Annotated in this window: 50 protein-coding genes (2 of these 50 running past the window's edge); 18 read left to right on the top strand and 32 right to left on the bottom strand. The window is 64.0% G+C overall.

Annotation, left to right across the window (positions count from 1 at the left end; all coding sequences use genetic code 11):
- Together parE and ACXAJV_RS10670 are read left to right on the top strand one after the other, a co-directional pair.
- Positions 1-817, top strand: the 3' end of a protein-coding gene (gene parE / locus ACXAJV_RS10675) for a DNA topoisomerase IV subunit B (protein WP_475085167.1). The gene continues 1,205 nt to the left of window position 1, outside the view; the window shows 817 of its 2,022 coding nt (coding positions 1,206-2,022); its start codon lies off the left edge, out of view; its stop codon occupies positions 815-817.
- Between the two features lie 158 nt (positions 818-975).
- A complete protein-coding gene (locus tag ACXAJV_RS10670) occupies positions 976-3,552 on the top strand; it encodes a M14 family zinc carboxypeptidase (RefSeq protein ID WP_475085164.1) in 2,577 nt (858 codons plus the stop codon).
- Between the two features lie 74 nt (positions 3,553-3,626).
- Here ACXAJV_RS10670 and ACXAJV_RS10665 read toward each other — a convergent pair whose 3' ends face one another.
- Both ACXAJV_RS10665 and ACXAJV_RS10660 read right to left on the bottom strand, forming a co-directional pair.
- A complete protein-coding gene (locus tag ACXAJV_RS10665; RefSeq protein ID WP_475085162.1) occupies positions 3,627-4,688 on the bottom strand; it encodes a tyrosine-protein phosphatase in 1,062 nt (353 codons plus the stop codon).
- 70 nt (positions 4,689-4,758) lie between these two features.
- Positions 4,759-7,272, bottom strand: coding sequence for a TonB-dependent receptor (locus tag ACXAJV_RS10660; protein ID WP_475085160.1), 2,514 nt, complete (start codon positions 7,270-7,272; stop codon positions 4,759-4,761).
- Between the two features lie 272 nt (positions 7,273-7,544).
- Here ACXAJV_RS10660 and ACXAJV_RS10655 point away from each other — a divergent pair, with 272 nt between their 5' ends.
- The 5 genes from ACXAJV_RS10655 (at position 7,545) to ACXAJV_RS10635 (ending at position 14,387) form a co-directional block, all read left to right on the top strand.
- On the top strand, positions 7,545-8,822 hold the full coding sequence (locus ACXAJV_RS10655; RefSeq protein ID WP_475085158.1) for a TetR/AcrR family transcriptional regulator: 1,278 nt from the start codon (positions 7,545-7,547) through the stop codon (positions 8,820-8,822).
- 102 nt (positions 8,823-8,924) lie between these two features.
- Positions 8,925-10,376: an amidohydrolase gene (locus tag ACXAJV_RS10650; protein WP_475085155.1), complete on the top strand. Its 1,452-nt coding sequence runs from the start codon at positions 8,925-8,927 to the stop codon at positions 10,374-10,376.
- A complete protein-coding gene (locus tag ACXAJV_RS10645) occupies positions 10,376-11,650 on the top strand; it encodes an amidohydrolase family protein (protein WP_475085153.1) in 1,275 nt (424 codons plus the stop codon). Before ACXAJV_RS10650 ends, ACXAJV_RS10645 begins: the two co-directional genes overlap by 1 nt.
- A 112-nt stretch (positions 11,651-11,762) precedes the next feature.
- Positions 11,763-13,139 carry a DEAD/DEAH box helicase gene (locus ACXAJV_RS10640; protein ID WP_475085150.1) on the top strand — a complete coding sequence of 459 codons (1,377 nt, stop codon included), beginning with the start codon at positions 11,763-11,765 and terminating at the stop codon, positions 13,137-13,139.
- Between the two features lie 255 nt (positions 13,140-13,394).
- Positions 13,395-14,387 carry a GGDEF domain-containing protein gene (locus tag ACXAJV_RS10635; RefSeq protein ID WP_475085148.1) on the top strand — a complete coding sequence of 331 codons (993 nt, stop codon included), beginning with the start codon at positions 13,395-13,397 and terminating at the stop codon, positions 14,385-14,387.
- 61 nt (positions 14,388-14,448) lie between these two features.
- On the opposite strand, the gene ACXAJV_RS10630 is transcribed toward ACXAJV_RS10635, so the two are convergent.
- The 9 genes from ACXAJV_RS10630 to ACXAJV_RS10590 are packed head-to-tail and all read right to left on the bottom strand — an operon-like array spanning position 14,449 to position 22,044.
- Positions 14,449-15,039 (bottom strand): glutathione S-transferase N-terminal domain-containing protein, encoded by a 591-nt coding sequence (locus ACXAJV_RS10630; protein ID WP_475085144.1) that lies wholly within the window; start codon positions 15,037-15,039, stop codon positions 14,449-14,451.
- 5 nt (positions 15,040-15,044) lie between these two features.
- The gene (locus tag ACXAJV_RS10625; protein WP_271186800.1) at positions 15,045-15,404 is read right to left on the bottom strand and encodes a HesB/IscA family protein; all 360 of its coding nucleotides are present in this window, start codon (positions 15,402-15,404) and stop codon (positions 15,045-15,047) included.
- 22 nt (positions 15,405-15,426) lie between these two features.
- Positions 15,427-15,858 (bottom strand): SUF system Fe-S cluster assembly protein, encoded by a 432-nt coding sequence (locus ACXAJV_RS10620; RefSeq protein ID WP_475085142.1) that lies wholly within the window; start codon positions 15,856-15,858, stop codon positions 15,427-15,429.
- A gap of 8 nt (positions 15,859-15,866) precedes the next feature.
- Positions 15,867-17,108, bottom strand: coding sequence for a cysteine desulfurase (locus tag ACXAJV_RS10615; protein WP_475085140.1), 1,242 nt, complete (start codon positions 17,106-17,108; stop codon positions 15,867-15,869).
- A complete protein-coding gene (sufD, locus tag ACXAJV_RS10610; RefSeq protein ID WP_475085137.1) occupies positions 17,105-18,136 on the bottom strand; it encodes a Fe-S cluster assembly protein SufD in 1,032 nt (343 codons plus the stop codon). Before sufD ends, ACXAJV_RS10615 begins: the two co-directional genes overlap by 4 nt.
- A gap of 3 nt (positions 18,137-18,139) precedes the next feature.
- Complete coding sequence (sufC, locus tag ACXAJV_RS10605; RefSeq protein ID WP_475085135.1) at positions 18,140-18,904, bottom strand: Fe-S cluster assembly ATPase SufC; 765 nt, start codon at positions 18,902-18,904, stop codon at positions 18,140-18,142.
- A gap of 18 nt (positions 18,905-18,922) precedes the next feature.
- Positions 18,923-20,398 carry a Fe-S cluster assembly protein SufB gene (sufB, locus tag ACXAJV_RS10600; RefSeq protein WP_475085133.1) on the bottom strand — a complete coding sequence of 492 codons (1,476 nt, stop codon included), beginning with the start codon at positions 20,396-20,398 and terminating at the stop codon, positions 18,923-18,925.
- Between the two features lies 1 nt (position 20,399).
- Positions 20,400-21,563, bottom strand: a complete 1,164-nt coding sequence (locus ACXAJV_RS10595; RefSeq protein WP_475085130.1) for a cysteine desulfurase family protein — start codon at positions 21,561-21,563, stop codon at positions 20,400-20,402.
- Positions 21,564-21,567: 4 nt separating this feature from the next.
- Positions 21,568-22,044: an Rrf2 family transcriptional regulator gene (locus ACXAJV_RS10590; RefSeq protein ID WP_475085128.1), complete on the bottom strand. Its 477-nt coding sequence runs from the start codon at positions 22,042-22,044 to the stop codon at positions 21,568-21,570.
- A gap of 207 nt (positions 22,045-22,251) precedes the next feature.
- On the opposite strand from ACXAJV_RS10590, the gene ACXAJV_RS10585 reads away from it, so the two are divergent.
- Entirely contained in the window at positions 22,252-22,935 is a 684-nt protein-coding gene (locus ACXAJV_RS10585; protein WP_475085125.1) for an alpha/beta hydrolase, read from the top strand.
- Positions 22,936-23,744: 809 nt separating this feature from the next.
- Here the strand turns inward: ACXAJV_RS10585 and ACXAJV_RS10580 are convergent.
- The 3 genes from ACXAJV_RS10580 to ACXAJV_RS10570 all read right to left on the bottom strand — a co-directional run bounded on the left by ACXAJV_RS10580 (position 23,745) and on the right by ACXAJV_RS10570 (position 27,904).
- Positions 23,745-24,686, bottom strand: a complete 942-nt coding sequence (locus tag ACXAJV_RS10580) for a sterol desaturase family protein (protein WP_475085122.1) — start codon at positions 24,684-24,686, stop codon at positions 23,745-23,747.
- A 4-nt stretch (positions 24,687-24,690) separates the two neighbouring features.
- Positions 24,691-25,110, bottom strand: coding sequence for a hypothetical protein (locus ACXAJV_RS10575; RefSeq protein WP_475085119.1), 420 nt, complete (start codon positions 25,108-25,110; stop codon positions 24,691-24,693).
- Positions 25,111-25,204: 94 nt separating this feature from the next.
- Positions 25,205-27,904 carry a TonB-dependent receptor gene (locus ACXAJV_RS10570; RefSeq protein ID WP_475085116.1) on the bottom strand — a complete coding sequence of 900 codons (2,700 nt, stop codon included), beginning with the start codon at positions 27,902-27,904 and terminating at the stop codon, positions 25,205-25,207.
- Between the two features lie 252 nt (positions 27,905-28,156).
- Between ACXAJV_RS10570 and ACXAJV_RS10565 the strand changes: the two genes are divergently transcribed.
- From ACXAJV_RS10565 to ACXAJV_RS10545, 5 genes are all read left to right on the top strand, one after another.
- Complete coding sequence (locus ACXAJV_RS10565) at positions 28,157-29,431, top strand: serine hydrolase domain-containing protein (protein WP_475085113.1); 1,275 nt, start codon at positions 28,157-28,159, stop codon at positions 29,429-29,431.
- Positions 29,424-31,028: a GMC family oxidoreductase gene (locus tag ACXAJV_RS10560; protein WP_475085110.1), complete on the top strand. Its 1,605-nt coding sequence runs from the start codon at positions 29,424-29,426 to the stop codon at positions 31,026-31,028. The genes ACXAJV_RS10565 and ACXAJV_RS10560 overlap by 8 nt, the downstream gene beginning before the upstream one ends.
- 32 nt (positions 31,029-31,060) lie before the next feature.
- Complete coding sequence (locus ACXAJV_RS10555) at positions 31,061-32,482, top strand: coniferyl aldehyde dehydrogenase (protein ID WP_475085107.1); 1,422 nt, start codon at positions 31,061-31,063, stop codon at positions 32,480-32,482.
- Between the two features lie 234 nt (positions 32,483-32,716).
- Positions 32,717-33,475, top strand: a complete 759-nt coding sequence (locus ACXAJV_RS10550; protein ID WP_475085105.1) for an SDR family NAD(P)-dependent oxidoreductase — start codon at positions 32,717-32,719, stop codon at positions 33,473-33,475.
- 91 nt (positions 33,476-33,566) lie between these two features.
- Entirely contained in the window at positions 33,567-34,346 is a 780-nt protein-coding gene (locus tag ACXAJV_RS10545) for an isocitrate lyase/PEP mutase family protein (RefSeq protein WP_475085103.1), read from the top strand.
- Here ACXAJV_RS10545 and ACXAJV_RS10540 read toward each other — a convergent pair.
- The 3 genes from ACXAJV_RS10540 to ACXAJV_RS10530 all read right to left on the bottom strand — a co-directional run bounded on the left by ACXAJV_RS10540 (position 34,343) and on the right by ACXAJV_RS10530 (position 38,171).
- A complete protein-coding gene (locus tag ACXAJV_RS10540) occupies positions 34,343-35,416 on the bottom strand; it encodes a CNNM domain-containing protein (protein ID WP_475085100.1) in 1,074 nt (357 codons plus the stop codon). The genes ACXAJV_RS10545 and ACXAJV_RS10540 overlap by 4 nt on opposite strands.
- A gap of 82 nt (positions 35,417-35,498) precedes the next feature.
- On the bottom strand, positions 35,499-37,271 hold the full coding sequence (locus ACXAJV_RS10535) for an N-acyl-D-amino-acid deacylase family protein (protein WP_475085097.1): 1,773 nt from the start codon (positions 37,269-37,271) through the stop codon (positions 35,499-35,501).
- 24 nt (positions 37,272-37,295) lie between these two features.
- Positions 37,296-38,171: a bile acid:sodium symporter family protein gene (locus ACXAJV_RS10530; RefSeq protein WP_475085094.1), complete on the bottom strand. Its 876-nt coding sequence runs from the start codon at positions 38,169-38,171 to the stop codon at positions 37,296-37,298.
- Positions 38,172-38,506: 335 nt separating this feature from the next.
- Between ACXAJV_RS10530 and ACXAJV_RS10525 the strand changes: the two genes are divergently transcribed.
- The 4 genes from ACXAJV_RS10525 (at position 38,507) to ACXAJV_RS10510 (ending at position 41,875) form a co-directional block, all read left to right on the top strand.
- Positions 38,507-38,971 (top strand): winged helix-turn-helix transcriptional regulator, encoded by a 465-nt coding sequence (locus tag ACXAJV_RS10525; protein ID WP_475085092.1) that lies wholly within the window; start codon positions 38,507-38,509, stop codon positions 38,969-38,971.
- An 85-nt stretch (positions 38,972-39,056) separates the two neighbouring features.
- Positions 39,057-40,295, top strand: coding sequence for a parallel beta-helix domain-containing protein (locus ACXAJV_RS10520; RefSeq protein WP_475085090.1), 1,239 nt, complete (start codon positions 39,057-39,059; stop codon positions 40,293-40,295).
- 7 nt (positions 40,296-40,302) lie between these two features.
- Positions 40,303-41,433, top strand: a complete 1,131-nt coding sequence (locus ACXAJV_RS10515; protein WP_475085087.1) for an SO2930 family diheme c-type cytochrome — start codon at positions 40,303-40,305, stop codon at positions 41,431-41,433.
- A 130-nt stretch (positions 41,434-41,563) separates the two neighbouring features.
- On the top strand, positions 41,564-41,875 hold the full coding sequence (locus tag ACXAJV_RS10510) for a hypothetical protein (RefSeq protein ID WP_475085084.1): 312 nt from the start codon (positions 41,564-41,566) through the stop codon (positions 41,873-41,875).
- A gap of 81 nt (positions 41,876-41,956) precedes the next feature.
- Here ACXAJV_RS10510 and ACXAJV_RS10505 read toward each other — a convergent pair whose 3' ends face one another.
- The 11 genes from ACXAJV_RS10505 to ACXAJV_RS10455 form a co-directional block, all read right to left on the bottom strand.
- On the bottom strand, positions 41,957-43,327 hold the full coding sequence (locus ACXAJV_RS10505; RefSeq protein ID WP_475085082.1) for a M28 family peptidase: 1,371 nt from the start codon (positions 43,325-43,327) through the stop codon (positions 41,957-41,959).
- A 98-nt stretch (positions 43,328-43,425) separates the two neighbouring features.
- Complete coding sequence (locus ACXAJV_RS10500) at positions 43,426-44,400, bottom strand: NADPH:quinone oxidoreductase family protein (protein WP_475085459.1); 975 nt, start codon at positions 44,398-44,400, stop codon at positions 43,426-43,428.
- 37 nt (positions 44,401-44,437) lie between these two features.
- Positions 44,438-45,358 carry an SDR family NAD(P)-dependent oxidoreductase gene (locus tag ACXAJV_RS10495; protein WP_475085079.1) on the bottom strand — a complete coding sequence of 307 codons (921 nt, stop codon included), beginning with the start codon at positions 45,356-45,358 and terminating at the stop codon, positions 44,438-44,440.
- Positions 45,359-45,387: 29 nt separating this feature from the next.
- Positions 45,388-45,849 carry a MaoC family dehydratase gene (locus tag ACXAJV_RS10490; protein WP_475085077.1) on the bottom strand — a complete coding sequence of 154 codons (462 nt, stop codon included), beginning with the start codon at positions 45,847-45,849 and terminating at the stop codon, positions 45,388-45,390.
- On the bottom strand, positions 45,849-47,561 hold the full coding sequence (locus tag ACXAJV_RS10485) for a class I adenylate-forming enzyme family protein (protein WP_475085074.1): 1,713 nt from the start codon (positions 47,559-47,561) through the stop codon (positions 45,849-45,851). Before ACXAJV_RS10485 ends, ACXAJV_RS10490 begins: the two co-directional genes overlap by 1 nt.
- 2 nt (positions 47,562-47,563) lie before the next feature.
- On the bottom strand, positions 47,564-48,802 hold the full coding sequence (locus ACXAJV_RS10480) for an acyl-CoA dehydrogenase family protein (protein ID WP_475085457.1): 1,239 nt from the start codon (positions 48,800-48,802) through the stop codon (positions 47,564-47,566).
- 48 nt (positions 48,803-48,850) lie between these two features.
- A complete protein-coding gene (locus ACXAJV_RS10475; RefSeq protein WP_475085073.1) occupies positions 48,851-49,645 on the bottom strand; it encodes an SDR family oxidoreductase in 795 nt (264 codons plus the stop codon).
- A 23-nt stretch (positions 49,646-49,668) separates the two neighbouring features.
- Positions 49,669-50,808: an acyl-CoA dehydrogenase family protein gene (locus tag ACXAJV_RS10470; protein WP_475085071.1), complete on the bottom strand. Its 1,140-nt coding sequence runs from the start codon at positions 50,806-50,808 to the stop codon at positions 49,669-49,671.
- Positions 50,809-50,833: 25 nt separating this feature from the next.
- Positions 50,834-52,000 carry an acyl-CoA dehydrogenase family protein gene (locus ACXAJV_RS10465; protein WP_475085069.1) on the bottom strand — a complete coding sequence of 389 codons (1,167 nt, stop codon included), beginning with the start codon at positions 51,998-52,000 and terminating at the stop codon, positions 50,834-50,836.
- A 206-nt stretch (positions 52,001-52,206) separates the two neighbouring features.
- Positions 52,207-53,115 carry an acyl-CoA desaturase gene (locus tag ACXAJV_RS10460; RefSeq protein ID WP_475085067.1) on the bottom strand — a complete coding sequence of 303 codons (909 nt, stop codon included), beginning with the start codon at positions 53,113-53,115 and terminating at the stop codon, positions 52,207-52,209.
- Between the two features lie 106 nt (positions 53,116-53,221).
- Positions 53,222-54,823: a sensor histidine kinase gene (locus ACXAJV_RS10455; RefSeq protein ID WP_475085064.1), complete on the bottom strand. Its 1,602-nt coding sequence runs from the start codon at positions 54,821-54,823 to the stop codon at positions 53,222-53,224.
- A 258-nt stretch (positions 54,824-55,081) separates the two neighbouring features.
- On the opposite strand from ACXAJV_RS10455, the gene ACXAJV_RS10450 reads away from it, so the two are divergent.
- Positions 55,082-55,333 carry a hypothetical protein gene (locus ACXAJV_RS10450; RefSeq protein WP_475085062.1) on the top strand — a complete coding sequence of 84 codons (252 nt, stop codon included), beginning with the start codon at positions 55,082-55,084 and terminating at the stop codon, positions 55,331-55,333.
- On the opposite strand, the gene ccmI is transcribed toward ACXAJV_RS10450, so the two are convergent.
- The 4 genes in view from ccmI to ACXAJV_RS10430 are tightly spaced (each overlapping or abutting the next) and all read right to left on the bottom strand, a layout consistent with a single transcriptional unit that may run on beyond the window.
- Positions 55,330-56,169, bottom strand: coding sequence for a c-type cytochrome biogenesis protein CcmI (gene ccmI / locus ACXAJV_RS10445; RefSeq protein WP_475085060.1), 840 nt, complete (start codon positions 56,167-56,169; stop codon positions 55,330-55,332). The genes ACXAJV_RS10450 and ccmI overlap by 4 nt on opposite strands.
- Positions 56,166-56,639 carry a cytochrome c-type biogenesis protein gene (locus tag ACXAJV_RS10440; protein ID WP_475085057.1) on the bottom strand — a complete coding sequence of 158 codons (474 nt, stop codon included), beginning with the start codon at positions 56,637-56,639 and terminating at the stop codon, positions 56,166-56,168. The genes ccmI and ACXAJV_RS10440 overlap by 4 nt, the downstream gene beginning before the upstream one ends.
- Positions 56,636-57,178, bottom strand: a complete 543-nt coding sequence (locus ACXAJV_RS10435) for a DsbE family thiol:disulfide interchange protein (RefSeq protein ID WP_475085054.1) — start codon at positions 57,176-57,178, stop codon at positions 56,636-56,638. The genes ACXAJV_RS10440 and ACXAJV_RS10435 overlap by 4 nt, the downstream gene beginning before the upstream one ends.
- Positions 57,175-57,671: the 3' end of a heme lyase CcmF/NrfE family subunit gene (locus tag ACXAJV_RS10430; protein WP_475085050.1), read on the bottom strand. 1,492 nt of this gene lie beyond the right edge of the window; only the last 497 of its 1,989 coding nucleotides appear in the window; the start codon falls outside the window, past its right edge; its stop codon occupies positions 57,175-57,177. The genes ACXAJV_RS10435 and ACXAJV_RS10430 overlap by 4 nt, the downstream gene beginning before the upstream one ends.

Genomic DNA, 57,671 nt, shown 5'->3' with positions numbered 1-57,671 from the left:
AGCAGCGAAACTGGTCGAGTTTGTCATCGAGCGCGCCGACGACCGGATGCGCCGCCGCAAGGAAAAGAACGTCAAGCGGCAGACCGCCTCGCGCCGCCTGCGCCTGCCGGGCAAGCTGGCCGACTGTTCGCGCTCCGGCGCCGATGGCACCGAGCTGTTCATCGTCGAGGGCGACTCGGCCGGCGGCTCCGCCAAACAGGCCCGCTCACGCCAGACCCAGGCCATCCTGCCCCTGCGCGGCAAGATCCTGAACGTTGCCTCGGCCACCGCCGACAAGATCGCCGCCAACCAGGAAATCTCCGATCTCCTGCAGGCGCTGGGCTGCCAGACCGGCAGCCGTTTCCAGCTGGACGATCTGCGCTATGAGCGCGTCGTGATCATGACCGACGCCGATGTCGACGGTGCCCATATCGCGGCCCTGCTGATCACCTTCTTCTACCGTTCCATGCCGGAACTCATTCATTCCGGACGGCTTTTCCTGGCCCAACCGCCGCTCTACCGCATGACGCAGGGCAGCCGCACGCTCTATGCGCGCGACGATGCGCATCGCGACCAGATCATGGCCGACGAGTTCAAGCCGAATGCCAAGGTCGAGATCGGCCGCTTCAAGGGTCTCGGCGAGATGACACCGTCCCAGCTCAAGGAAACCACCATGGATCCGGACAAGCGCACGATGGCGCGGGTCGTGATCGATGCCGACGAACTGCCGACCCTGGAAGCGCTGGTGGAAACCCTGATGGGCAAGAAGCCGGAAGCCCGCTTCAAATTCATCCAGGACAATGCCGCCTTCGTCGACGAATCCGAGCTGGACCTCTAGAGCCGTCGCGCAATCCAGGCGGCGGACGACCGGTTTCCACGTCACCGGATCACGCTCCGGTCCCTCCCCGGTTGCTGCGGACAACTGCTGTCGCGGGCATTGGCGTTGCGCAGCAGGAGCGCTAGCTTTCCTCTCAAACACAATGATGAGGGGATATCATGGCTCGACTGACCGCTCTGGCCGGCGCATTGGCGGCACTCACCGCCGCGTCTGCCCAGGCTGAACCGATCGAATTCTACCAGCTGGACGCAACGCCGTATGACGAGAGCGTTCCGGCACCCGAGGATGTGCTCGGTTTTGGCGTCGGCGACCGCCCCGTCCGCCACGACCAGATGGTCACCTACCTGACACAGCTTGCCGAAACCTCCGACCGGATCACGGTCGAGACAATCGGCCATTCCCATGAAGGCCGGCCGATCCTGTTCTTCACGGTGACATCGCCGGAGAACCATGCCCGGATCGAGGATATCCGCGAGGCCCATCTGGCCAGTCTCGCGCCCGGTGCCGAAGCCGATCCGGATGCGCCGGCCGTCATCTGGCTGAACTATGGCGTCCACGGCGCCGAGTCAGCCGGCATGGATGCTGCGATCCCGACGCTCTACCACTATGCCGCCGCCGAGGGCCTGGAAGTCGAGGCGGACCTGCGCGAAAGCGTCATCCTGATCACCGCCATTTTCAATCCGGACGGTCACGCGCGCCGGGTGAACCATGTGGAGACCTATGGCGCGACCATTCCGGTCACCGATCCCGATCACGAACAGCACAATCTGTGGACCACGGCGCGGACCAATCACTACTGGTTCGACCTCAACCGCCAATGGCTGCTGCAGACCCAGCCGGAAAGCCAAGCCTGGCTGACCCAGTGGCACCGCTGGAAGCCGATGGTGTCGGCCGATTTCCACGAAATGGGCACCGAGAGCACGTTCTACTTCCACCCCGGTGAGCCGCTGCGCCGCAATCCCCTGATCCCGGAACAGGCGCGCGAACTGACCCAGGGCATCGCCCAGCACCACATCGCCTTCCTGGACAGCGAGGCGCGCCTCTACACCTCCGAAGAAGGCTTCGACAATTTCTATGTCGGCAAGGGTTCGACCTATCCGCAGGTCAATGGGTCGCTGGGCATATTGTTCGAGATCGGCGCGGCCCGCGGCGGCCTGATCGAGAGCGGCCGGGGCCTCGTCAGCCATGCCGACAATGTGCGCACCCATTTCCGCACCTCGCTGACGACCGTCTCCGGTGCCCTCGCCCAGCACCGCGAGATCGCTGACTACCAGCGCGAGTTTTTCGCCAACGCCCTGCAGGCCGGCCGCAATGATGCCGACCGCGCCTTTGTCTTCTCCGCCGAAGGCGATCCGGTGCGGGCGGGGCTGTTTGTCGACCTGCTGGAGCGTCACGATATCCGCGTCAACGCGCTGGCCCGCGACGTCACGGTCGATGGCCGGACCTGGCGCGCCGGCGAGGCCTATGCCGTCGAACTGGCCCAGCCGCAATACACGATGATCCGCTCGATGTTCGACCGGATCACCGAATTCGAGGAAAACATCTTCTACGACGTGTCCGGCTGGACCCTGCCACTGGCCTACGATCTCGATTACGCCGCCGTCGGCCGCAGCTTTAACGCCGCCATCCTCGGTGATGAAGTGACCGTCGAGCCGGTCGTGCAGCCGGCCCCGCCGGTCTCGTCCTATGGCTATGTCCTGCGCTGGTCGGACTATTACGCCCCGCGCGCGCTCTACCGCCTGCTGGACGCCGACATCCGCGTGCGCGTCGCCACCGAACCGGCGACCATCTCGACCAGCGAAGGGCGGATTGACTTCGGTCCGGGCAGTGTCTTCGTGCCGCTGGTGGGGCAAGACACCGATCGTGACGCGATTCACGCCATGGTCCGCGACATCGCCGCCGAGGACGGGGTGGCCGTCTATGCCGTGACGTCCGGTTCGACCGCCTCGGGCACGCCGGATATCGGCGACAGCAGCGGTTTCCGTGCGGTGGAACGTCCGGAAGTGCTGGTGCTGTTCGATGACGGGATCGCCACCTATGACACCGGCGAAGTCTGGCACCAGCTCGATCACCGCATGCATATTCCGGTGACCCTGCGGCGCAAGGACGATCTCTCGGGCCTCGACTGGTCGCGCTATACGCACATGGTCATCGTTGGTGGCGGGAATACCGCCCTGCCCTCCAGCACCCACGGCCGCGTCGAACAATGGGTGCGCGAGGATGGCGGCGTAATCATCGCCACCCGCCAGGCCGCGCGCATGGCCGAACGCACCTTCTTCGATGTCGAGGACGAGGAGGAAGAGAGCTCCAGCGACGAGCCGCTGGCCCGCCGCAATTATTCCGCCATGTCCGTCGACGATGCCGAACACGTCATCGGCGGGGCGATCTTTGCCGGCGATCTGGATACCAGCCATCCGATCGGCTTTGGCTATACCGACCGCTTCATCCCGCTTCACCGCAACACCACGCTGACCCTGGCGCGTCCGGAGGACGATCCGTTTGCGGTTGTGGTGGAATATCCGGAAGACCCGCTCCTGTCGGGCTATGCCTCGCAACGGCGTCTCGACGAGATCGCCGGCACGCCCGCCGTCGTCGCCCGGCGGCTGGGCCGCGGCTCGGTAATCCTGTTCGCCGACAATCCCAACTTCCGCGCGACCTTCCGCGGTTCCGAGAAAATGTTCCTGAATGCCATCTTCTTCGGCAACCTGATCGATCGTCCGCGCGGCGATTACTGATCCCGTCTGTTCAGACAGAAAAAGGCCGGCCCGGTATCCCGGGCCGGCCTCTTTCGTCTCTCATCTGGCGAGTGCTAGTCCAGCAGTTCGCGGCGCATCGCGTCGCGTTCCGCCTCGCTGACACCGAGTGCGTCACGAAGATAGGCCTCGACACTGCCATGGTCGGCTTCGATCTGTTCGAATGCGGCTGACAGATAGGCCGGATCGGACGCCATGAAGGGGACGATGATATCGTCCGGCAACTGCGCCCAGAACGCCATCGGGCCCTCCGGATCGATGTGCTCGCGCTGCTCACGCAGATCCGCCATGTAGTCAACGATGTCATCGGACAGCGCATAATCGGCAAGGATGGTTTCGCGCGGAACGCCCAGCGCCGTCAGGATAAGGCCGGCCGCAATCCCCGTCCGGTCCTTGCCCGCACTGCAATGAAAGGCCAGCGGCAGGTCACCGGCCGTGATCCGTTCGAACATCACGGCGTAACGCGGCGCGAACTCTGCCGGTGCCTGACGGTAGAATTGCGTCATCGCGGCAGCAGACCGTTCCGGCGACATCTCGCCAGAAAAGGCTTCGGCGAAGCTGGACATATCGAGCTCGTAATCCCACTGGATATGGTCTGCAGAACCGGCCGCCCATTCGGTCGGCTCCTCGGACCGTTCCGAACTCGCGCGGAAATCGCAGATCACCGCGATGTCGAGGCCGGACAGGTATTGATAGTCCTGTGATGTCAGCTCATGCATCGCGCCGGAACGGTAGAGCCGGCCCCATTTGACACTTTGGCCATCCGCCGTGCGGTACCCGCCCAGATCGCGGAAATTGCGGCCGCCTTCCAGCGGCAGAACACGCTCGGCAACCTCGACAACATCGCCCTCTTCCGGACGCAACAGGAAGTAGGGACGGCCAGCCTGCGCCGGCGCATAGGCGAACCGGCCATCCTCATCGTCCATCGACAGCGAGGTCGCCGCCTCGACACCGGCACCCGCCTCATAGGCGACAAAGACGTCAACCGGACCTTCGAGCGTCCAGCTCACCGCGATGGTTCCGTCGGCATCCCGGACGGCTTCGGCCAAAGGAGCGTCGGCAGCGGCAGCAGCAGTCAGTGCGAGCGCGGCAACACCGGCAAACAGATAGCGATTCATGATGGGTCTCCTGAATTTTGGCGGCCGGACACCCGTGGGCATCCGGCCACCTGCTTCGTAGCTCGTGGGATCAGTAGTCGACACGGATGCCGAACAGGAAGCGGCGGCCATAGCCCTCCACCTGGTTCGGCGTGGCACGCGTGCCCGCATAACGGACATCGACCGCATCGGTGAGATTGTTGGCATTGGCGAACAGGGTGACGCCGACGCCGCCCGGCGTGGCCGGCAGGACGTAGCGCACCGAGGCGTCGACGCGTTCCTGCTCGTCCCAGTATTCGGCCAGGCTGTCATTCTCCGTCGTGGACAGCCAGGCATCGCGATACTGGTAGTTCACCCGGGCCGAGAAGCCGGCCTTCTCGTAGAAGAGCGAGGCGTTGTAGATCACGTCCGACGTGCCCGGCAGCGAGAAGCTGGTGCCCGAGAGCGTGTCGAAACTGCTGTCCAGAACCGTCAGATTGCCCGACACGCCGAACCCGTCGAACGGAGCCGGCAACAGGTCGGTGGCCTGGCCGATGAAGTTGAGTTCGAAACCGGAAAGCTCGCCCTCGCCCCCGTTAACGGGGCCAGCAAGCGTCCAGTCCTCGCCGGCGGCAGCCGGCAGGTAGAGCCCGCCATCGATCGTGGTCGTGTCGACATAGATCACATCGTCGACATGACGGTAGAACACGCCGGCCGAGAGCAGGCTGGCCGGGGCGAAATACCATTCCAGCGAACCGTCGAAGCCCCAGGTGGTTTCCGCATCCAGGGTCGGATTGCCGCCGGTGACGGTGCGGCTGGTCGGATCGACCGCCGCCGAAGCCCGCAGCTCGGTATAGGTCGGGCGCGACAGGCCGGTGGACGCGGAAACGCGGAATTTCAGATCGTCGCGCAGATCGAAATTGACGTGCACGCTCGGCAGCACATTCACATAGTCGTCGGAATGGGCGACGGCGAGTTCCGGACCGGCCGTGGTGTAGTCGGTCATCTCGACCCGGGCGCCATAGACAATATTGCCGCCGTCGAAATGGGTCGTGGCCATGGCATAGGCCGCGATGATGTCTTCCTCGATCTCGATCAGCTGGTCGGCCGCCGGATCGATGCCGAGACCGCCGGCCGCCGCCGACCAGGCCTCGCGCAGGCCGGCATTGTCGTAATAGGTGCCACCGATCGTGTTCTCGAAATCGGTATTCCAAGCCTCGCCCGTGTCGAAACTGGCGATGTCGACCGTGGACGGGAAGCCGCCGATGGCGAAACTCATCCCGTTCCCGACCGCTTCGCGGCTGTCATACTGGAAGCCGGTACGGATATCGGTGCTGCGGCCGAAAAGCGTGATCTCGCGCTCGCCGTCGAGGCGGACCTTCCAGGCTTCCGTGTCCAGAGCCATGTCGATGATGTAGGCGAGATTGGCGCCATAGGCGATGGTGGACGGGTTTTGCGCGGTCTGGCCGAAAGGCTGGAACACGCTCAGGCGCGGCGATTCCACGTCGCTGACATCGAAGCTCGCCGCGGCGGTACCGCCAGCGCTGTAGGCGATCGGCAGATCGGTGTCATTCGTGGTCTCGGTGAAATTGAGCCGCCCCTCGACGAACCAGTCACCGAAATCGCCGTCCAGACCCAGCGTCGAGGTCCAGGTCGAGTTGTGATACTCGCCATCCTCGAGCAGGCGGCTGACCAGGACCAGCGGCGCATAGCCGGTCTCGCCCGGTGTCGGCGCGGAACTCAGGGCGCCGGCACCGCCGGCAATGTCGAACACGTACTGGTTACGCTGTTCGCGGTCGATGAATTCGGAATAGAGCGTGGACGCGAAAACCCGGGTGACCGAGCCAGCCGGACGGAATTCCAGATGCCCGCCATAGGCATTGTCTTCGCGCTCGACGATGTAGTTACGGAAGTCCAGCTCATTGACGGTCAGCGTGCCGCTGGCATCCATGGACAGATCGAGTTCGCGGTTATCGGTCACCTGTTCGCGCGAATTGTGCGAGGCGAAGACGGCAAAACCGACTTCCTCACCGGACCAGGACAGGCGCGCATTGTATTTGCCGATATCGCCACCGCCGAGCTCCTGCTCGCCCATGCCGGCTTCTGCCGACACGCTGAGCCCTTCACGGTCGAACGGGTTGTAGGTGCGGATATTGACGAAACCCGAGACCGCCTCGCCGGGCATGTCCGGCGTGATCGCCTTGTGGGCCTCGACCGCCGAGGTGATCACCGACGGGAAGCTGTCGAAGCGCGGGATGCGGCCGTTTTCGGCGCCGAGCACATCAATGCCGTCGAAGGCGATGGCGGTCCAGCGGAAAGGCGCGCCGCGGAAGTTGATGAAACGGGCCTGACCCTGGTCGCGCTCGATCGCGATACCGGGAAGCCGGCCCAGACTGTCGGCCAGGTTCTGGTCGGGAAAACGGCCGATCGTGTCGGCGGAGATGACGTCGAGCACATTGTCCGATTCGCGCTTCAGCGCGATTGCGGCGGCCTGGGAGTCCCGGATCGGCGAGGCCGTGACCGTAATAACATCGGTATCGGCTGCGTCCTGGGCGCTGGCCGTGGCGAGGCCCGTTCCTGCAAGCGCCATCGAGCAGATTGAAGTGAGTAGATACGTACGCGACATGATCGCCCCCTGAGTGGATAACCCGGAACGCCATACCGAATTTGAACATTTGTACCCAATGAAGTTTGGACGACAATCACATGTCAAAACTGCATTGTTTTCGCGAAACTAATGTGAATATGTCTGCTATATGGTTGTTTTTTTGATCATTTGCAGAAGCCGGCAGATCACCCGCGCCGACGCTTCGGCTTCCAACTTCAATCAATTTGAACGATTGTACTCACTCGGCATAGAGCTGGTGTGCTTCCCCGAACACAGCTAGGCTCGCCGCCATGACCTTTCCCGAAACAACGACCGCCCGGATCTCCCCCCAGTCCGATGTCCGCCGCACCCTTGTCGATGCCGCAGCCAAGCTGCTGGCGCGGGGCGGGGTCCGCGGTGCAACGGCGCGTGCGATCGCCTCGGCCGCAGAAACCCCCGTGTCAGCGATCAACTATCACTTCGGCTCCAAGGACTCGCTTCTGATCGAAGCCGCACGCCAGACTCAACGCGAAGACGCCGACTGGCTGGCCGGGGAAGCCCGACAGGTTGACGAACTGGGTGCGGAACCCGATCTGCTTCCCGACTGGTTTGCTGCACTGTGCCTGCAACGTGCTGTCGCACGGCGGGACAGCACGCTGATCGCGGCCGACACATCGCTGCAAGGCGGGCGGTCTGACGGCTTTGCCGCCATTGCCCACGACTGGGATGCCGCCATAACCGGTTTCTTTGCCGATACAATTCCGGCTTTCGGGGTCGCTCGCGAGAAAGCGAGCATGTTCGCAGAATTCTTTGTAGCGGCAGCACTCATGGTTCCCGCACGCAGTGGGACAGGAACAACAGCCTGGGTGATTTCAACGGCGCACTACCTCGCCAACACGGCTCGCGGTCGCTGGCATGAAGCAGCGCCCTGGCGCGAACGGATCGAGCATCTCGCTATTGCCACCGACCAGCAGCGGGCTGGCCAGAGTCGTGTTCCGGACAACCCGACTGCTCAGCGCATTCTCGATGGCGCCACCCGTCTCCTGACCCGTGACGGTGCCGCAGCCCTGACACACAGGGCGATATCGGAGGAGGCCGGCGTGGCGCTGTCGGCGACGACCCGGTTGTTCGACGGGCGCGATGCCATCCTGCGCGCCACCTTCGAACGCATCTATCTCGGCTTCGTCCGGGAAATCGAGCAACAGCGGCCAGTCCTGCCGCCGGCCTCGCAGTCCATGGATGAGTTTGTTGAGATCATGGCGGAGCCACTGAGCCGCGCCGATGGACAGATCCGGCCGGAACTCACCGCCTTTGAAGAAACATTCCTGGCCGCACGGCGCGACCCGGAGCTCTCCGGATTGATGCTGCATCTTGCCGCCACACGCGGGACCACATCGGCGGCACTGATTGCTTCCCTGAAAAGCCCGCGAGCGCCGACGCGCACAGACGCCTTTCTCATGTCGATCTGCACCTTCGGCATGATCCGCTCGCTGCGTTGCGCCCCGCCAGAGCGCAGAAGCACGATCTCGCGCGAGCGCCTTCGAACGCGGCTTGCCGTGCTGTTCGGCGAAGACCCCGGCGCGGCCTGAACGCTCCCCAAGGCAGCATTTGACGCTTCACCCCGAAGCGCGTTCAATTCCCGCTCTTCCGTCGGCCGCACAAGGCCTGCGGACGCAAATGGGGATATCACGATGACACTGAAGCCAAGCCTGCCAGCCCTTGCAGCGTGCACCGCCGCAATCGCCCTGGCTGCCTGCAGCAGTGGCTCGGACACCGCCTCTTCCGGCGAATCCGGGTCCTCGGGCAGCAATTCGGGCGGATCCGGCGATATCGTCCGGATCAATCTGGATCCGTATCCGTCCACCTATACGCCGCGTCCCAGCGGCACGACGCTGATCCGCGGCGCCACGGTGCTCGACGGGATCGGCGGTCAGATCGAGAATGGCGATGTGCTGATCGAGAATGGCCGAATCGCCGCTGTCGGCACAGGCCTGGAAGCGCCTGACGGCGCGAGCGTGATCGATGGCGCGGGCCGTTATGTCACGCCGGGCATTATCGACATCCACTCCCATCTGGGCGCCTATCCCTCGCCGGGCGTGCATGCGCATTCCGACGGCAATGAGGCGACCGAGCCGGTAACCGCGGAAGTCTGGGTGGAGCACTCGGTCTGGCCGCAGGATCCCGGTTTCGAACATGCCCTCGCGGGCGGCGTCACCACGCTGCACGTGCTGCCCGGTTCGGCCAACCTGTTCGGCGGCCGCGGCATCACCCTGCGCAATGTACCGGGTCGTACGGTCCAGGAAATGAAATTCCCCGATGCGCCCTACACGCTGAAAATGGCCTGCGGCGAAAACCCGTCGCGCGTGTACGGCAATCGCGGCCGCTCGCCGGCGACGGACATGGGCAATATGGCCGGTTACCGCGCCTCCTGGATCGAGGCGTCGAACTATCGCGACAGCTGGCATGAATACTGGGAAGCGGCGGAGAATGGCGAGGATGTCGATCCGCCGACGCAGAATCTCGAGCTCGACACACTGATGGGTGTGCTGGAAGGCGAAATCCTGGTGCAGCAACACTGCTACCGCGCCGACCAGATGGCCCAGATCATGGATATGGCCGAGGAGTTCGGCTACCAGGTCACGACCTTCCACCACGCCGTGGAAGCCTACAAGATCCCCGATCTGCTGGCCGAGCACAATGTCTGTGCCGCCGTGTGGGCAGACTGGGGCGGCTTCAAGATGGAAGCCTATGACACGGTCCGTGAAAACCTGGCCATGACGCACGCCAATGGCGCCTGCGCCATGATCCACTCGGACGACGCCAACGGCATCCAGCGTCTCAACCAGGAAATCGCCAAGGCGCTCGCCGACGGCCGCCGTGCCGGCCTGGACATCTCCGAAGCCGAGGCCTGGGCATGGGCGTCCTCGCGTCCGGCGCAGGCTCTGGGCATCGGCGACGAGACCGGTTCGCTGCAGGAAGGCTATCGCGCCGATGTAGTGCTGTGGTCCGGCAATCCCTTTTCCACCTACACGCGGGCCGACCAGGTCTGGATCGACGGTGCGCTGAGCTATGACCGGCGCAACAGCGATCTCCAGCCCGTCCGCGACTTCATGCTCGGCCAGCCCGGCGAAGGAGAGCAGTAATGAAACAGCTGATTTCAGTTCTGGCGGCCAGTGTGGCCCTCGCTGCACCGGCTGCCGCCCAGACCTATGCCGTAACCAATGGCCGGGTCGTCACCAATACCGATGCCGGCATTCTCGAGAATGCCACCGTGATCGTGCGTGACGGCGATATCGTCGCGGTCGGTGCGGGGGCGGAAATCCCCGAGGACGCCACCGTGATCGATGCCTCCGGCAACTGGGTCACGCCCGGCGTATTCGCGGCCTTTTCCCAGCTCGGCCTGATCGAGGTCGCCCTGGAAGGCTCGACCACGGACGACAGTGCAGGCGAGTCGCCCTTCTCGGTCGCCCTTGATGTCGCCGACGGGTTCAACCCGGCCGGCACCTATCTGGCGACCAATCGGGTGGAAGGCGTCACGCGGGCAGCGATCTTCCCGTCCACCGGCCACAATATCTTCGCCGGCCAGGGCGCGCTGATCGACACGAGCGGCGATGCCGACTCGCTCTTCCAGGCCGGGAGCTTCGTCTATGCCGACCTGTCCGAATCGGGCGCCGGCCGCGCCGGCGGCTCCCGTCCGGCGGCCTGGGCCTTCCTGGAAGCCGCACTGGCTGACGCCCGCGGGTATCCGGGGCGCTTCTCGGGCGATCACCAGGGCGACGCGCTGAACCGCTATGATGCGGCGGCCCTGCTGCCCGTCGCCCGCGGCCGCGTACCGCTGGTCATGGCCGTCAATCGTGCAGCGGACATCCGCCGGGCGATCCGCTTCAAGGCCGACAATGCACCGATCCAGCTGATCCTGGTCGGGGCAGCGGAAGGCTGGATGGTCGCCGAGGAGCTGGCCGCGGCCGGTATTCCGGTGATCGTGGATCCGCTGGAAGACCTGCCCTCTTCCTTCGATGCCCTGGGTGCTTCGCTGCAGAACGCGGCACGCCTGCAGGCGGCAGGTGTTGATGTCGCCTATTCCACCGCCCCGACGGCGGACGGATACTTCAACGCCCGCCTGGTGCCACAACATGCCGGCAATGCCGTTGCCAACGGCGTTCCATGGGATCAAGCCTTCCGCGCCATCACGCTGACGCCGGCGGAAATCTATGGCGTCGGCGACCGCTATGGCGCCCTCGCTCCGGGCTATGCCGGTGATGTCGTGGTATGGGACGGAGATCCGCTGGAAGTGATGAGTGCACCGGTTGCAGTCCTCATCGATGGTGAGCCGACTGCGCTTGAATCGCGGCAGACACAACTGCGCGACCGTTACATCAATATCACGGACGACACGCCATACGCCTATAGACGCTAGGCTTTCGGCCCTGTTGCGTTGACACAACGAACGGTGTCCGTATTTTGCGCCCACCTGCGGCCGCGCCTTCACGGCGCGGCCGCTGTTCTTAGTGTGTCAAACAAAGGACGCCATGACGTTCGCTGAACTCGGACTGAGCCCGAAACTCCTCGAAGCGATTGAAGCTGCCGGGTATACCGACCCGACACCGATCCAGGCCGGCGCCATCCCGCCCGCCCTGGCCGGTCGCGATGTCCTTGGTATTGCCCAGACTGGTACGGGCAAGACCGCGTCCTTCACCCTGCCCCTGATCGAGCGCCTGTCGCGCGGCCGTGCCAAGGCACGCATGCCGCGCTCGCTGATCATTGCGCCCACGCGCGAGCTCGCGGCCCAGGTCGCCGAGAATTTCGAGACCTATTCAAAGGGTCAGAGACTCTCCATGGCGCTGCTGATCGGCGGCGTTGCCTTCGGGCCCCAGGAAGAGATCCTCAACAAGGGCGCCGATGTGCTGATCGCCACGCCGGGCCGCCTGCTCGACCATTTCGAGCGCGGCAAGCTGTTGATGAATGGCGTGCAATTCCTCGTCGTCGACGAAGCCGACCGCATGCTGGACATGGGCTTCATCCCTGACCTCGAACGCATCTTCAACATGGTACCGCCGCGCCGCCAGGTGCTGTTCTTCTCGGCGACCATGCCGAAGGAGATCAAGAGCCTCGTCGACCGCTTCCTCAACGACCCCGAGCGGATCGAGGTTGCCCGGCCCGCCACAACCGGCGCGAATATCCAGCAATATCTTGTGAAGTCGGCATCGTCGGCCGCCAAGGACAAGCGCGCTGCCCTGCGCGCCGCGATGAACCGCGACGGCGTGAAGAACGGCATCATCTTCGCCAACCGCAAACGCGATGTGGACATCGTTGCCCGCTCGCTGCAGCGCCACGGCTTTTCTGCCGCCCCGATCCACGGCGATCTGGACCAATCCACCCGCACCGCAACGCTGGCCGGCTTCAAATCCGGGGAACTGCGCTTCCTGGTGGCCTCGGACGTTGCTGCGCGCGGACTCGACATCCCTGATGTCAGCCACGTTTTCAATTATGACGTACCGCACCATGCCGATGACTATGTGCACCGCATCGGCCGGACCGGCCGCGCCGGCAAGACCGGCGAGGCGATCACGATCACCACATCGGCCGACGACAAGTCGCTGAGCGCCGTTCTCAAGCTGATCCAGCAGGACGTCCCTGACTTGCCGCTGGAAGGCATACAGGCTCCGGCACCGGGCACCGAAAAGCCGGCTCCCCGCAAAAGCCGCAGCACGCGTAGCAGCAGCAAGACGTCTGAAAAGACAACCGAAAACCCGGCTGAAAAGCCCGCGGAGAAACCGGCAACTTCGGCACGTGACGACAAACCGTCCGGCAACCGGCCTGCCCGCGAAAGGTCGCGCCGGCGCCAGGATCACGACGATAATCGCGTCGTCGGATTTGGCGATCACGTACCCGACTTCATGACCTAGATTTGGCTGCGTGCCGCCGCCCCGGTATCCGCCGGAGCGGCGGCGGACCACCCGCTAAAATCGTATGAAACGCCAGAACAATCTGCGTCCGCCTCATACGATATGAGCAATTTTTACCTCTTCTTTTCCTTTCCCCCCTAGTCTCCGGATTGTCGCGGACGAAGAAGCTCGTTCGCCAAGGGAAGGACGTATCTCGTGAACGGTCGATTGCTTGGCAAGGAAGGACGTGAGTTCGCGCACAAGGCGCTTGAGCTCATGGATCAGTTTGACGTCGCTCCGACGCCGGAAAACTACGCTGTCTGGATCTGCTTCGCGAGCGATACCAATCCGGAACTGTGTGAAACCCTGCGGACCCATATCGAGGCCGGCGAGGCCTTCAGCGAAACCGTCAACGCGGAACTCTTCGAACAATACTTCCAGTGGAAGGCCATCCAGGATGCGATCCTGGAAAGCGGCAGTCTGATGAGCCGCGAGCTCGGCGCTGTGAAACAGTCGCTGGAAGCGGCCGAGCGCGACACTGTTGCCTACGGCAAGGCCCTGGAAGGCGCCACGCACGAACTTGTCGCCAGCCCGGATGCCGCCGGCATGAAGCGTCTGGTCGAATCGCTGGTCTCCGCCACGGCGCGCATGCAACGGCGCAGCCAGGCGCTCGAGGACAAACTTCAGGCAACGTCCAACGAAGTGACCCAGCTGAAGACCCACCTGGAACGGGTCCGAGAAGAAGCCATGACCGATGCCCTCACCGGCATCGCCAATCGCAAGCGCTTCGACGAAGCACTGCGCCGCGCCCGCCGGGCTTCGGAGTCCGACGGAACGCCGATGAGCCTGATCCTGTGCGATATCGACTTCTTCAAGCGCTTCAACGACACCTGGGGTCACCAGACCGGTGACCAGATCATCCGTTTCGTTGCGGGCTGCCTGACGCGTCACTCGCTGGAACACCATGTCGTGGCCCGCTATGGCGGCGAGGAATTCGGCATCGTGATGCCGAACACCGATACGGCGACGGCGAAGGAAATCGCGGAAAAGATCCGCAAGACGGTCGAATCGAAGAAGCTGCTGCGCAAATCCACCAATGAGGATCTGGGAAATATCACGGTGTCGCTCGGCATTGCCGGCTATCGCGACGGTGAATCGATCGAGGAACTGATCGAGCGTTCGGACGCCAATCTCTACAAGTCCAAGACGGAAGGCCGGAACCGGTCCACCGGCGACGAGACCACGCCCAGCCGGTCTGCCGCCGCCTGATCACGCTGTCTCTGCTGGAAAAGATAATGCCGCCTCAAGGGCGGCATTTTTCTTTGCGGCTCTATCCGTCGGCCGGTGGCTGGGTCGACTGGAAGCTTGCCCGCGAGGCCCAGGCATCATGCAGGGCCACCAGTCGCGGACGGCCCGACCGCCAGTCGCACTCGGGATAGCGGAAATCGAGATAACCCAGCGCTACGGCCATGGTCAGCGGCCCTTGCGCGTGCGGATTGTCCGCCTCGCCCATGCCCGCCTCCAACTCGTCCAGCGCCCGCTGGATGCCGCGCTCGCGCCGGCCGATCCAGAAATCCGACCGGATGCCTTCATCGCGCACCATCTCGACCCGGCGCATCACCGTGAGATCGAGCAGCCCGCTGCCCAGCGCTTCCAGACGGCGGTCCGTCCAGTCGCGAGGCCAGGGCTCACCGGCACGCTCGGCGATATAGTCGGCAATCAGGGCGCTTTCGGTCAGCGCCTGGCCGTCATCCATCAGGAGGCACGGCACGCGGCCCAGCGGATTGGCCCTGAGCAGGTCCGGATCATCATCAAAGGGGTGGGCCTCCACCTCCTCGATCGCTTCTCCCAGAGCGAATTCGCGCACCATCACCCGGCATTTGCGCGAATAGGGCGAGGTCGAGGAGATGATCAGCTTCATGGAGATCAGGCACTCACGGCCGGGACGATGGTGACACTTTCCCCGCAGCCGCAGGCGTCGGTCTGATTGGGGTTGTTGAACACGAATTTGGCGTGCAGCGGCGTCACTTCATAATCGATCTGGGTGCCCAGAAGAAAAAGCAGCGCCTTCGATTCCAGCACGATCTCCACACCCTTGTCCTCGACGCGCTCGTCCAGCGCCTCGGGCGCCTCGACATAACCCATCTCGTATTCCATGCCGGCACAGCCGCCATTCTTCACACCGACCCGCAGGAAGCCGGCGCCGCGATTGGCCATGATCTCCTTGACGCGCGCAGCAGCAGCATCGGTCAGAGTGACAGCCTTGGGTCTTTCGCGTCGGGTCATCGTGCTTCGCATCCAGTTGCGTCTAGAACATGTTCAGCGCCAGCCGCGCCTCGTCGGACATGCGGTCCGGCGTCCAGGGCGGTTCGAATGTCAGCTCGACCAGGGCGCGCTCGACCCCGTCGACCTTCTCCACGGCCTCCTGGACCCATCCGGGCATCTCGCCGGCCACCGGACATCCCGGCGCGGTCAGCGTCATTTCCACCTTCAGGGTCCGGTCGTCTTCCAGATCGACCTTGTAGATCAGGCCGAGTTCGTAAATGTCGACCGGGATTTCCGGATCATACACGGTCTTGAGCGCCGCGACGATATCATCGGTGATGCGCGCCAGCTCGTCCTGCGGGATTGCGCCCGCAGGTGGTGAAACGGAAGCCGCCACCTCGGCCGGCGTAGCCGGTTTGGCGGACGTCCGCGGTGCGGACAGATCGATCATGTCTCGGTCTGTGGTCTGGGTCATGTCAAAGCCTAGATGAGAAACGCGCGGGCCTTTTTCAATGCGTCAACAAACGCATCGGCCTCTTGGAAAGTGTTGTAGAGCGCAAAGGAGGCGCGCGCCGTGGCGCTCAGCCCCAGACGGCGCATCAGCGGCTGGGCGCAGTGGTGGCCGGCCCGCACGGCGACGCCGTACTTGTCGAGGATCTGGGCGACATCATGCGGATGTGCGCCCTCCATGTGGAAGGAGATGATGGCGCCCTTGTCCTGGGCCGTGCCGATCACGGTGAGACCGTCAATCTCCGCCAGCCCGGCCATCGCCCGATCCATCAGCGCGCGCTCATGCTCCATCACCGCCACGCGGTCATGACGCTCCACCCAACGGATCGCCGCGCCCAAGCCTATCACATCGGCAATCGCCGGCGTTCCCGCCTCGAACTTGTGCGGCACGTCAGCAAAGGTCACACGGTCCTCGAACACGTCGGCAATCATCTCGCCGCCGCCCATATAGGGCGGCAGACGGTCCAGCCAGTCACCGCGGGCATAGAGCGCGCCGGCGCCGGACGGGCCGTAAAGCTTGTGACCGGTGAAGACGAAGAAGTCGCAGTCGAGGGCCTGCACATCGACCGGCAGGTGCACGGCCGATTGCGAGCCATCGAGCAGCAGAGGAATCTCCGCCGCGCCAGGGATCGCCCGCACCCGCGTGATGTCGTTGAGCGTGCCGAGCACGTTCGACATGTGGGTGATCGCGATCAGGCGGGTCCGCTCATTAACCAAGCCTGCCAGCTGGGAATAATCCAGTTCGCCCGCCTCGGTTACATCTGCCCAACGCAGGGTGAAGCCATTCTTTTCACTCAGCAATATCCACGGAACGATATTGGAATGATGCTCCATCCGGCTGATGATGATCTCGTCGCCCGGGCGGAGCATCTGGCAGAAAGTGTGGGCAACAAGGTTAATCGCCTCGGTCGATCCCCGCGTGAAAACGATCTCGTTTGCGCTCTTGGCATTGAGGAAACGGCGCACGTCCTCACGCGCCGCCTCAAAGGCCTCGGTCGTCTCGTTTGCCAGGGTGTGAAGCCCGCGATGAACATTGGCGTAGGAGGCGCGATAGACGCCCGCCACGCTCTCAATCACGAATTCCGGCTTCTGCGCCGAGGCGGCACTGTCCAGATAAACCAGTGGCCGGCCATTGATCTCGCGCTGCAGGATCGGGAATTCGGCGCGGATGGCGTCGATGTTGAGCGGTGCCCCGATTTTCGGCTGATGGGTCACGACAGCGCCTCCAGCCGGTTGCGCAGCTCGCTTTTCAGGGGCTCCCGCAGGCTTTCATCGGCGATGCCGTCCAGCGGCTCGGCCAGGAAGCTCTCGATCAGGAGCGCCCGCGCCTTCGGCGCCGGCAGGCCGCGCTGGCGCATGTAAAACAGCGCCGTCTCGTCGATCGCACCCAGCGCATTGCCGTGCGCGCACTGAACGTCGTCGGCATAGATTTCCAGTTCCGGCTTGGCATCGATCTCGGCGCGGTCGTCCAGCATCAGCGCCCGGTGCGTCATGCGCGCGTCGGTCTGCTGGGCGGCCCGGTCGACGATGAATTTGCCCTGGAAGACACCATGGCCGTGCGAAGCGGCTGCGCCCTTTACCAGCTGGCGGGTCTGGCCGCCGGGGCCGGTGTGATGCACCACCGTCGTCGTGTCGGCATGATGTTTGGCATCCAGCAGATAGACCCCGCCCAGATCCACGTCAGCGCCCTCGCCCGGATGCGTGATATGCGTCTCGATGCGCGAGAGCTTGGCGCCGAAGTCCAACGTGCGCTGATTGAGCGCCGCGCCCGGCGCCAGCACGATCTCGGCCGACGACACGAAGACACCGTCCGGCGCATCGGCAGCGATGCACACACGGTCCAGCCGCGCGCCCGTTTCCAGCGTGATCTTCAGATGCCAATTGCCCAGCGCTCCGGCCTCGGCCCGGTAATGTTCGACCAGCGTCACCGCATGCCCGGCCGGCACGGTGATTTCCGCATCGGCCGCGCTGGCACCCGGTTTCGCCGTCAGCGTCAGGTTCAGCCGAACCCCGTCTTCCGGACGCAGGGACGCCGCTTCGAGCCCGTCGACAACAAGCTCGCCGGCGGCGGAGACGTCATTGGCGGCGCGGCGCAGGTCTGACCATTTCCACAACTCGTTGCGCTTGGTGGGCAGGCCGTGTTCACGCGTCGCCTCGCGCAATTGCGCGCGCCAGCCGGTGGCGCCTTGCAGCGCTTCCATAAGTGCCTGTTCAGCGGGCGTGTGGGTGAGTAGCGCCGTCATCGATCACGCCGCCTCGCCGAGATACTTGTCATAGCCTTCCGCCTCGAGCTCCTTGGCAAGCTCGGGACCGCCGGACTTCACGATCCGGCCGTTTGCCATGACGTGGACGCGGTCCGGCGTGATGTGGTCCAGAAGGCGCTGATAGTGGGTGATGACCAGCATGCCGCGATCGGGCGCACGCAGGGCATTCACACCGTCGGATACCGTTTTCAGCGCGTCGATATCGAGGCCCGAATCCGTCTCGTCGAGGATCAGGAATTTCGGCTCCAGCACCAGCGCCTGCAGGATTTCCATCCGCTTCTTCTCGCCGCCGGAAAAGCCGACATTCACCGCCCGCTTCAGCATGTCCATCGACACCCCGAGCTGTTTCGCCTTCTCGCGGATCAGCTTCATGAATTCCGGCGCCGACACTTCCGTCTCGCCGCGCGCCTTGCGCTGGGCGTTAAGGGCTTCCTTGAGGAAGGTGATGGTGGGCACGCCGGGGATTTCCACCGGATACTGGAAGGAGAGATAGAGCCCCTTCGCCGCGCGCTCGTCCGGCTCCATCTCACCGATATCTTCACCACCGAAGGCGATATCGCCGCCGGTCACGTCGTAACCATCACGGCCGGTCAGCACGTAGGAGAGGGTCGACTTGCCGGACCCGTTGGGGCCCATGATGGCATGCACCTCGCCCGCCGGCACTTCCAGAGAGAGCCCTTTCAGGATCGGCTTCTGCTCGCCATCGGCGGCTTCGACCTTGCAGTGGAGGTTTTCTATCTTGAGCATTGTTTTTTCTCGCAAAATCTAGCCGACACTGCCTTCCAGAGACACTTTGAGGAGGTTCTGGGCCTCCACGGCGAATTCCATCGGGAGTTCCTGCAGGACCTCGCGCACGAAACCGTTGACCAAGAGCGCCGTTGCCGCCTCCTCGTCCAGCCCGCGCTGGCGGGCATAGAAGAGCTGGTCCTCGGACAGGCGCGTCGTCGTCGCCTCGTGTTCGAGCACGGCCTTGGGCGTCTTGCACTCGATATAGGGCACGGTGTGGGCGCCGCACTGATCGCCGATCAGCAGGCTGTCGCACTGGGTGAAATTGCGTGCGCCCTCGGCCTTGGGATGGACCGAGACCAGGCCGCGATAGGTCTGGTCGGACCGTCCGGCGGAGATACCCTTGGAGATGATGCGGCTGGTCGAGCCCTTGCCCAGATGGATCATCTTGGTGCCGGTATCGGCCTGCTGATGCCCGTTGGTGACGGCGATGGAATAGAATTCGCCGCGCGAATTCTCGCCTTTCAGGATGCAGGACGGGTATTTCCAGGTGATCGCCGAACCGGTCTCCACCTGGGTCCAGGAGATCTTGGAGTTTTTCCCGCGGCAATCGCCACGCTTGGTGACGAAATTATAGACGCCGCCCTTGCCGTTCTCGTCGCCCGGCCACCAGTTCTGGACGGTGGAATACTTGATCTCGGCGTCGTCCAGCGCGACCAGTTCCACGACCGCGGCGTGCAGCTGGTTCTCGTCGCGCATCGGTGCCGTACAGCCTTCCAGATAGGAGACATAGGCGCCCTTGTCGGCGATGATCAGGGTGCGCTCGAACTGGCCTGTGCCTTCCGCATTCATGCGGAAATAGGTCGACAACTCCATCGGGCAGCGCACGCCCGGCGGCACATAGACGAAGGAGCCGTCGGAGAAGACCGCCGTGTTCAGCGTGGCGAAATAATTGTCCGACGCCGGCACGACCGAGCCGAGATATTTGCGAACCAGTTCGGGGTGATCGCGCAGCGCCTCGGAGATCGAGCAGAAGATTACGCCGGCCTTGGCGAGCTCCGCCTTGAAGGTCGTGACAACGGACACCGAGTCGAACACGGCATCGACCGCAACGCGGTTCTCCGACCCCTTCACACCCAGCAGCACTTCCTGCTCTTTCAGCGGAATGCCAAGCTTCTCGAAATCGGCGAGGATTTCCGCGGGCACATCGTCGATCGAGTCATACTTCGCGCCGGCCTTGGGCTCGGCGTAGTAATAGATGTCCTGAAAATCGATCGGCGGATACTTCACCTTCGCCCAGTCCGGCTCCTTCATCTGGAAGAAACGCTCGAGGGCTTTCAGGCGCCATTCGGTCATCCAGGCCGGCTCGCCCTTCTTGGCCGAGATATAGCGCACCGTTTCCTCGTCCAGACCCTTGGGCGAGAATTCCTGTTCGACATCCGTCGTGAAGCCGTACTTGTACTTGTCGGCCTCGAGCTTCTTGACGTCTTCAATGGTTTCCTTGACCGCAGCCATGTCAGCTCACCGCCTTGAGTGCGTTTGAATGTTCGGGTCGGGCACGCCCGTGAGCCTCGCTCCAGGCTTTCACGAAGGCGTCTGCCTGATCCGCCGTCGAATTCCAACCCAGCGAGACACGCAGGAAGCCGCGCGATGCATCCGCGTCCAGCCCGGTTGCATTGCCGATCTTCGATCCGTGCGCCTTGCCGGACGAGCAGGCCGAGCCTGCGCTGACGGAAAAACCCGCCAGATCCAGTGCCATGACCTGGGTCTCGCCCTTCCAGCCCGGCACCGCGATGCCCAGCGTGTTGGGCAGGCGCGGTGCGCCCTCACCCAGGATGTGGATATCCGGCGCCGCCTGTTTCAGGCCGGCCGCCATGGCATCGCGCCAGTCTGCCAGGCGAGCGAAATCGTCCAGCCCCGCCACGGCCTGTTCGATCGCCAGGCCGAGCCCGGCAATACCGGCGACATTCAGCGTGCCTGAACGGCGGCCTTTCTCCTGGCCGCCGCCGCGCAATTGCCGCTCCATCGGGGCATTGCAGGCCGCGATCAGCGCGCCCACGCCCTGCGGGCCGCCAAATTTGTGCGCCGAGATCGCCATGTAGTCGGCGCCCAGCGCGGCAAAATCGACTGCGATCTTGCCCACGGCCTGTATCGCATCGACCACGACCAGCCCGTCATGCTCGCGCACCAGGGCGGCCGCTTCGGCGACCGGCTGGATCGTGCCGATCTCGTTATTCGCCAGCATCAGCGCCAGTACCGGCCGGCCGTCGCGCGCCGTATCCCAATGGCCCAGCCGGTCTTCCAGCCAGCCGAGGTCAGCCAGACCGGCCGCGGTGACGGGAATTTCCTCGACCGGCAGGCCGGAAGCCTTTGCCGTATCGGCAACGGCTTCATGCTCGATGGCGGAATGCAGGATGCGGCCGGCACCGCCGGCGCGGATCGCGCTGTGCAGCGCCAGATTCAGGGCTTCGGTGCCGCCGGAGGTGAAAATCACATCCTCGGCCCGCGCACACAGCGCCTTGCCCGCCTGGCGCCGCGCCGTCTCGACAAGACGCAGAGCGGCCTGCCCGTCGGCATGCACCGAAGACGCATTGCCCGTCAGGCTCATGGCGTGCGCTACCGCCTCGATCACGTCCGGTCTCACCGGCGTGGTCGCGTTATGGTCGAGATATGTCCGCATCCGCTCAGACCGTGGCGGGCTCGGCAACAGGCCTGGGCCGTTCCATCCGCCCGAGCGCACCGCTCGCAGCGCCCAGGAGGCGCCGTTCGAGCACGTCTTCCAGCGTGATCGAGGACAGGAAGAGATAGATATGCCGGCCCAGCTCGTCCCACAGATCGTGCGTGATACAGCGGCGCCCGTCGGCCAGGCAGCCCTTGGCGCTGGAACAGCGCGTGGCGCGCAGCGGCTCGTCGACGGCGATGATGATGTCGGAGATGCGGATTTCCGTCGGCTTTCGGCTGAGGCGGTAGCCGCCGCCGGGGCCGCGGATGGAGGAGACAATATCCGCACGGCGCAGCTTGGCGAAGAGCTGTTCCAGATAGGACAGGGAGATGGACTGGCGCGAGGCGATATCGCTCAGCGTCACAGGCCCGTCCTCGCTGGCCAGGGCCAGATCGGCCATCGCCATGACGGCGTAACGTCCCTTTGTGCTCAGCTTCATGCGTTTGCCTCCTTAAACGCTCGCATCCCGCGTACCGATCATGCTAAGACCCGCCTTTCCGGAACGGACGGGCTTCGCCAATGCGGTGCTCGGCCAATAACCGAGTAGAACAGTCAGGAATATGGGCTGGCGTCCGCCACGTTGCAATGGACGAATTGCCGCATATTTGCAGGACGCGAACTGGAACGACCAAAAAGGCGAGTGTGAATGCCTGACGTAATCATTCCCGGCCCCGCCGGCCGGCTTGAGGGGCGCTACAGCCCGAGCGAAGACCCGACCGCCCCGATTGCGCTGATACTGCATGCCCACCCGCTGGGCGGCGGCAATATGGAAAACCCCACCGTCGACATGATGTACGACGCGTTCCGCAAGCGCGGCTTCGCGACGCTGCGTTTCAATTTCCGCGGTGTGGGCCGCTCCCAGGGCAGCTATGATCAGGGCCTGGGCGAACTGTCCGACGCCGCCACCGTGCTCGACTGGGTGCAGGGCTATAATCAGGGCGCCCGCTTCTGCTGGGTCGCCGGGCACTCCTTCGGCGCCTGGATCGGCATGCAGCTGCTGATGCGCCGCCCGGAAATCGCCGGCTTCATCTCGGTCGCGCCGCCGACCAACATGTATGACTTCACCTTCCTCGCCCCCTGCCCGGCCTCGGGCATTATCGTCCATGGCAGCGCCGACAAGATCGTGCCGGCCGACGATGTCGAGCGCGTGATGTCCAAGGTGCGCGTACAGAAGGGTATCGAGATCACCACCGAAGTCGTGCCCGACGCCAACCACCTCTTCTCCGACCATCTCGAAGAGCTGGAACGCCACGTCGAAACCTATCTCGACGCCCACCTGCCGGGCGTCGAAAAGGAACGCGCCGAACGCCAGATCACCGGCAAGCGCTGAGTCCGGCGGCCACTTCACCCCTTCAGGCATCGGTTTCCCGGCTGGAAGCTCTGCGGTCGCCCCCTCTCCCCGTCTGGGCGAAGGGGCCCGCTGGGCTGATAAGGGGCGCGCGTCAGCGCTGAGACGAGTCTTGAGTGGGCCGCTATGCGGCCGCCCCTCACCCTTCGTTGCTTTCAACAGGCCCCCGGCCTGTTGAATTCGCGTCGCGAACCGCGCCTCAGCCCTCTCCCCGGTCGGGGAGAGGGGGTGCCAAGGCCGCCACAATCATCGTCACCCTGACACCCGCTTTCGCGGGCGCAGGCTTCGGTCAGGGCCCAGTTCGTGAGGCGCGGTTGCCGCGATCCCGCACTTATCCCGCACATCGCCCACATTCGATCTGAGCCGGCCTGGCGAAAATCTCCCTTTACGATCTGGGTCCTGACCTTCGTCAGGATGACGGTGTGTGGGGGCTGGGCCGGAAACTTATCCCCGCCCGCTCAACTGCGCGTATGCTCGTCAGCGGTTTCCGGGATGGGAGGCATGAGCTCAGTCCCTTGTGCCCGGGAGCGTGCGGAGCTCGTCCGCGCCTGGTGGGTGACAGCATCAGGCTCCGGCGTGGCCATCTGCGGGGACACCGGCAAAAAGCTCGACCGGCCCGTGCCTGCAGGTTTCGAGACGGGGCCCGCAAGGGACCCGGGTAAATCTCCGCGTGCGGGATGCCTCGGGCATCACCACCAAACCTTCAAATGCGGACACGATGTCCGCCGTGCATCCCGCACCCCTCTCATATCTCCAGGGCGCAAGCCCGTGGAGGTTTTCGTGATGGGAGCCTACTCCGCGGCCTCGGCGGGCGGCCGGCCGGTCTGGCTGGCCTGGCGGGCCTGCCATTTCGCCAGCAACTGCTTCGACGTCGCGCGCGAACCGTCCGGCGACCAGCCCGGCGGGGCGAGCAGATACAGGGCGGCATCACGCAGCGAGCGGGCGTGACGCATGTCGTCGATAATGCCCCACCATTCATGCAGGCTGATCTTGAGAGGATTATAGGTGCCGAGGTTTTTCACGATGCCATAGCGGCACTTCTCCTCGTCGAGCTCGGGCTGGAACGTGCCGAACATCTTGTCCCAGACGATGAAAACACCGGCATAATTCTTGTCGAGATACAACGGGTTGGTGGCGTGGTGGACCCGATGGTGCGAGGGCGTGTTCATCACCGCCTCGAACCAGCGCGGGCACTTTCCGATCGCCTCGGTATGAATCCAGAACTGGTAAATCAGGTTCAGCGCACCGACGAAGGCGATGAGGGCGGGATGGAAGCCGATGAAGATCAGTGCAGAGCCGAGCCACAGGAATTTCAGCGTGAACGGGCTCAGCCAGGGCTGCCGCAGCGCCGTGGTCAGATTGTAGTGCTGGGAGGAGTGATGGACGATGTGATCGGCCCAGAACCAGCGCACCGTATGCGCGAAACGGTGCGACCAGTAGTAAACGAAATCGTCCAGCACGAAGGCGGCGATCCAGGCCCACCAGGCAAAGCCGATATTGAAGACGCGGTGTTCATAAACGAACACCGCCCAGACGCCGATAATCCCGGCGAACAGCAGGCCGGAAATCGTATTGCCCAACCCCATGATCAGGCTGGCGGCGCTGTCGCGCGCTTCGAAACGTGCCCGCCCCGTGGCCCGCGCATAGAACATCTCCGCGAAGATGAGAATGGTGAAAAGCGGAATCGCGAACCAGATCGGATTGAAGCTTTCAAGAAAGGTCAGCGCGTCCATGCCATCATCCCTTCAGGGCAGCGAGGCGATCGGCCCAGTGGGCGGCCTCGCCGGAATTGTTGAATTTTAGCCGGGCCGGCACGAAGGCGAAATCATTGAGTGCGAGGATCAGCTCGTCAGCACCGGCCGCCTCGACCGATCTTACACTGCCCGGCGTCAGATAGCGGATCACGAAATCGCTGCCCCGGGCCACGATGAGACCGGTCATGCCCCCCTCGCGGCCGGGAACCAGGGCATGGCCGCCGTCCGGCGCGACCAGCCCGCCCGGCCCCGGCTCGAAGCCGACGCAATCGGTGTCCAGACGGGAGATGGCGTCCTCAAGATCCGTCAGCCGCGCGGGCTCGGACAGGCCCATCCGCGCATTGACCCAAACCATGGCCGTAATCCCCAGCACCGAACCGATCAGTACACCGACAAGCAACACGGCACGTTCCCCGAAAACACCGTTCCCAAATGAACAACGGGCGAAGGCTAACTCGCCTCCGCCCGTCGTCAATGCATTTTTTGAACAGCGTTCACTAGCCGCGGATGCGGAGTGTCACACCGTAGGTCTGCGGATCACCGGGATAGGCGTTATAGCTCGCGCCCAGATAGCCCACCGACGGGAAGCCGCCCTTGGTGTAATCCTCGTCGAAGATGTTGCGGCCCCAGAACTGGACCGCCCAGCTGTCGCTGTCCGACCCGATCGTGACCGAGGCATTGTACAGCGTGAACGCATCCTGTGTCGCGAAGGGACGCGGATCCTGCGACGTCGTGTGCATGAACTCCGAGACGTAGGTCATCTCGCCGCGCCAGTCGATTTCCCAGCCATTGTTCAGCGGTGTGGTCAGGGTCGCGGTGAGCGAGCCGACCAGTTCCGAATTGCCGCGGTCGCGGCCGGTCAGATTGTTGAACAGCGCAGTAACACCGGCATCATTGGTCCGCTCATTGCCTGGTTCGCACAGGGCGTAGTTCGGATCGCCGGCATCCCACACCCCGGACCCGTCAACATAGGTGTCCGGGCACGGCGCGAACTCGTAATCGCCATACTTGCTGTCGATCAGATAGGTGAAACCACCCGTGAAGAGCAGGTTGTCGACCGGGGACCATTGGCCCTCGAACTCGATACCCGACACTTCGATCGAACCGGCATTCTCAAGCGCGAAGCCATTGCCGACGAAGTTGTTCGTCTGGAAGTCTTCGATCTCCTGGTTGAAATAGGCGATCGCATAGACGAAGCGGTTGTCGAACAGCGAACCCTTGGCGCCGAGTTCGAAGGATTGCGAGGTTTCTTCCTCGAACTCGAACACGCCGGTGAAGGCCGCATTCGTCGACACGTTGAACCCGCCCGGCTTGAAGCCGGTGGCGTAGCTGCCGTAGATGTTCAGCGTATCCGACACGTCATAGGACAGGATGATATTGCCCGAGAAATTCGTGTCGCTGCGCGAGGTCGGGAAATCCGCAGCACTGACCGGTTCCCAGTTCTGGAAGGCCTGGAAAGCCAGCAGCGGATTGAGAGCCGCCATCCGCGCCTGGGCGTCGGTGAGCGGCTGGGTCGGATTGATCGGAGCCCCGCCCTGGGCCAGCAGCGCCGGAACCAGATAGGCACAGGCATCGCCACCGATGATCGGGAAGAGCGTCGGATCGCAGGTTGTCGGCGTCACCAGACGCAGATCGCGGGCCAGATCGACGAAGGAGAAGGCCGAAATCGGATCGGGCTGATCGATGGAGGTCACCATCTCCTTGCTCTCGTCCGAATAGCGGCCGCCCAGCGTCAGGGTAAAGCGATCCGTAAAGTGGAAATCGAGCTGGCCGAACACCGACCAGGCTTCCGTGTCATACTGGTAGTCTTCCAGAATGAGGCCGTGCGACGTTGCGATGAAGCCTTCAGCCGGCGTCGTCGGCAGGGCGGCATTGCCGGACGGCAGCGGGACGAAATTCCCCACGCCGGCCGCCTGGTTCATGTTCAGGAAGAATTCCAGCAGGTCGACACCACCAGACCCCGGCGGCAGACCGAAAGCCGAAATCAGCTGTTGGGCCGTCGGATCGGCAGCCGATGCCGCATCGAAGAAGGCGCGTGCATCGGAACCGAAAGGCGTCGAGTTCGAGAAGTGGAGGCGGTTGTTGTAGTAGAATGCGCCCCCCATCCAGTCCATGAAGTTGTCGCCGGTCGAGGTGACCCGGAACTCCTGGGTGAAGCTGTCATAACGGTTCTCGATATGACGCAGGCTCACCAGGTCCAGATCCGAGAAGTCGGCGTCGAACAGCTGGTCTTCCTCGTAGCGGCGGACCGCCGTGATCGAGGTGAAGGTGAAGGCTTCAAAATCGTGATTGACTTCGGCCGAAAGGCCGCTGGTCGACAATTGCGTGTTCAGATCACCGTCGATCGCAATCCGGTCGCCGCCTTCCGGGTCGGCAGGCACCGCGGTACCGCCGAGACCGACCAGGGCACCCTGGTCAACCGGGTCATAGAAGGCGAACGGGGCCGCGCAGCAATTCTCGTCGATCCCGCCATAGTCGGCGATGATGCGGACCTCGGTATTGTCGCCCGGATTCCACAGCAGCTGGCCACGGAAAGTGTGACGCGACCGGTTATTGGCCTCGCGGCCGTCAACGACATCGATATAGCCGTCGCTCTGGTGCATCGAGCCATCGAGGCGCAGCGCCATCGTGCTGTTGATCGGGCCGGTAACAGAAGCACGCGCGATGTGCGTATTATTGTTGCCGATCGTCAGTTCGCCCACATAGCCGAACTCGTATTCCGGCTGCTGGGTGAGGATTGACACCACGCCGGCCGGCGTGTTGCGGCCGAACAGGGTGGACTGCGGGCCGCGGATAACCTCGACACGCTCGATCGAGATCAGGTCGTTGATGGCCGAACCGGAACGCGGACGATAAACGCCGTCGATGAAGACGCCGACGGACGGTTCCAGACCGGGGTTGAAACTCGACGTACCGATACCGCGCAGGTTGAATTCGGTGTTGGTGGACGTGGCGAATTCCGCCACGCGCAGGGACGGAACCAGGGTCTGCAGGTCAGCCGCGTCGCGAATCTGCGACCGCTCGATCTGCTCGCCGGTAACGGCCGCAACCGAGACGGGCGCTTCCTGCAGCGTCTGCTCGCGCTTTTGTGCCGTCACGGTGATGACGTCGACCTGAGCCAGTGCGCCGGACGCACCGATCAAGCCCGACAGAATGGCGGTCGTGCCCAGAACGGCCGCCTTGTTCAGCTTTTTCATGGAATTAACTCCCCTCTTCACGCGGTTTGTATTTGCCAACCGATCCGCGTTTCACATTTGTTATATGAACACCGCTCATGGCGGCTGTCAGCCGGTTTCTCCGGTTTGCACAAGATTCTTGTCAGAATTGATGCACGCAAACCTCACCGGTGATTTTCAAACACAGCCTTTCCGGGACCTCTTTTCAAGCTGCCAAACTGTGCTTAGGCTGCAGAGTGAACAGCGTTCATAAGGCTGTCGCTGGGGAGAAGAATGAAAAAACTTATCATGGGGTTGCTCGCTATACTTGGCGTTCTCGCCCTCGCTGCCGCCGGCTGGTTCTTCCGCCCGTGGTCCGAATATTCACCGGCAGAGATCCAGGCTGCGACACAGCCGGAAAATCTTCCGGACACGTTTCGCCACATGGACGAAGTTTTCCCCTATCGCACGATAGAGCCGTCCGAATCGGCGACGCCACTGCCGCGCGAAACCGATCAGGTGAATGTCACCTACACTTTCAACGGCACCGAACGGACGGTCGATGACTGGCTCTCGGACTCGCGCGCAACCGGTCTGATGGTGCTTCACAATGGTGCTGTGGTGCACGAGCAATACCTGCTCGATTCGACCCCGCAGAGCCGTCACACTTCCTGGTCGGTCGGCAAGAGTTATGTCGCCACGCTGATCGCGATGGCCGTCCACCAGGGCCGCATCGCCAATCTCGACCAGACAGCCGAGATGTTCGCGCCGCAATATGGCGGTTCGGATTATGGCCGGACCACACTGCGCCATCTTCTCATGATGTCGGCCGGCATGGACTTCGAGGAAGACTATGGTGCGCCCGACTCCGATATCCGCCGCCTGTTCTTCGGCGCAAACGTCTTCGGTCGCAATATTGATACCATGGTCGCAGAGGTTGAACGCAACCGCCCGGCCGGCGAAGACCTTCACTATGTTTCGGCCAATACACAGGTGCTCTCGGCCGTCGCGCGCGGCGTCTGGAACGCCCCGCTCGCCGATGTCGTCGAAGCTGAGATCTGGGGCCCGATCGGCATGACCGGCGAGGCCTACTGGAACCAGAATGTGTCCGGCGAGCGTGGCATGGCGATCGGCTATTGCTGCCTCAATGCGACACTCGAGGACTATGCCCGCTTCGGCCAGTTCTACCTGCAGGACGGTGTATGGAATGGTCGGCGCCTGGTGCCGGAAGGCTGGGTGGAACAGGCCACGCGGCCGAATGCCGATTTCCAGGAACCCGGTCCCGACGCAGTCTACGCCCATCGCGGCTATGGCCTGCACTTCTGGGTGCCGGAGGGTTATGACGGCGAATACTTCATGGCCGGTGTCTACGGCCAGTATGTCTGGATCGATGAGCGCCGCAATATCGTGATCGCCCGCACCGCCGCCGACACGGAATGGGGCGGCCGCACCGCCGAGTCGCTCACCGCGATGCGCGCCCTGGCCGCGCACTACGGCGATGATCCGGACACTCCGACCATTCCCGAAGAAGCCGCCGCTTCCGAGACCGGGGAGCCCGGCGATGAGTGATCAGGAATTCGACTATGTCGTCTGCGGCGCCGGTTCGGCCGGCTGTACGGTCGCCGAACGCCTGTCGCGCGACCCGTCGGTCTCCGTCCTCGTGCTCGAGGCCGGCGGCACCGACAACAGCCCGATCATCCGCACACCGATGCTGCTGCAATACGCGGTGACGGGTGAGCAGTTCAACTGGGGCTACTGGACCGAACCGCAAAAACACCTCAACGACCGCAAGCTGCTCTGGCCACGCGGCAAGACGCTGGGCGGCTCCTCCTCGATCAATGCCATGCACTATATGCGCGGCGCGAAGGAAAATTACGACGAGTGGGAACAGGTCTATGGCGCCGAGGGCTGGGGCTGGAAGAACGCCCTGCCCGCCTTCAGGGAGGTGCAGCACCAGACCCGCGGCGAAAGCGAGCTGCATGGTACGGGCGGCCCGCTCTGGGTGTCGGATATCGCGCCGCTGAACCCGCTGACTGAGGATTTCTTCAAGGCTGCCGACCAGCTGCAATACAAACGCAATGCCGACTTCAACGGTCCGGCCCAGGACGGATTTGGTCCCTACCAGGTCACCCAGAAGAACGGCAAGCGGTGTTCCGCCGCGGACGCCTTCCTGCGTCCGGCGCTGGAGCGTGAGAACTGTTCGGTGCGCACCGGCGCCATGGTGCGCCGGGTCGTGCTGGAAAACGGCCGCGCCACGGGTGTGGAGGTCGATCTGGATGGTGAAACCACTGTCATCACGGCCCGCAAGGAAGTCATCTTGTCCGGCGGCGCGATCAATTCGCCCCAGACCCTGCTGATCTCGGGGATCGGTCCCGCCAACGAGCTGCGCGAGGCGGGTGTTTCGGTCGAGCACGACCTGCCCGGCGTCGGCAAGAATTTGCAGGACCATCTCGACGTCACCGCCCAGGTCTGGACGAAGTCCGCCACCTCGATCGGCAATTCCCTGCGCTCCCTGCCCCAGCACATGTACATGGTGGCGCGCTGGGCGCTGCGCGGCGACGGGCCGTTCACGGTTAACCCGGTCCAGGGCGGGGCGTTCATCAAGTCGGCCCATGCCGGCGACCTGCCGGACCTGCAGCTGGTCTTCATCCCGGCCATTTCCAATCCGCACGGCATGGAGAAGACGCGCGGGCACGGCATCACCCTGCATGTCTGCCAGCTCTATCCGAAGAGCCGCGGCGAGATCACGCTGAAATCGACCGATCCGCACGACCATCCGGCCATCCAGCCCAATTATCTGGAAGAAGAATGGGATCTCGATGTGATGACCGACGGGCTGGCCAAGGTTCGCGATATTCTCAACGCACCGGCTTTTGATCATGACCGCAAGGCCGAGCGTTATCCGGGTCCCCATGTGGCCACGATGGCCGATTTGCGGGACGATGTGCGTGCGCGGGCCGAGACCCTCTACCATCCGACATCGACGTGCGCGATGGGGTCGGGTGAGCTGGCCGTGACCGACAGCCGCTGCCGCGTGAAGGGCGTCGACGGTCTGCGCGTGGTAGACGCCTCGGTCATGCCGCGCCTGGTGGGCGGCAATACCAATGCGCCGACCATCATGATTGCAACCCGGGCCGCGGCGATGATCGCCGAAGACAATGCCTGACAACATTTACCGACCGGCCGAAGGAGGCTGACATGAGCGAAGCCGAAGCCAAGCAGATCGAACGCATGAAGGCGGTCCTGGAGGCCCAGAAGACGGCTTTCCGGACCGAACGGCACCGGCCGCTGGACAAGCGCAAGGCCGATCTCGACCGGATCGCCGGCCTGTGCCGCACCCATGCCGACGCGATCGCCGAAGCGATTTCGAAGGATTTCGGCAACCGGGCACGTGAGGAAAGCGTGATCGCCGAGATCGCCTTTGTCATCCAGGACGCCGAGCACACGAAGAAGCATCTCGCCAAATGGGCAAAGACCCGCAAGGTCGGTGTGCCGATGACACTGCTGCCGGGCAAGGCGGATATCCGCCGCGAGCCAAAGGGTGTCGCCGGCATCGTCTCGCCCTGGAATTATCCCTTCCAGCTGGCCATGGCGCCGCTGGTCGCAGCGCTGGGCGCGGGCTGCCGGGCGATGATCAAACCGTCCGAATACACGCCCGCCACGGCCGAGCTGATGAAGCGCCTGCTGGCAGACGGCTTCGAAGAAGACCATGTCGCCGTGATCACCGGCGGCCCGGCGGTGGGCGAGGCTTTCACCAAGCTGAAATTCGACCATCTCTTCTACACCGGTTCGACCCAGGTCGGCCGTCTGGTGGCCAAGGCCGCCGCAGAAAACCTGGTGCCGGTGACGCTGGAACTGGGCGGCAAATCGCCGGCCATCGTCACGCCGGACTACCCGCAGGGCGCGGCCGCCAAATCCATTGCCTGGGGCAAGCTGTTCAATGCGGGCCAGACCTGTGTGGCGCCTGACTATGTGCTGGCCCCCAAAGGGTCAGAGCGGGCCCTGGGCGAGGCGATCATCAATGTCGCTGCGCACCAGTTCCCCGATGCTTCGAGCGATGATGCCTACACGGCCATCGTGTCCGACCGGCACTATGAACGCCTGAACACCATGATCGAGGAAGCCCGCCAGGGCGGCGCGGAAATTCTCCAGCCCGAGCATGACGCCCAGGCCGCACAGGCCGCGCGCAAGATCCCGCCGACCGTGGTGCTCAACCCGCCAGCCGATGCCGCGGTGATGACCGAGGAAATCTTCGGACCGATCCTGCCGATGGTCGGGTATAGCGAACTCGACGCGGCGATCGATTTTGTCGGCGACCGCGACCACCCGCTGGCGCTCTATGTCTATTCGACCGACAAGACCCAGGCCCAGCGCGTGCTGGACGACACGATGTCCGGCGGCGCGGCGGTCAATATCAACCTCCTGCACCTTTCGGTTCCCGACCTGCCCTTCGGCGGCGTCGGCGCATCGGGCCATGGCGCCTATCATGGCGAGGCGGGTTTCCGTACCTTCACCCATGAACGCTCGGTTTTTTCGACCGGCAAATGGCACCCCTCCCGCCTCCTCGCCCCGCCCTACGGCAAGATGTTCGAGACCGTGGCGAAACGGCAGATGAAGTAGGTCGATTCTCAAAGCTCCCTCTCCCCGGGGAGAGAGATCAAGGGAGAGGGGGAAGACACTGCCTTTGGTGATCGAAGCGCCGGCCCCGGGGTTCCCCCCTCATCCGCCCTTCGGGCCCCTTCTCCCCTCGGGAGAAGGGGGTGACCGCGCCCCTCGCGCGCACTTCGACACCGGACAGTCATCGTATGAAACGTGTAGATTGTCCGGGAATCACACGCATCAGGATGCCCGCTCATGTCACTTCCCCTCACCGGAAAACGCGCACTTGTCACCGGCTCCAGCCATGGGGTCGGTCTCGCCGCCGCCCATCTGTTTGCCGCCCAGGGCGCCGAGGTCGTGCTGCACGGCAATGCCAATATGGCCGATGCCGACAAGGCCGTTCAGGACATCGGGCCGGCCGCGCTCGGCGCCGTGCAGGCCGATCTTTCCCGCCCCGGCGGCGGGCGCGATCTCTACGACGCCGCACTGCACCTCGCCTCGGGCCGGCTCGACATCATCATCAACAATGCCGGCATCCACCCCGCCAGCCCGCTGGACGCCAGCGATGCCGACTGGGAAGCGGTCTGGGCGCTGACCTTGCAGGTCAATCTGATGGCCATGGCCGATATCTGCCGCGCGGCCATTCCGGAGATGGCCGCCAGCGGTGGCGGGTCCATCATCAACATCGCCAGCCGCGCGGGCTATCGCGGCGAAGACCGTAATCACATGGCCTATGCCGCCTCCAAGGGCGCCGTTCTCGCCATCACCAAGACGATCGCCCGGCAATGGGGTGCCAATGGCATCTATGCCTATGCCCTCGCCCCGGGCTGGATCGATACGCGCATGGGCCCGCAGCACGCGGCCGACCGCGAACGCGCCAAGGCCGAAATCCCGATCGGCGATCTCGCCCAGCCGGAGGAAATCGCCGCCATGTGCGCCTTCCTCGCCTCCGGCGCCTGCCGCAGCGCCACCGGCAGCTGCATCGACATCAACGGCGCGAGCTATGTGAGGTAGGCCCTCATTCGCGTCCGTTTCCCGCGAGCGCAGAGCGTCGCGGCTTCCTACATGTCCTCCCGGAATTTGCGATTTCGAGGAGGATTGTCGCATGACACAGGGAGATCTCGCCCGCCGCTTTGCCGCACTGCATGTGAAGGGCGCGCCGCTGGTGCTGTACAACATCTGGGATGCCGGCTCGGCGGCCGCTGTGACGAAGGCCGGCGCCAAGGCGTTGGCGACAGGCAGTGCGTCCGTCGCAGCGGCCCAGGGCTACGAGGATGGTCAGGCCCTGCCGCTCGAGGCCCTGCTGGCCACGGCCCGGCGCATCGTCGAGACGACTGAACTGCCAGTGACAGTGGATTTCGAGGGCGGCTATGCCGAAGCGCCCGACGCGCTGGCGGCCAACACGGCCCGCCTGATCGCGACCGGCGCGGTGGGCCTCAATTTCGAGGACCAGATTGTCGGCGGCGACGATCTTTACCCCGTCGAGGTCCAGACCGACCGGATCCGCGCGATCCGCAAGGCGGCCGACGAGGCCGGCATCCCGCTCTTCATCAATGCACGGACCGATCTCTTCCTGAAGGAACGCGATGCGGACCGTCAGGCGCCCCTGATCGGTGAGGCCGGGACCCGCGCTGCGGCCTATGCCGAGGCCGGGGCGAGCGGGTTCTTCGTGCCGGGACTGGGACGGGAAGACCTGATCGAGCGGATCTGTGCCGCCTCGCCCCTGCCCGTGAATGCGATGATGATGCCCGGCATGCCGGATCGTGAACGTCTCGCGGCCCTGGGCGTGGCCCGCATCAGCCACGGCCCCTTCCCCTATCTGGCGATCATGGACGCCCTCAAGGCTGCTGCAGCCGATGCGATCGGAGAGGCGGTCCCGGCCTAGCCGGGGCCGCCATCCGGCATGGAGTCGGGGTCGAGGCCCATCGCGGTCATCCGGTCGCGCCAGCGCTGCCGGGCGAGGATTTGCATGTCCTCAACCGTGTCGGCCTCGTCGGTAATTTCCAGACCGAGCAGGGTCTCGACCACGTCTTCCATGGTCACCAGACCGCGCAGCGTGCCGAACTCGTCGACCACGACAGCCAGGTGCCCTTTCGACCGGGTCAGCCGGTCGAAGGCGGCGGACGCGCTGATATCGTCGCGCAGGGTGATAATCTCGCGGCTGAACTCGGCAATGGTCCGATCGAACTCATCGCGCGCTTGGGCGAGGAGAAGATCGGACTTGAGCACATAGCCGCTGACATGATGGGCGGTGCCGTCGAACACGGGCAGCCGCGAGAACGGTGTTTGGGCGTGCGCCTCGAAGAAGGCGCGCACCGTCCCATCGCCACTGACAGAGACCATGACGGAGGCCGGCGTCATGATGTCCTCCACCTTCAGCCGGTGCAGGCGCATCAGGTTGGAAACGACCGCCAGTTCCTTGTCGTCGAGCACGCCTTCGCGGGCGCCGATCTCGGCCATCGCCCGCATCTCGTCGCGCGAGAAGGTGAAAGCGCTTTCGCCGGACCGTGCGATCACGCCGGTCAGCTTTTCGGAGAACCAGACAAAGGGTGTCATCAGCCGGGTCAGCCAGAGCACCATCCGGCCGACGGACGGCGCCAGGGACTGCCAGTGCACGGCGCCCAGCGTCTTGGGGATGATTTCAGACAGGACCAGGATCAACAGGGTCAGGATCGCCGAGGTCAGGCCGACGAATTCATTGCCGAACACCACAATCGCCTGGGCCCCAACGCCGGCCGCCCCCACAGTGTGGGCAACGGTGTTCAGCGTGAGAATGGCCGCCAGCGGCCGGTCGAGATTGGCCTGCAGGGTCTGCAGGGCCTCACTGGCGGGATGTTTCTTACGGCGCAATGCCTCAACGTGCGCCGGCCGGACCGACAGCAGAACGGCTTCCGAGATCGAACACAGGAAAGACACGACAAGCGCGAGGGCCAGATAGGCCAGGAGAAGCGTCATTTATGGGCCGTCATGGGCAGCTGCAGCATGGATACGCGAACGGTCTAGCCTGTTTCGCGATCCATGCCGAGCCTGGAGCGGTCTACTCCGCCGCTACCGCCATCTGTCCGGCGCGGTAGAGCGCGCCGGGACGTGCACCGGTCAGCTGCCCCTTCTCCATGACGATCTCACCGGACACGATGGTCGCGTCATAGCCGCGCGCGCCCTGCAGCAGGCGCTGGCCGCCGGCGGGAAGGTCCTTCTCCATGTGCGGCGGTTCGGACTGGAGATTGTCGAGGTCGATAATATTGATATCGGCCTTTTGCCCCGCGCGCAGGTAGCCGCGATCTGTCATGCCCAGATAGTCGGCCTGCGCACCTGTGAGCATGCGAACCACCTTCTCCAGGGTGAGCCGCCGGCCGCGTGTGCGGTCGCGGGTCCAGTGGGTGAGCATGTAGGTGGGCATGGACGCGTCGCACACCGTGCCGACATGGGCCCCGCCGTCGGACAGGCCGTAGAGCGCTTGGGGGTGCTCCATCATCTCGAGCACATTGTCGTAGTTGAGCTCGGTGTAGTTATAGAGCGGCAGGTAGATCAGTTCCTGGCCGTCGCGCTCGAGCAGCGTGTCGTATACCATCTCCATCAGCGGCACGCCCTTTTCACGGGCCCGCGCGGCAAGCGAGCGCTCCGGCGGCTGTTCGTAATCCGGCGGATCGCCGAGCTGGAAGAATTTCTCGGCCACCATCGCGATATGCTCCATCAGCAGGTCGGCCAGCGGCGGCACGGACGAACCCGGCCCGGACAGCTTGTCGGTCTTTTCCGACAGGATCTGTGCCTTGAAGCCCGGCTCCTTCATCTTCGCGACCCGCTGGTCCAGCGGCAGGTGCGCGATGGTCTTGTAGCTGGGATAGCCCATGAAGGGATGGAAGGTGCAGTTGAATCCCAGGAAAACGCCGATGGCGCGCGGCGCCACCTGCATGCGGGCATCTACGCCCTCACCCTTCAGTTTCTCGGTCAGCCCGATCAGCTTCTTCCACTGATCCGGCGCAAAATCACGCTGCATCAGCGAGAAGGAGAAGGGCCGGCCCGATGCCTTGGCATAGTCGGCGATGATGTCCCACTCCTCGTCGAAATCCTGCTCGCCGCGTTCGAGATTGAAATCGGACACGGCCTGAACGACGCCATGACCCAGCCCTTCGAAGGCGCGGGCAATGCCGGTGAGTTCGTCGCGCGTGGACTCAGAGGACGGCGTCCAGTCGCCGTCGGCGGTCTTGTGCACATCCGACCGCCCCGTTGCGAAACCGATCGCGCCAGCTTCCAGCGCCTCGCGGGTGAGCCGGCGCATGGTGGCGATGTCGTCATCATTGGCCGGTTCGGAAAACACGGCCCGGTCGCCCATCACATAAACCCGCAGCGGATCGTGCGGCACCATGGCGGCGATATCGATGGTCCGGGGCATCTTCGCCAGCGCGTCCATGTATTCCGGAAAGCTTTCCCAATCCCAGGTCAGCCCCTCGTAGAGCGCCGTGCCGGGGATATCCTCCACCCCTTCCATCAGCTTGATCAGCTTGTCGTGATCGGCCTCGCGCACCGGGGCAAAGCCGACGCCGCAATTGCCCATCACGGCCGTCGTCACGCCGTGATCGATGGAGGGGCGCAATTCCTCGTCCCAGCTGGCCTGGCCGTCATAATGGGTGTGGATATCGATAAAGCCCGGCGTGACGATCCGGCCGCCGGCATCCAGCGTCCGCTTCGCTTCGCCCAGATCGGTGCCGATGGCGGCGATGCGCCCGTCCTTGACGGCGATGTCAGCAACACGCCCCTCGCCGCCCGAACCATCATGGATCGTGCCGCCCGCGATCTTCAGATCATACATGTCAGACCTCCCGGTTTCGCCCTCTTACGGGGCCGTTTTCGTCTCCCGCGCGAGTTTCAGCCAATCGAGGCCGCGGTACAAGCCGATCAGCCCGCTGCCCGCAACGAGATGCCAGATACTCCACATGCCGGTGATCGCCGCCGCGCCACCCAGCCCGTCGAACTGGCTGAGCAGGATAATCAAGCCGAGACCGGAATTCTGGATACCGACCTCGAAAGTCAGGGAGCGCCGGCTGGGACTGTCCAGACGCAGCACCCGGCCGCTCAACGCACCAAGACCGAAGGCGGACGCGTTGTGGATCACGGCGATGGGAATGATGATTGTTCCGATGGCAAGAATGATCGTCCAGTTCTGCACCACGCCGACGACGATCAGGACGCCGATCCCGGCCAGCGACGCCGGCATCAGGACAGCGCGGATGCGTGCGGCGACACCCGGCCAGCAAGCTGCGACCAGCATGCCGGCAGCCAGCGGCACGGCCAGCAGGGTCACGGTCTGGGTCACGAAAGGCATGGGCGAAATTTCAAGCTGTTGGACGAGTTGAGCGGTGGGTCCGTAGACCGACGACCAGAACAGGATCGAAACCGGCGTCGCCAGGGCAGCGGACACGCTGGAGATGGTCGTAAGCGAGACCGAATACGCCGTGTTCCCCCGCGCAAAATGGGTCAGCAGATTGGAGACATTGCCGCCCGGACAGGACGCCACGACGAACATGCCCAGGGCAATACTGGCGGGCGGCGCCAAAACCAGAACGAGACCAAGCGTGAGCAGCGGCAGGCCGAGAATCTGGACGATGACCCCGCCAATCACGCGTACGGGCTGCTGCCGGACGGCCCGGAAATCCTCGATGTTCAACGCCAGCGCGACGGTGAACATCATCCCCATCAGGATGAAGGCCATCGCCAGACGCGTTTGGTCATCAACTATGACCCGAAAAGAATCTATTTCAGCGCCGCTCACGATTTCCCCGTTAAAAAACAATATATTAAATTTTCAGCGATGTTTAGGAAGCCAGCCTAGGCGAGTTGCAACCAATTGTCATTGACCTGCAAAGGGTCGCAAAACTCCACCAAATCTGTATTCTCCGCCGCCAAACGCGGCGCGAATCCAACCGGGAACGCAACCGGCGGCCGTGTTTTCGGGCGGGAATGAGTCTCCAGGACAGGAGTCGTCATTCCGATCTTTGCGTTTTGGGAGGACCGCTTTGGGCAGCGGTCCAGAGTTTGGGGGACCTTATGGGTCGGAAACGTTTCGACGAAATGTCGTGCGCGATTGCGCAAACCCTGAATCAGGTGGGCGACTGGTGGACATTGCTGATCGTGCGCGACGCCATGAAGGGTGCGCGCCGCTTCAGCGATTTCCATGAAAGCACTGGCATCGCCAAGAACATCCTCACCGACCGGCTGAACAAGCTGGTCGAGAACGGCATCATGGTGCGCGAGGAAGTCGGCGTGCGCGGACAGCGTCAGGAATATGTGCTGACTGAACGCGGCGAGGCCCTTTTCCCGATCCTGATGGCAATGCAGCAGTGGGGTGACAAGTGGATCTACGGCGAAGCGGATGCGCCCGTCGAGATGTATGACGCCCGCACCGGCGACCCGCTGGCACCGATCCAGGTTGCCAATCATCGCGGCGAGGAAGTCACCCATCGCGATGTCGCCGCCCGCGACAAGTCCGGCAAGATGCGCGAAGCGGGATAGCCCCGTCCGGTTTTTGAATCGACACGAACATTGTTCATTCCTACTCTGGTGGCAAAACTGCCATCATGTCAGGGAGGGGACACACATGGAGCGACTCGTCTTTGCCGCAATTGCCGGTACGGCCGCGCTGGCGCTGACCGCCTGTGGCGGCCAGCCGGAACGCGATATCACGACCGCTGACCGCGATTATCAGAACCAGCTCATCGAACAGCTGATCGATGCCCGGCCCGGCGATGTGATCGAAATTCCCGAAGGCGTGTTCGCCTTCGACCGGTCGCTCAGCCTGACAGTCGACGGCGTCACCATCCGTGGCCAAGGCGCAGACCGCACCATCCTCTCCTTCCAGAACCAGTCCCAGGGCGCCGAGGGCCTTCTCGTGACGGCCAACGACTTCACCATCGAGAACCTCGCCATCGAAGACACGGTAGGCGACGGGCTGAAGGTGAATGAGGGCGAGAACATCATCATCCGCGGCCTGCGGGTGGAATGGACCAATGGTCCCGACACGCGCAATGGCGCCTATGGCATCTATCCGGTGCAGACCACGAATGTCTTGGTCGAGAACTCCATCGCCATCGGTGCGGCCGATGCGGGCATCTATGTCGGCCAGTCGCGGAATGTCGTGGTGCGCCGCAATCGCGCCGAGCGGAATGTCGCCGGTATCGAGATCGAGAACACGATCGGCGCCGACGTGTACGACAATGTCGCGACGGAAAACACGGGCGGCATCCTCGTCTTCAACATGCCCAACCTGCCGCAACCGGGCTATCGCACGCGCGTCTACGGCAATCACGTCTTTGCCAACAATACCGGCAATTTCGGCCATGAAGGCACGCCAGTCGCCTCGATCCCGGCAGGCTCCGGCATCGTCATCAATTCCAATGACGAGGTAGAGATCTTCAACAATACGATTGCCGATAACCGCACGGCCAACATCATCGTGTCGTCGCTGCATTCGACCGGGTATTCGGATTATGCCGTCCAGCAGGACTTCGATCCCTATCCCGAAGGCATCCACATTCACGACAACACCTTCTCCGGCGGCGGCGACAATCCGGACGGGCTGGACCTGCAGGGCCTGAAAATCCTTGTTGCCGGACCGCTGGGACGCCTGCCGGATGTCCTGTGGGATGGGTATTATGATGCTGACAAGATGGTCGATGGTGCGATGCCCGACGACCGCCGTATTTGCCTGGATAACGGCGAGGCGGAGATCGTCAATGCAGACGGGCCGAACGGGTATGAGAACCCGGCTGTTGTGACCGGCGATCACCGCTGCTCCCTGCCGCCCCTGCCGGCGGTCGAACTGGCGCTGGCCGAATAGGCGCTCCATGCTGCGTTTCAGTGTTCTGGTCCTGTCCCTCCTGACCGCCGCGTGCGGCGGACGGGAGGCTGCCACGCCGCAATTCATCGAGACCGGCAATCCGGCTCTTTTGAGCGAATGGGGCATGATGGCGTCGGACGGACGGTCGCTTGTCCTGAGTGACGGGGTCGTGCCCTATGATCTCAACACGCCGCTATTCTCCGACTACGCCCACAAGCAACGCACAATCTGGATCCCCGAGGGGGTCAGCGCGACTTATCGCGAGAACGACGTGCTGAACTTCCCGGTGGGCACCGTCATCACCAAGACCTTCTACTACCCGCGGACCGGTACGCCGGACGAGGTTCGCAGCACGCTGCAGACCGCGCCCGGATGGCGGCCGGACGGTCTCGATCTCGACGGGATACGCCTGGTGGAGACGCGCATCCTGGTCCATCGCGAAAGCGGCTGGGTTGCCCTGCCCTATGTGTGGAATGCCGACCAGACCGATGCCGAACTGCGCCGGGCGGGCGAGATCATCCGCCTGACCGCCACCGATGCCGACGGCCGCGAACAGGACTTTGCCTATGCCGTGCCGAACGCCAATCAGTGCGCCGGCTGCCACGCGGTGAACAATACGACGCGGCAGATCCAGCCAATCGGCCCCGCCCCACAGCATATCAATCGGGACTATGCCTATGCCGCCGGCGCGCAGAACCAGCTGGAACACCTCCACGCGGCCGGCTATCTGGGCGAGTGGCCGGGGGCGGAGACGACACCGCGTGCGGTCAACTATCTCGACACCACCGCCCCGCTGGATGCGCGTGCCCGCGACTATCTCGACATCAATTGCGCGCATTGCCACAACCCAGTCGGACCGGCTGACACGTCTGGCCTGCACCTGCAGCACGACGCGCCCACCGGCCCCAATCTGGGCCTGTGCAAACTGCCGATCGCGGCGGGTGGCGGCACGGGCGGGCGGCGTTTCGGGATCATGCCGGGCGAGCCGGAGGAATCCATACTCCTCTACCGAATGGAGACGAATGACCCCGGCGCAATGATGCCCGAACTGGGGCGCGCAATCCGGCATGAGGAAGGCATTGCCCTGATACGGCAATGGATTTCAGAGCTGGATGCGGACTGCCAGACGCGCGGCTGATCCTAGCCTGTCACGCGAATTTCGCGAACCGGCATATTGAGAGAGGCGAGCCGGAAGGTTAACGTCTCCGCCGGCGCGTCACCAAAACCGGACAATCCAGCCAGGCGCGCCGTCAACGGGGAGATCATCCATGCTTCTGACAACCATCGCCGCCCTCGCCCTGCAAGCCGCACCGGCCGACATGCTGGTCGAGAACGCGCTTCAGGTATCGACCGCCCAGGGCAGCTACATCACCTATTTCAATGCCGACGGCACCTACACCTCCAATATCGGTATCGAAGGCACCTGGGAAATCCGCGGCAATGAAGTGTGCGTCGAGCGTTCGACCGGCGAACACGGCTGCGCACCGATCCAGGAAAATCTCGAACTCGGCGCCAGCTGGGAAGGCGAGAATGCCGCAACGGGCGAAACGGTGACCTACACCATCGTCGAACGCGAATAGGCTCGCGCGATACCCCCAAAAGAAAGGGGCGCTCCTGCCGGGCGCCCCTTTTTTGTTCAAGTCCCGATCGCAACAGCGCGCCTAGTTGCCGAAGCTTCCAGCCGGTCCCGGGAAGACGACCGGGGTTTCCGAACCGTCCGTCGCGACGGCGCTGACGCCAAAATAATAATTGTCGATCACGACATTCTCGAGCGTGTGCTCGCCCACCCGGCCGACAAACCGGCTCCATTGCCATTGCGGCTGGTCGGTCAGGCGCCAGTGGACGCGATAACCGGCGAGATTTCCCGCCGCCTCGCCTTCGGCCATATCCCAGCTCAGCGTGGTGGAGGGCTGCACCGCCCCCTCGATCTCGACATTTGCCGGGAAAGGCGGGGCGCCGGCGATCTGCGCCATCACGGCGATGTTGAGCGCGGTCAGCTTGGCGGCATGGCCCGCATCCACACCCTCCATCGTATCGCCATAGACGCGCCCGTCCTCGGTGCGCAGGTCCTGGTGCTGGCGGTCGTAATGCTCATTCGTCTCCATGATGCGCACGCCCGGCATGCCCGCCTCGTTGAACGGGCGGTGATGGCCGCCGCGGCCGAACCGGTCGAGCCGGTAGACCATCATCACGTCGAGATTGGGGATGTACTGGTCCGCGGTGCGGTCGACGAAACGCGCCAGATTGCGCGACGGGCTGTCCACCTCCCCGCCGGTGAAGCGGCGCTGGCGAGCCTCTTCAGGCGTCTCCACATAGCGCGTACCCTCGGAGAAAACCCGCGCCGTGGTGTTGTCGATCACGCCATTGATGCCCGCAATGTTCGAGATCATGTCATTGTTGAGCACAGCCTTGATCCGCCAGCCCTCTTCCAGCGCATGGGCGGCCACGATCTGGCCGCCGAACAGGCCCTGCTCCTCGCCGGACAGGCCGGCATAGATGATCGACCCGGCGAATTCATGCTGTGACAGCACGCGCGCCGCCTCGATCACCCCGGCCATGCCGGAGGCATTGTCATTGGCGCCGGGGCTGTCGGAGATTCCGTCCAGCGGGTCGGTGACCCGGCTGTCGATATCGCCGGACATCATCACATACCGGTCCGGGTCCAGCGTGCCGCGCTGGATGGCGAGCACCGAAACCACCTCGGTGGGTTCTGGAATGCGCCGTTCGCCGGAGATTGTGTCAGAGACGTAGATCACTTCCAGACAGCCGCCGCAGTCGGCCGAGATGCGCTCGAACGCGTCATGGATCCAGCGGCGGGCGGCCCCGATGCCGCGGGTATCGCTTTCGGTCTCCGACAGGGTGTGACGGGTGCCGAACTCCGCCAGCGTCCGGATATCCGCCCCGATCCGGTCGGCCGAGACCGCCGCGACATGGTCGTGGACAGCAAGCACCTCGGCGGGCGGGGCGTGGTCCTGGGCCAGGCCAGGCATGGACAGGACCGCCATCGCGGCGACGGACGTCAGAATACGCATGAGAGACTCCCCGATCTGTAGGCGTGCAGTGTGGCGGCCATGCCGGTCGGGTCAAGCGGGCGCGGGGACACGTACCTTCGGTACATGTCCCCCTTCCCTTACGGGACCAGAACGACCTTGCCGATCGCCTTGCGGCCGGAGAGCGCGTTGAAGCCTTCCAGGAAGTCCTCGAGTTTGTAGGTGCCCGCCACGTACGGCTTGATCTTGCCGGCCTCGAACATGTCGAAGAGCTCTTGCATGTTCTTGTCGTGCTCCTGCGGCATGGCGCCGGCCCAGGCGCCCCAGAACACGCCGACCACGCTGGCCACTTTCAGGAGCGGCAGGTTGAGCGGGAGTTTGGGGATGTCGCCGGCGGCAAAGCCGATCACCAGATGCTTGCCGCCCGGCGCGATGGCGCGGAAGGCGGCCTCGGTGTAATCGCCGCCGACCGGATCGTAGATCACGTCGACGCCCTTGCCGCCGGTCAGTTCCTTGATCCGCGCTTTCAGGTCCTCGATGGAATAATTGATCGTCTCGTCGGCGCCGTGATCCTTGCACACGGCCAGCTTCTCGTCGCTCGAAGCCGCCGCGATCACCTTGGCGCCCATCGCCTTGCCCAGTTCCACCGTCGCCAGGCCCACACCGCCGGCCGCGCCGAGGACCAGAAGCGTCTGGCCCGGCTTCAGCTCGGCCCGCTGTTTCAGCGCGTGATAGGAGGTGCCGTAGACAATGGTCAGGCCGGCAGCAGCCTCGAAGGACATGCTGTCGGGGATTTTGGTCAGCGCGGGCGCCGGCAGCACGGCCTCCGCAGCGAAGGCGCCGGTCGGCGTGTTGAACATCACCCGGTCGCCCGGCGCAAAGCCCTCCACGCCCTCACCCAGCTCGCGGACGATGCCCGCGCCTTCCGTGCCCGGCACGAAGGGCAGGTCCGGCTTGAACTGGTACTGGCCGCGCACGCACAGAAGGTCCGGGAAGTTGAGACCGCCCGCCTTCACCTCGATCAGGACGTGGCCAGGCTTGAGCGCCGGGGTGTCGACGTCTTCGACCTTCATGTTCGATTCGGGTCCGAACTCACGGCAGAGCAAGGCTTTCATCATGTCCTCCCGGACTGTCTGGTGTGGACTGCAAGGATCAGCGGATCTGAACGCCGAGATGGGTGGCGGCCTTGGTGAGGAATTTCACCGATTGCTCGCCGCCCGCCTGCAGCTCGCGCTGATCGGCTTCATCGGCGATTTCGGCAAAGCGCGCTGCAACGTTTTCCGGCGTCTGCTCTTCCGGCGGCAGGTAGATGCCCTCGGTCTCGAAAATCTTCGACACGGCATAGCCGCCGGCCCCGGCGCACAGAATGGTCCGCGAGGGTGCATCTTCGGAAACCAGATAGACCAGGCCCGTGGAGACGGCTTCCGGGTTGAGCAGGTCGAGCGCGGCCTCCGGCATCAGGCCTTCGGTCATGCGCGTCGCCGCGGTGGGCGCCAGGCAATTGACCCGGATGTCGTATTTCTGGCCTTCCAGGTGCAGCGTATTCATGAAGCCGACCACGGCCATTTTGGCGGCGCCGTAATTGGACTGGCCGAAATTGCCGTACAGGCCCGAGGAGGACGTCGTCATGGCGATCCGGCCATAGCCCTGCTGGCGCATGATCTCCCACACCGCCTTGGTGCACACGACCGAGCCCATCAGGTGAACGTCCATGACGGTCTGGAAGTCCTCCAGCTCCATCTTGGCAAAGGATTTGTCGCGCAGGATGCCGGCATTGTTCACCAGCACGTCGATGCGGCCCCATTTGTCCATCGCCTGGGCCACCATGTCGGCAACCTCGTCCGGCTTGGTGACATTGGCGCGGTGGGCGATCGCCTCGCCTCCGGCCTGGCGGATTTCCCCGGCCACATCCTCGGCCGCCGAACCGGACCCGGTGCCATCGACCGAGCCGCCCAGATCATTGACGACCAGCTTGGCGCCGCGTGCGGCCAGGGCCAGGGCGTGGGTGCGGCCCAGCCCGTGGCCGGCGCCCGTGACGATGACCACACGGCCATCATAGCGAATATCACTCATTCCGCGTCTCTTCTCTTTTCGCTTGGGTGTCAGCCGAGGATTTGCAGGGTCAGCCAGTGCGCCATCAGCGCCGGCTTGTCCTCGCCCTCGATTTCAACGGTCACGCCGTATTTCAGCATCCACTGGCCCGGATTGCGCTCATGCGCATCCTCCAGCACGAAACGGCCCCGGACCTTCTTGCCGGCCCGGACGGGCTGCAGGAAGCGGATCTTGTCGAAGCCGTAATTGATCCCCATCGCGATGCCATCGAGCACCAGCGTGGTGTTCTCGGCCAGCGCAGACAGCATGGACAGGGAGAGGAAACCGTGGGCGATCGTGCCGCCGAACGGGGTTTCCTTCGCTGCGCGCTCCGGATCGATATGGATGAATTGATGATCCTCGGTCACGTCGGCGAAGGTGTCGATGCGCGACTGGTCGATCTCGACCCAGTCGGACACGCCGATTTCCTGGCCGATACGGCTGGCCAGCGCGTCTGCCTTGATTACCGGCATCAGGCTGTCTCCTCGTCTTTCAAGAGCAGGGCGCGAAGGCCCGGCTTGTCGATCTTGCTGGTCCCGCCGCGCGGCAGCGGGCCGTCCATGCGCCAGATCCGCTCGGGCAGTTTGAAAGCAGCCAGGTGCGGCCGCAGGAAGTCGACGATCGCCTCATCGGTCATCGTCGAGCCTTCGCGCAACAGGATGGCGGCCCCGACGCGTTCGCCCAGGCGTTCGTCGGGAATGCCGATCACGGCGGCCTCGAGAATGTCCTCATGGCGGGCCAGCGCGCCCTCCACTTCCAGGCAGGAGATGTTCTCGCCGCCGCGGATCACCATGTCCTTGATGCGGTCGACGATGAACAGGAAACCGTCCTCGTCGATCACGCCGACATCGCCGGTCTTGAACCAGCGGTCCCCGGTGAGCACGGCTGCCGTGGCCTCCGGCTGGTTGAGATAGCCCCGGAACACGGCGGGCGACTTGATCCAGACCTCGCCCGGCTCGCCGCGCGGCGTCTCGTTGCCGGCCTCGTCGACCGTCTTGATGGCGGTGACCGCCGGCAGGGGCAGTCCGCAGGAACCCGGCTTGGCCTGGTATTCGGCATAGCCGTTATAGGTGCCCAGCGCATTGGTCTCGGTGAGGCCGTAGCCGGAGGACGCCCAGGCGCGCGGGAAAATCTCGTTGATCTTCTCAACATGGGCTTCGGGCCGCTTGGCGCCCCCCGTCCCCATCGTCTGCAGCGTTTCCAGCACGACACCGCGGCGTTCCGCTTCCAGCGTCAGCTCGTGGGACATGGTGGGCACGCCGACCATGTCGGTGAGCTTTTCGCGCTGGATGGTCTCCACCGCCTCGCCGGCATCCCATTTGCGCATCAGCACCATTTTGCGGCCGCCGAACAGCGACATCATGAAAACCGCGTGCGAGCCGGTGCAGTGGAAAAGCGGCAGGCAGACCAGAACGCCGCTATCGCCGTCGACAAAGTCCTCGTCATTATTGGCCAGGCGCAGCGCCCCGGCCAGAAGCGCAAACGAGAGCACGGTCGTGACCGCGCCGCGATGGGTCAGCACCGCGCCCTTGGGCGAGCCGGTCGATCCGGACGTGTAGAAGATCGCAAAATCGCTGTCGGGATCGATCGTGATCTCGGGCGGCGGTCTTCCGGCCCCGGCCGCGACCATGGCGTCGAACGTGTCATCGACATCGTCGAGCTCGCCGCGTCCGGCGATCAGGGTCAGGCCGAGCTTATCCTTGAAGGGACGGATGCGTTCAATCTGCCGCGCCCCGGCCACGACGATCCTGGCCTCGCAATCGCCCAGCCCGAAGCCCATCTCCTCGCTCGTCCACCAGCCATTGAGCGGAACGACCACGCCGCCGGCGGTGAGAATGCCCATGAAGGCGGCCATCCATTCCGGCGAATTGCGCATGGCCAGCGCCACGCGCGTGCCCGGCGTCACCCCGTGGCGCTCGATCAGGGCATTGGCGAAAGCGACCGATTTTCCAACCAGTTCGCCGAAAGTCCAGCGCTGGTCCTCGAAGACCACCCCGTCCTTTTCCGCGTGCTCCATCGCCTTCATCAGTAAGAAGCGCAGATCGCCCGGTGCATTCACATAGGCCGGCTGGCGCACGCCCAGCACCTCGGTCTCGCCGACATTGAGGACGGGCTCGCCCTCGGTCATCTTCCGGGCGATCGCCTCGAGCTGCGCACGGCTCGGTGCCTGTTTGCGCTCTGCCATGATCAGCTCTCCATGGATTCGTTGATGTAGCGCTTGAGCTCCTTGCGGGCGATGACCATGCGGTGCACCGCGTCAGGTCCGTCGGCAAAGCGCAGCGTGCGCAGACCGGTGAACATCATGGCCAGCGGCGTATCCTGGGAAATCCCCGTACCACCATACATCTGCATGGCTTCATCCACGGTATCCAGCGCCACACGCGGTGCGATCACCTTGATCTGGGAAATCCACGGCGCCGCCGCGCGCGGATCGCCCTGGTCCATCATCCAGGCGGCTTTCAGGCACAGAAGGCGCGCCTGCTCGATCGCCATGCGGCGTTCCGCAATGATGTCGCGATTGGCGCCCAGCTTGGCCAGCGGCTGGCCGAAAGCGGTGCGCGAAACCGAGCGGCGGCACAGGAGTTCCAGCGCCCGCTCGGCCTGGCCGATGGCGCGCATGCAGTGGTGGATACGGCCCGGCCCCAGACGGCCCTGGGAAATCTCGAACCCGCGGCCCCGGCCCAGGATCAGCGCATCCTTGGGCACTCGGACATTGGTGAACTTGATATGCATATGGCCGTGCGGCGCATCGTCATGACCGAACACCGTCATCGGACGCAGGATCTCGATTCCCGGCAGGCCGGCCTCGACGAGGAATTGCGAGTGGCGGCCATGGCGCGGGGCGTCATCACCCTCGGTCTTGGTCATCAGGACATAGACTGAACAGCGCGGATCGCCGGCGCCAGAGGCCCAGTACTTCTCGCCATTGAGCACCCACTCATCGCCATCCAGCTCGGCCTTGAAGGCGATATTGGTGGCGTCAGAAGAGGCGACGTCCGGCTCGGTCATCAGATAGGCCGAGCGGATCTTGCCCTCGAGTAGCGGTTCCAGCCATTTCTTCTTCTGCTCGGCATTCCCGTAGCGCTCGATGACTTCCATATTGCCGGTGTCCGGCGCGGAGCAGTTGAACGTCTCCGCGGCCAGGTGTGACCAGCCCATTTCCTCGGCGAGATAGGCGTATTCCACCGTTGTGAGGCCGTAGCCGCGATCTGAACCCGTCAGCCAGAAATTCCACAGGCCGCGTTCGCGCGCCTTTGCCTTGAGGCTTTCCAGGATCTCGGTCTGGCGGTCGGTAAAGGCGAAACGGTCGCCCGCCTTGCCGATCTCGGCGTGATACGCCTCTTCCAGCGGCATCACCTCGTCGCGAATCATCGCGCGAACCTGTTCCACCAGCGGGCGTACCCGCTCCGTCATACCCAGATCCATCATTACTCCCCTTTATCGTCCTGGCTGTTGTCGTTTCTCGTTGAATTGTCAGACCGGGCGGCCGCGCTCGGCAACCATCATCCGGCGGAACTTCCGCATCCCGCCCAGCCAGCGGTCGCGCTGGGTCGCGCGGGCAGCCTCATAGCCGGCGACACTGGCATGCGGCAGCGCGAGGAAGCGCTTTTCCTCGATCGCGGCAATCGCCTCAGCCGCCACATCGGACGGCTCAACGACGCCATCAGCGCCAGCAATACCACCGTCCGAGGAATTATCGCCCAGCATGGCCGTACGGACCGCCTGGGGGCAGACACAGACCACCTGAAGCCCGTCATCGCCGTGCGTGATCGCGAGGCTTTCCGCGAAAGAGACCGCAGCATGCTTGCTGGCCGTGTAGGAGGAGGCCCCGATCTGGGCGAGCAGACCGGCCGCCGAAGCGACCAGGATGAACACCCCGCCGCCGCGCGGTTTCATGCGCGGCCAGACCTGGCGCGCACCGCGCACAGCACCCATCACATTGACCTCGAAACTATCCAGCCAATCCTTGTCCGACGCGCCTGCTGCATCCCAGCTGGGGGCATCGGCACGCAGGATGCCGGCATTGGAAACATAGACATCGACGGGGCCGAGCTCGGCCTCGGCGCGATCGAGAAAGGCCGCGATATCGGCTTCCCTGGTCACATCAACCGTTGCGCCGATGCCGCCGAAGGCCTCGGCCGCCTCTTCAGCACCCTGGAGGTCGGCGAGCGCGATCTTCGCGCCCTTTGCATGGAAGGCTTGCGCCATGGCGAGGCCGATGCCGCGCGCACCACCGGTGATCGCGACGACCTTGTTTGTGTAGTCCATCTTGTCCTCCCGGTGGACCGGCCTCAATACTTTCGCATGCGGGCGAACTTGTCAGCGTGGTAATTGGCGTCACCATAGAGCGCCTCGGCCACGCGGACCCGCTTCATGTAGAAGCCGATATCGAATTCATCGGTCATGCCCATGCCGCCATGCATCTGCACGCCTTCGCGCGCAGCCAGTTGGGCGACCTGGCCGAGCTTGGCCTTGGCTGCGCTGACCATCATGGCAGCATGATCCGGCGCCGCGTCGAGCGTCTGCAGGGCTTTCAGCACGATCGACTTGCCCAGTTCGACCTCGGAATAGAGATGCGCTGCGCGGTGCTGCAGCGCCTGGAACGTGCCGATGATCTGGCCGAACTGCTTGCGTTCCTTCAGATAGCCGACCGTGCTGTCCAGGCATTGCTGGGCAGAGCCCGACATCTCGGCCGACAGACCGGCACGGCCCGCGTCCAGAACGGCTTCCAAAGCGCCCAGCCCGTTATCGACCTCGCCCAGAACCGCGTCGGCCGTCACCTCGACATTGTCGAGCGCGATATCGGCCGCATGACGGCTGTCGACCGTATCCTTGCGCTCCACCGTGACACCGGCGGCATCCCGCGGCACGAGGAAGAGCGTGATGCCCTCGGCCTCGGTCTCGCTGCCGGCGGTGCGGGCGGACACGATCAGCATGTCGGCGACGTGACCTTCGGCGACGAAGGTCTTGCGGCCGTTCAACTTGAAACCATTGCCGGAGCGCTCGGCGGAAACGGCCACGCTGGACGGATTGTGTTTGCGGCCCTCATCCACCGCGAGGGCGGTGATCGCCCCGCCAGCCGCAATCCGCGGCAGCCATTCCGACTTCTGCGCGTCGGACCCGAAGCGCGAGAGCGCCGTGGCCCCCATGATCGCGGTCGAGATATAGGGCGAGGCGGTCAGGTTGCGGCCCATTTCCTCGGCGATGACGCCGGCGGCGACATGCCCCATCTCCACGCCGCCATGCGCTTCGGGGACCAGCACGCCGGTCCAGCCCATTTCCGCCATCGCCGCCCAGGTCTTGCGGTCGAATCCGTCCTCCGACGCGCTGTCGCGCAATTGCCGCAGCTGCGCCACCGAGGCGCTCGCGGCGAGATATCCCCGCGCGGCATCCTTCAGCATGCCGGCTTCTTCATTCAGCACCATGGCCATGGTGATACTCCTTCCAGGTGCGCGGCTAGGCCGACGGCAGTTCGAGAATGCGCTTGGCGATGATGTTGAGCTGCACTTCGGAGGTGCCGCCCTCGATGGAATTGCCCTTCGAGCGCAGCCAATGCCGCGCCACATCGTCCTCGGCATCCCATTCCAGCCCGGCCGAACCGGCGCTGTCCATCATCAGCTCGAGCCGCCGCTTGTTCAGCTCGGTGCCGTAGTATTTCAGCATCGAGGAATTGGCGCCCACGCCCTGCCCCGCCTTGGCCTCGTCGGCCACGCGCTCCATCGTCGCCATGAAGGCGAGCCCGTCAATCTCGGCCCGCGCCACATCGGTGCGCAGCATGGGATCGGCCAGCATGCCGTGTTCGTCGAGCCCGACCTGCTGCACCGCGACATCGCCCATCGGCCGGATCGAGCCGGAGCCCATGCCGCCGATCATCTCGCGCTCATGGGTCAGGAGGTATTTGGCCACCGACCAGCCCTTGTTGAGCTCGCCCACCAGATTGTGCTTTTCCGCCCGCGCCTCGTCGAAGAAGGTCTCGCAGAAGGGCGATTTGCCGGAGATCAGCTTGATCGGCTTCGTGGTCACGCCAGGCTGATCCATGTCGATCAGGACGAAGGAAATCCCCTCATGCTTGGGCGCGTCGAAATCCGTGCGCACCAGGGTGAAGATCCAGTCCGACTTGTCCGCATAGGAGGTCCAGATCTTCTGGCCCGTGACGCGGTAGTGGTCGCCCTTGTCCTCGCACCGGGTCATCAGCGCCGCGAGGTCTGAACCGGCATTGGGTTCCGAATAGCCCTGGGCCCAGCGGATCTCGCCGCGGGCGATCTTGGGAAGGTGTTCCAGCTTCTGCTCGTGCGTGCCGTATTTCAGCAGCGCCGGGCCGAGCATCCAGATACCGAAGGAATTGAGCGGCGAGCGCGCCTTGATGCGCTTCATTTCCTCGCGCAGCACCTTGGCCTCGGCCTTGCCCAGACCGCCGCCGCCATACTCGCTCGGCCATTCCGGAACCGTCCAGCCCTTTTGCGCCATCCGGTCAAGCCACAGTTTTTGCGGTTCGGTGAACTCGAACTGCTTGCCGCCCCAGACGATATCGTCCTCGCCCTCGATGGGCTGACGCATTTCTTCGGGACAATTAGCTTCAAGCCAGTCCCGCACCTCGGCGCGGAAGGTTTCAAGATCGGCCATGATCTCCCCTTTATCGATTATTTTCGAGCATTCGGTATGATGCACTTGCGAAGACGTTAGCGTCCTTGCAGCAGGGCGTCCATGGGGCTGTGCGGCGATTTCAGGGGAAAATTGGTCGCAGCCACGTCATGACACAGCTGCGAACCCGGATACAAAAAAGCCCCGGCCGTGCGGCCGGGGCTTTTCTCAAGCGAAAGTGTGGCGCCTCACGCGAATTGCGGGGCAATCTGCAGATTCTTGGCCAGGCCAAGCCGGTGGAGGACCAGCAGCATGGTGCCGTTGTAATCCACGATCCGGTTCCAGATGCCCTTGCGCGGCAGGTGCAGCGCGGATTGCGGGAATTCATGGTGATGGTCGTGCAAGGCTTCGCCGCCAGTCAGCAGGGCCAGCAGATAGTCGACCCATTTGGGCGTTTGCATGTGACCGAACACGTTCACGCCCAGCGTTGTGGCGTGGAACTGGATCGCGCGGCCGATCACGGCACTGGCGTGCAGCAACGCGGTGAGAATCAGCGAACCGCCGCTCAGTGCCACGATCAGATAGATGATCGCGGGAATAATGAGGTGCATGACCAGAGAGAGGGTGATGTGGAAACGGTCGGCGAAACGCACGACCGCGTTTTCCTTGAGCCAGAGCGGCATCGGGCGGGCGAGGTCCTTCTCGTCGCGCCACAGGATCCAGCCGACCCAGGCCCAGGCCTTGCTTTCGAGCGGATTGTGCGGGTCTCCCGGCTTGTCGGCAAAACGGTGATGCTGGGAGTGGTAGTTCACCCAGTCCTTCAAGGAGCCCTGCATCGCCAGGATGCAGTTGAACATGATGATCACCTGGGCCGGCCATTTGATCTCGCCGGCGCGATGCTGCCAGATCCGGTGCAGCGGGCCGATGCCCTGATTGCACAGGAAGATCGACAGGCCGATCACGCCCAGGCAGAGCGGCGCATACCACCAGTGCAGGGTCAGTCCGTTCAGCGCCAGGCCGAGCACGACCATCGTGATCATCATCGCCACGCCGAGCGCGGGATAGATGAAGGCGGAAAAGGCGCTGGCCCAGTTCAGGGTACGCCAGGATTTCAGGATGGCCTCGGAACGCGAAAGGATCCGCTGGTCAAGATTCATGGGGTCTACTCATCGATAAGTGGGGCCCCGGAGGGACTCGTCACATGGAATGTCCGCATTGAAGCGCCCCGGGTCAATCTCGGAATGCCTGCAGTGTGGTTTTCAATTATTGCTCCGTGGTCGGCAGATGAACGTGGAAGGCTGCGCCCTCGCCCGGCCGTCCCTCTGCCCAGATGCGTCCACCATGACGCTCGGCGATACGCTGGCAAAGCGCCAGACCGACCCCGGTGCCGGGATAATCGCCGCGTGAATGCAAACGGGTGAATATCTCGAAAATGCGCGCCGCATGCTCGGATGGAAACCCGATGCCATTATCACGAACGGTCAAGACCGCATTCCCGGCTTCGTCATTCACCAGCGACAGTTCGATCCGTTGCGGCCGGTCCGGATCCCGGTATTTCACCGCGTTGCCGACAAGGTTGGCGACCAGCTGGCGCATCAGCACCGGATCTGCTGTGAGCTGCCCCGACAGGTCCCAGCAAAGCGTGCCGCCGGTTTCAGCCAGAGCGAGCTCGAAATCGGTGGCCACGTCCACAACGAGTTTTTCCATGTCCAGTCGCTGCATGGACATCGCGACATGGGCCGACCGTGAGTAGGTCAGGAGGTCCTGGATCAGTTTCTGCATCCGCCCGGCACCATCGATCATCGTGTCGAGCAGTTTGTGGCCGCGGGCGTCGAGCCGATCGGAATAGTCGCGATGCAGAAGATCGCCGAAAGCACGGACCTTGCGCAGGGGTTCCTGCAGATCATGCGAGGCGACATAGGCAAAGCGCTCCAGCTCGGCATTGGAGGCCTTCAGCGCCTCGGCATGCGCAGCCGCCATCTCCTCGGCGGCGCGGCGATCCGTGACATCATGGGCGGAGCCCGCCATCCGGACCGGCCGCCCGTCTGCGCTGCGCAGCGAATCGCCATGCGCATGCACCCAGACGCTGTGACCATCCGGCCGGTTCATGCGGTGTTCGACATCGAACGGTACAGGCTCCGCGAAATGCCGCACGATCGCAGCCTGCACGGCGGCCTGGTCATCCGGGTGAACATGGGACAGAAAAGTGTCCAGGGACATGGCCGTCATCGTCGAATCCAGCCCCATGATCTCTAGAAAACGCGGCGACAGGGTCACCTCTCCTCGCCGCACATCGAGATACCAGAAACCGGCATTCGAGCCCCGCATGGCCAGATCATACCGCTCGTCCGCTCGCCGCAACGCGACATGCTGGCCGATAAGAGCCACGGCCGTCTCGAACACGCCAAGCTCGACAGAACTGCAACCGCCCACGCGCGCTTCAAGCCCCACCAAGCACACCGTTCCGTGGGCCTGGCCACCCGCCAGCAGGCGCGCGCCGATATAGGTCGCCAGCCCGTCCACCGGCAGGCGAGCCAACACGGCATCATCATCCGGCCGCGTCAACACGACGGGCCGGTCGCTTTGCAGGGCATGTTCGCAGGGGGCGCCGGCAATCGGCACGACAGCGCCCGGGGCGATATCGCCAGTCTCGCCCGCGACGGTCTCGACCGTTGCAATACCGTTGAAAATCTCGCTGACAAAGCCGGCCTCGACACCGAAATAGTCGACAATGCGCGAAAGAAGCCGCCGCACGGCCAGATCATGATCCCGGCCGGCCTCCGCACTGTCTTTTACCAACGCCAGCACCAGCGCCTGCGCTCGCGCAAGCGCGCCGGCCGACGCTCCCGTCTCGAACTCTGCCATACCATTATCCGGACAGGTCGGGGACCCGTCGCACATCCTTGCCCATCAACAAGGTATCAAACAGGCACGAAAACAGAAGCTGTGTTGAGTGATGCTTTATTAGACCGCGCGCGACCAATGATCGCGTCTGCACATCGGATGCAAGAGCGCGTCAAATATGAAGGGCCTTGTCCGATTTATCGTTTCTCGGGATAGACCTGATGCCATTCTTACGTTTTCGTAAGGATACTCTTTGTTCGATTCCTGTGGGGGGACGCTATGAAAGCTGGATTGCTGCTTTTGGCCGGAACTGTCGGGGCTGCTGCGCTGGCGATGAGCTTTCCGCAATCCGTACGCGACGACGTAGCGGCGCGGGCGAATGTTCCCGATCATATTTATCTTGAAGCGGAGCGGCAGCTCGCCCTCTTCATAAAATGGGCCCGCAGCGAAGACGACCGCCCGGCCCAGAATGATCATCCCGATCGCGATGTCTGGGCGGATCAGAACGATCTGGAGAACACCGTCAGCTAGTTGGCGTCAGTCGCCGCAGCGTCCCGCGCTTCCGCCTCCAGGATGCGCGTTTCCAGCATCGCCCGGTAGCCTGCGTCTTCCGGCGCCTCATCCAGCATTGTCTGCCAGGCGCGTATGGCTTCGCCCCGCGCGCCATCCTGATAGCGCGCCTCGGCCAGAAAGAAGCGTGCACGGACATCCTGCGGATCGATATCAAGCGCCCGTGAAAACGCCTCGCGTGCCCGCGGCGACATCTCGCCCCCTTCGGCAAACAGATAGGCCTGGCCCAGGAATGCGAACAGATAAGCGCTGTCCGGAGCCCCGTTGATCGCGTTCTCGAAAGCGATCGCAGCCTCGTCAAACCGTCCGAGCGTGAAATAGGCCTGACCCAGCACAACCCAGCCACGCGGATCCTCCGGATTGGCCATCAGGTCTGCGGCGAGTGCGTCGACCTCATCGAGCACAGCCTGCATCTCGTCCGGGATGTCTGCCATGGGCGCCGGCGCCGCGCGGCCGGCGAGCTGTGGCGACCCGATCTGCATGTAGATCAGCACCGCCCCCATGACCGTGATCATGCTGGCAATGATGATCGCGAGACGCAGCCGCCGACTGGGCTGTGCGGCCACCTCGCCGGAACGCTCCAGCGCGGCCTGTTCACGGCGGCGGATGTCGAGCTCCGCAGCACGCGCTTCGCCGGGCTCGACCAGACCGAGATCGACATCCCGGCGCAGCTCCTCGCGCTGACCGGAAAACACGCTCAGTCCGGACGCGGCACCCACGGTCTCGCGCCGCATGACGGGCAAGATCAGGCCCAGCGCCACCAGCGAGGCGATCACGGCAATCAGCAACCAGATCATGACAGCCCCTCCTCGTCGGAGAGGGCGCGAGCACGGGTCTCATCGCTCTCGCCCGTCTCGTCACCGGCCATCATGGCCCGGCGCTGCCCGCGCACAAAGGCGAAGATGGCGATGCCGCCGCCAGCAAGCACCACCAGCGGGAACAGCCAGAGCGCAATCGTATTGCCCTGAACCGGCGGCAGCATCAGCACATAATCGCCATAGCGGTCCTGCAGATAGGCCTTCACCTCGGCGTCGCTGTCCCCCGCCAGCAGGCGCTCGCGCACCACGGCGCGCAGGTCGGCGGCCAGCGGCGCGTTGGAATCGTCAATGCTCTGGCTCTGGCAGACCACGCAACGCAACTGTTCGTATAGGCCCCGCGCACGGGCTTCCAGCCGGGCATCCTCCATGCGCTCCTCCGGTCCGGGCGACGCAAGAGCGCTGCCAGACAACATCAACCCGGCGAGCATGGCGGCAAGCATCTGCCTCATGGCATGTCCTCCGCCTGCAGGTGTTCGACCAAGGGCAAGAGGGTGCGCTCCCAGACGTCTTGCGTGATCACACCGACATGGCGGTAGCGCACGCGCCCGGCCCGGTCGATGATGAAGGTTTCCGGCGCCCCCGTGATCCCCAGATCAATCGCCACGCGGCCCTCCGCATCATTGCCGATACGGACATAGGGATTGCCGTTGCGTTCGAGCCAGCGCGTGCCCGCGCCCGGCGGGTCCTTCCAGTCAATGCCATAGACCGGCACGACACCCGAGCGGCTGATCTGCATCAGCATCGGATGCTCGATCGCACAAGGCGGGCACCAGGAACCGAACACGTTCAGCAGGCTCACCTCGCCGGTCAGATCCACGCTCGCCAGTCCCGTCTCATGGCCCTGGATCGGCGGAAGGTCGAAGACCGGCAGTTCGCGATCGATCAGCTGGGATGGAATCTCGCCCGGATTCTCGCGCAGCCCGAGGGCGAAATAGGCCGCCATCACGGCAAAGAGGGCGAGCGGCAGGAAAAGGAAGAGCCGGTTCATGTCGAAGCCTCCCGTGTGGTCCCGGCCGCAACTGCCGCCTTGCGCGCGGTCAGGGCACGCCGGCCGCGATCCGCGATCGACAACACACCGCCCAGGGTCAGGATTGCCGAGCCGATCCACAGCCACATCGCGAAGGGGTAGATGTAGACGTGAACAGGCCAGCCGCGCTCGCGCGAGGGCTCACCGAAGGAGATGTAGAGATCGCCGGTCCCGCGCGTGCGGATGGCGCTCTCGGTCGTCGACATCTGGCGCACCGGATAGAAGCGGCGCTCGGCCACCAGCTCGCCCACATCGCGCTGCCCGCGGGAGATGGCAAAACGCCCCTCCTCGGCCACGTAATTCGCGCCGTCGAACCGGCGGACATCGTCGAGCTCGACGGTATAGCCCGCGATCTGGAGGCTCTGGCCCGGCATCAGGAAAGCGCTCGTCTCCTGCTTCCAGGCGCTGACGCCAGTGATGGCAAACACCGTGATGGCGAGACCGAAATGCGCCA

The organism is Maricaulis sp. ABE4_448 (genome assembly GCF_056160825.1).
This window is presented reverse-complemented; position numbering and strand designations above follow the sequence as displayed.

Coding starts and splice junctions, on each gene's coding strand:
- ACXAJV_RS10670 (WP_475085164.1), top strand. CDS start 976: ATGGCTCGACTGACCGCTCTGGCCGGCGCATTGGCGGCACTCACCGCC.
- ACXAJV_RS10665 (WP_475085162.1), bottom strand. CDS start 4,688: ATGAATCGCTATCTGTTTGCCGGTGTTGCCGCGCTCGCACTGACTGCT.
- ACXAJV_RS10660 (WP_475085160.1), bottom strand. CDS start 7,272: ATGTCGCGTACGTATCTACTCACTTCAATCTGCTCGATGGCGCTTGCA.
- ACXAJV_RS10655 (WP_475085158.1), top strand. CDS start 7,545: ATGACCTTTCCCGAAACAACGACCGCCCGGATCTCCCCCCAGTCCGAT.
- ACXAJV_RS10650 (WP_475085155.1), top strand. CDS start 8,925: ATGACACTGAAGCCAAGCCTGCCAGCCCTTGCAGCGTGCACCGCCGCA.
- ACXAJV_RS10645 (WP_475085153.1), top strand. CDS start 10,376: ATGAAACAGCTGATTTCAGTTCTGGCGGCCAGTGTGGCCCTCGCTGCA.
- ACXAJV_RS10640 (WP_475085150.1), top strand. CDS start 11,763: ATGACGTTCGCTGAACTCGGACTGAGCCCGAAACTCCTCGAAGCGATT.
- ACXAJV_RS10635 (WP_475085148.1), top strand. CDS start 13,395: ATGGATCAGTTTGACGTCGCTCCGACGCCGGAAAACTACGCTGTCTGG.
- ACXAJV_RS10630 (WP_475085144.1), bottom strand. CDS start 15,039: ATGAAGCTGATCATCTCCTCGACCTCGCCCTATTCGCGCAAATGCCGG.
- ACXAJV_RS10625 (WP_271186800.1), bottom strand. CDS start 15,404: ATGACCCGACGCGAAAGACCCAAGGCTGTCACTCTGACCGATGCTGCT.
- ACXAJV_RS10620 (WP_475085142.1), bottom strand. CDS start 15,858: ATGACCCAGACCACAGACCGAGACATGATCGATCTGTCCGCACCGCGG.
- sufD (WP_475085137.1), bottom strand. CDS start 18,136: ATGACGGCGCTACTCACCCACACGCCCGCTGAACAGGCACTTATGGAA.
- sufC (WP_475085135.1), bottom strand. CDS start 18,904: ATGCTCAAGATAGAAAACCTCCACTGCAAGGTCGAAGCCGCCGATGGC.
- sufB (WP_475085133.1), bottom strand. CDS start 20,398: ATGGCTGCGGTCAAGGAAACCATTGAAGACGTCAAGAAGCTCGAGGCC.
- ACXAJV_RS10595 (WP_475085130.1), bottom strand. CDS start 21,563: ATGCGGACATATCTCGACCATAACGCGACCACGCCGGTGAGACCGGAC.
- ACXAJV_RS10590 (WP_475085128.1), bottom strand. CDS start 22,044: ATGAAGCTGAGCACAAAGGGACGTTACGCCGTCATGGCGATGGCCGAT.
- ACXAJV_RS10585 (WP_475085125.1), top strand. CDS start 22,252: ATGCCTGACGTAATCATTCCCGGCCCCGCCGGCCGGCTTGAGGGGCGC.
- ACXAJV_RS10580 (WP_475085122.1), bottom strand. CDS start 24,686: ATGGACGCGCTGACCTTTCTTGAAAGCTTCAATCCGATCTGGTTCGCG.
- ACXAJV_RS10570 (WP_475085116.1), bottom strand. CDS start 27,904: ATGAAAAAGCTGAACAAGGCGGCCGTTCTGGGCACGACCGCCATTCTG.
- ACXAJV_RS10565 (WP_475085113.1), top strand. CDS start 28,157: ATGAAAAAACTTATCATGGGGTTGCTCGCTATACTTGGCGTTCTCGCC.
- ACXAJV_RS10560 (WP_475085110.1), top strand. CDS start 29,424: ATGAGTGATCAGGAATTCGACTATGTCGTCTGCGGCGCCGGTTCGGCC.
- ACXAJV_RS10555 (WP_475085107.1), top strand. CDS start 31,061: ATGAGCGAAGCCGAAGCCAAGCAGATCGAACGCATGAAGGCGGTCCTG.
- ACXAJV_RS10550 (WP_475085105.1), top strand. CDS start 32,717: ATGTCACTTCCCCTCACCGGAAAACGCGCACTTGTCACCGGCTCCAGC.
- ACXAJV_RS10545 (WP_475085103.1), top strand. CDS start 33,567: ATGACACAGGGAGATCTCGCCCGCCGCTTTGCCGCACTGCATGTGAAG.
- ACXAJV_RS10540 (WP_475085100.1), bottom strand. CDS start 35,416: ATGACGCTTCTCCTGGCCTATCTGGCCCTCGCGCTTGTCGTGTCTTTC.
- ACXAJV_RS10535 (WP_475085097.1), bottom strand. CDS start 37,271: ATGTATGATCTGAAGATCGCGGGCGGCACGATCCATGATGGTTCGGGC.
- ACXAJV_RS10530 (WP_475085094.1), bottom strand. CDS start 38,171: ATGGCCTTCATCCTGATGGGGATGATGTTCACCGTCGCGCTGGCGTTG.
- ACXAJV_RS10525 (WP_475085092.1), top strand. CDS start 38,507: ATGGGTCGGAAACGTTTCGACGAAATGTCGTGCGCGATTGCGCAAACC.
- ACXAJV_RS10520 (WP_475085090.1), top strand. CDS start 39,057: ATGGAGCGACTCGTCTTTGCCGCAATTGCCGGTACGGCCGCGCTGGCG.
- ACXAJV_RS10515 (WP_475085087.1), top strand. CDS start 40,303: ATGCTGCGTTTCAGTGTTCTGGTCCTGTCCCTCCTGACCGCCGCGTGC.
- ACXAJV_RS10510 (WP_475085084.1), top strand. CDS start 41,564: ATGCTTCTGACAACCATCGCCGCCCTCGCCCTGCAAGCCGCACCGGCC.
- ACXAJV_RS10505 (WP_475085082.1), bottom strand. CDS start 43,327: ATGCGTATTCTGACGTCCGTCGCCGCGATGGCGGTCCTGTCCATGCCT.
- ACXAJV_RS10500 (WP_475085459.1), bottom strand. CDS start 44,400: ATGAAAGCCTTGCTCTGCCGTGAGTTCGGACCCGAATCGAACATGAAG.
- ACXAJV_RS10495 (WP_475085079.1), bottom strand. CDS start 45,358: ATGAGTGATATTCGCTATGATGGCCGTGTGGTCATCGTCACGGGCGCC.
- ACXAJV_RS10490 (WP_475085077.1), bottom strand. CDS start 45,849: ATGCCGGTAATCAAGGCAGACGCGCTGGCCAGCCGTATCGGCCAGGAA.
- ACXAJV_RS10485 (WP_475085074.1), bottom strand. CDS start 47,561: ATGGCAGAGCGCAAACAGGCACCGAGCCGTGCGCAGCTCGAGGCGATC.
- ACXAJV_RS10480 (WP_475085457.1), bottom strand. CDS start 48,802: ATGGATCTGGGTATGACGGAGCGGGTACGCCCGCTGGTGGAACAGGTT.
- ACXAJV_RS10475 (WP_475085073.1), bottom strand. CDS start 49,645: ATGGACTACACAAACAAGGTCGTCGCGATCACCGGTGGTGCGCGCGGC.
- ACXAJV_RS10470 (WP_475085071.1), bottom strand. CDS start 50,808: ATGGCCATGGTGCTGAATGAAGAAGCCGGCATGCTGAAGGATGCCGCG.
- ACXAJV_RS10465 (WP_475085069.1), bottom strand. CDS start 52,000: ATGGCCGATCTTGAAACCTTCCGCGCCGAGGTGCGGGACTGGCTTGAA.
- ACXAJV_RS10460 (WP_475085067.1), bottom strand. CDS start 53,115: ATGAATCTTGACCAGCGGATCCTTTCGCGTTCCGAGGCCATCCTGAAA.
- ACXAJV_RS10455 (WP_475085064.1), bottom strand. CDS start 54,823: ATGGCAGAGTTCGAGACGGGAGCGTCGGCCGGCGCGCTTGCGCGAGCG.
- ACXAJV_RS10450 (WP_475085062.1), top strand. CDS start 55,082: ATGAAAGCTGGATTGCTGCTTTTGGCCGGAACTGTCGGGGCTGCTGCG.
- ccmI (WP_475085060.1), bottom strand. CDS start 56,169: ATGATCTGGTTGCTGATTGCCGTGATCGCCTCGCTGGTGGCGCTGGGC.
- ACXAJV_RS10440 (WP_475085057.1), bottom strand. CDS start 56,639: ATGAGGCAGATGCTTGCCGCCATGCTCGCCGGGTTGATGTTGTCTGGC.
- ACXAJV_RS10435 (WP_475085054.1), bottom strand. CDS start 57,178: ATGAACCGGCTCTTCCTTTTCCTGCCGCTCGCCCTCTTTGCCGTGATG.